Source organism: Vibrio sp. V31_P5A7T61 (genome assembly GCF_009904895.1).
Classification (GTDB): Bacteria; Pseudomonadota; Gammaproteobacteria; order Enterobacterales; family Vibrionaceae; genus Vibrio; species Vibrio metschnikovii.
On record NZ_WXWI01000025.1, the window covers coordinates 115,344 to 173,014 of the forward strand.

The window sequence follows — 57,671 nt, forward strand, 5'->3', positions numbered from 1 at the left end:
GTTAATCGTGGTTCAGATGGATGGTTACAAGCCGAATCGGGCGCATTGTCAACGGGTGAAGCCATTGGTACTGGCCAATCTATCTTACTGATGGTCGTACAGAGCTGGGAAGAAGAGTCTCGTCGTCTACGCAGTAAAGATATTATCCCATGCCGTTTATTGTTCTTAGATGAGGCAGCACGTTTAGATGCTAAATCAATAGCAACGCTATTTGAACTGTGTGAACGTTTGGATATGCAATTATTGATTGCGGCGCCAGAAAATATCAGCCCAGAAAGAGGGACCACCTATAAACTGGTGCGTAAGGTATTTAAAGATCATGAACACGTGCATGTGGTCGGACTGCGTGGTTTTACTAGTGAAAAACCCAAAAATGAGTCTTTGCCACTGGCCGATGCTGTCAGCTAAGCTGAGTCACTCGTAAATAAAAAGCGCCTTGATGATAAGGCGCTTTTTTATGATCATTGTTGTCTTCGCTGAACGGGTATTGATGTAGGAGAACATTAAAGTTTGAAACCTTTCTACTTCCGAAGCTCGCTTCCATCGTGGTTACAGCGACCAAATGTAACAATAAAGATTGAAACTTAGACTCAATCAACGTGGCTACCCTAAGAAAAAGTGTGATTACAAAGTTTGAAACTCACTTTTGGACAAAAGTGTTTCAGCCAGAATGGGCTGAAACCTTAAAGCTTTAAACATTTGAATGCGAATATGCCAACTCTGAAAATTGAATAATGTGGACAAAGAACATTCCTTTAGTCCACAGTTTTGGTATAGTAGAGAACTTATGTTAATTATTGAAATTCATAGCCAAATACTCAGCTAAATTTCTTCACTTAACCATGTCGCATACTGCTTGGTATAGTAGCTGACAATTAAATCTGCTCCAGCTCGTTTTAGCCCAATAAAAGTTTCGTTCACCACTGACTTTTCATCGAGAGCACCAGCCAGAGCCGCAAATTTAATACTCGCATACTCTCCACCTACTTGATAAGCAGCTAACGGTAAATGAGTCTCTTGTCTTAAGCGGGAAAGCACATCTAGATAAGGTGTACCTGGTTTGACCATAAGAATATCAGCACCTTCAGCTTCATCAAGAGAAGCTTCGAGTAAAGCTTGTCGACCGTTGGCATAGTCAAGTTGATAGCCTTTCCTATCACCATTGAGTCCACAATCTACTGCCGTCCTAAATGGCCCGTAAAAGGAAGAAGCAAACTTTACTGAATGTGCCAAAATTGCCACGTCATGATAACCGGCGGCATCAAGGCCCAGACGAATCTCTTTTACTTGACCATCCATCATTGATGAAGGAGCTAACATATCAGCACCCGCTTGAGCTGCTGTTAAAGATTGCTTAACCAAGTTTTCAACCGTAAGGTCGTTACACACGTTATTATTTTTTATTACTCCACAATGCCCATGAACAGTATATTCACAGAAACAGATATCTGGAATGACCATCATATCTGGTACAGCAGACTTTATTATTTTAATCATACGTGCAAGTAAACCATGATCATTCCATGTGTCGCTTCCTTGCGCATCTTTAGTATGAGATATTCCAAAAGGCATCACATAGCGTATACCTAAAGCATGAAGTTCTCGAACCTCATCCGCTAAATGACACTCTGGGATTCTGCTTATGCCAGGTAGAGTAGAAATTGGCACTGGTTGCTCTATATGTTCCTCGACAAATATAGGATGAATTAAATCACCTAGTTGTACATGATTTTCTCTTAATAAATCTCGCATAGCTTCGGAACTTCGGAGGCGTCTTAGACGTCGTGATGGGGCAGTGTTCAAAATACCATATCCTAATTTAAGTGACTCAATGTAAAGGTTTGTTAGTCAGCACTTATGATTTCTCTTTAGTAACAAATCACTTTTTGATTTAAAAAAACATTTTTTTACTCTGCTCTTCAATACAAAACTAGTCAATAGTTATGTCAGAAATGAGGTGGCAGCCCACAACGCAATACTTTTCTGTATTCAGGCTTCGTATAACTTTTAGTATGGAAATATATGTCTTCAAAATTTAAAAGAGTATTTGCACTAAACGATTTCGGGGCAAATCTGCGTTACGGTCATTGCCCTTCAGTATGGTTCTGGATAAAACCTTGTCAGAGTACAAGGTAAACTACGACAAAAAATCATCGAAAAGTTTCGAACTTTATTGTCGAGCTGCAAACTTAGTTGTCCACCGTTAATTGAATGGCGGTAATCACCATCTAATGAGTATTACCCGTTTTTTAGCCCAAATTGTTTCGCGGCATAAGCCACTCGCTCGGCTGGTGTTGGATAAATCAGTGGTGATCCGATGCTTTCAATATGCTGTAACCTTGGTAGTAAGCCAGCACCATTAGCGGTTTGAATCGCTAATCCTGGACGAGCATTGAGCTCAAGCACCATCGGACCTTCTTCTTTATCAAGGACCATATCAGTTCCAATATAACCTAAACCGGTCATTTCCCATGCACTGGCCGCTAAGGTTAATAAGCGTTCCCAATGCGGTACCGTAAGCTCAGATAATGATCTTCCGGTATCGGGATGATGGGTCACTGGGCGATTGAACTGTACAGCACGTACCGCTTTACCCGATCCGAGGTCAACGCCCACTCCCACCGCTCCTTGGTGTAAGTTAGCTTTGCCATCTGAAGCAGAGGTAGAAAGCCGCATCATTGCCATTACTGGGTAGCCTTTAAAGACGATGATCCGTACATCGGGAACGCCTTCATAGCTGAAACCATCAAAGCAGTCATCAAATTTGATTAGGTTTTCGATCACGGCAACGTCATTTTTACCACCCAGCGAGAAGAGACCAGCTAAAGCGTTACTGACGTGCCGTTCCACATCTTCTTTATTAATGGTCGAGCCAGAGGGCTTGGTGTAAATGCCATCTTTGTGTGAGGTGATGACTAAGATACCTTTGCCGCCACTGCCTCGTGCCGGTTTGATAACAAAGCCCGGCCACTCTTTGACCATCTCGTGAATGCGCCTAACATCGCCTTGGTTGCTGATCACGCCAATCAGCTTTGGTACCGTACAACCTGCGCGTTGAGCAATCAGTTTTGTTTGCAGTTTATCGTCAACCAGAGGGTATTTGGAGCGATCATTATAGCGACCAATATAGCTATGATTACGCTTATTCATGCCCATGATCCCCTTGCGGCGTAGCTTGAAAGGGGAGGTGTATTCAGAAAGAGAAAAAAACATATTAATCTCCGTCTACCAAGGGTTTAAAGCGACGCAGTTCGGTTAAGCGATAACCGGTATACGTTCCCAATAATAAAATGCCTGCTAAGACAATTAACTGTAATCCAATAAAGTTGAAAGTTAAGTGCTGTACATAAGGGTTAGTCATGGCTAAATAAATCAGCACGGCAGTCAATAACGAGCCACCACCTTGCAGAATCACTTCTTTAGCGCCTTCCTCTTCCCAAAGGATAGACATCCGTTCAATGGTCCAAGATAAGATGATCATTGGGAAGAACGTAATCGTTAAGCCTTCGGTCAGGCCGATTTTGAATGCGACGACAGTAAACATTGAAATGATTAAAATCACCGAGATAATCACCGCCGATATTCGGGCGACCAGCAATAAGTTTAACTTAGAGAGATAGCTACGAATGATTAAGCCTGTGCCGACAATCAATAAAAACCCGATGATCCCCGTGGTTAATTGGGTCTGGACAAACGCGACGGCAATCAAAACGGGCATAAAAGTTCCCGAGGTTTTTAAACCAATGATCACACGTAAAAAAACCACAATCAGTGCGCCGATAGGGATCAGCATAATATTTTTAAACATCGCTTGTTCTTCAAGCGGTAAGCTATGAATGGATAGGTTTAATAATCCATCGGCGCTGACTTTACTGTTGGTGGCTTGTTGAGGAGAGACATCTTGCGCAATCATCGTGAAATGCACTTGGCTGTTTTGTCCACCCATCACATCAAGTAAAGAAACATTCGATTCATCCCACACCAACAAATTCGGTTGAGTCGGTTGAGTGCCAGTTTCTGGATTAAACAGCACCCATTTACTGCCGTCCCAGACTTGATTCATATGTTGGATCGATTGACGCCGACGTCCGTCTTCTAGGCGAATGACGCCAACCACTTTATTAGGAATTTGTGCATACGAAAGGAGTTTTTGCGCCGCGTCGACTTTACTCATTTTATTGAGCAGTAAGGCGGCGTTTTGATTTTCTGCTTCGTTGAGCGCTTTAATCAGTTCGCGAGTAAAGGTAACGTCATCCGCTGAACGACGGTTAGCCTGCTCGATAAGTGCGATGGCTGAGGTTTCATCTGGACCGTCAAATGTGGGTTTAACCATCGGTGCGCTTGGCGGGAGAGGAATCGCGTTCGCTTGTGGGTCCACTAAGAACTGAGTTTTGTAATAAATGGTCTGTGGACCTTTGGCCTGACGAATGGTCCACTCTGCACGTCGACCACTTTCTGTAGTGACATAAGAGATACCGTAACCCGGAGAAGAGGCATTCTCTCCAATCAACGTAAAGCCATCTTGGGTATGAGGAGCGGCGAGAGAGACTTTGACTTCCCGACCTTGCGCGTTAAATTCAATTCGCGCTTCAATGTCCCAGACTTGGCGAGTTTCACCGGGTGTCCATGGTACACCATAGCTTTGATGACGCATGACACTTAAAGTAATCCCCACCACAATTAACAACAATATGGATAGATAAAACGGAATTCGTGACGTCATAATGGGCCTTATTTTTCTTTAGTTTCTGTCTGAATGTATTGACGGCTTACATCCACCACGGCGATATCGCGAATAAATTCCCGACCTAATAAAATAGGATGGGTCATTTGTGAACGATCAGCGAGGGTAAATTGAGATTTTTGATGAATAGGCCCCAATTTCACCCATAATTCGACCACAGCACGACGCTCTGTTTGCTCGTTGGTCGCTTGACGAATACGAACATAACGGAGAATAGGCGCTTCTATCCAATTGCTATCGTCTTTGACGCTATTATCACCGGTGAGGTGAAAACGTACCCAATTCTTGCCATTGCGTTCAAACTCTTCAACGTCGACGGCATTCAGTGAAGAAGTCGCTGCGCCAGTATCAATTCGAGCATCAAACGATTGTTTAATACTGTCGATGGTCACGCGTTCGATTTCACCTAATACCAGATCCTGACGAGGGATAGTTTGAGTGGCATTCACCGTGGCGAGGGAATCAGCGGATGGTGATGGTTCACTGATGATGATCGGTCGGTTGGCGAGGTCTTTTAGCTCGTACATTTCATTCTGTAAGCTAGAAACTTTACCGTCAAGGCTATCGATATAATCCATCTGATTGCTGATATGGAGTTCTAAATTAACGATTTTATTAGCAATGTTTGACTCAGATTGGTGAAGTGCGGCCAGCGTAGCCTGATGATATTCATCCCCCTTTAATAGTGTGCAGCCTGAGAGTAGGCTCAGTGCAACGATGGGAGCTATTCGCTTAAACATTGGCAACCTTATTGTTATGTGATGGTTTCATTCGTTATACCCTCGATGACTTAAAGGACGATCGGTGACTTTAAGTCATCGATCAGCGCCCGAGGGCGCTAATCTCATCCGTTAGGGTAGACGTATCCGTAGCCTGACGAGTTAAGGCTGTGTCAATTATGGTTTCTGAGCAATTAAAATTGCTCGACGTGGTGCTGGATAACCTTCCACGGTTTTACTTGGATCGTTATTATCAAGGTAATCGGGGAGCGAATTATGAGTCATCCACTCGGTACTGCGTTGCTCATCTTGTGAGGTAATGTTCTCATCGACAATCCGTACATCCACAAATCCGACTTTTTCTAGCCAGCCTTTTAATGCCAGCGCTGATGGGAAAAAGTACACATTTCGCATCTGGGCATAGCGGTCAAAAGGCACAAGAACCGCATTTTCATCCCCTTCAATTACCAGAGTCTCTAAGACCAATTCACCCCCACTAACCAGTTGATTTTTTAATTGGATGAGGTGATCTAATGGTGAGCGACGATGATACAATACTCCCATACTAAATACAGTATCAAATGCTTGTAATTCAGGGAGTTGTTCAATACCAAGCGGGACTAAATGGATACGTTGATCGTTATCCATCAATTTTCGAACGGCTTCAAATTGGATTAAAAACAGTTCAGATGGATCGATACCCATCACCTGATACGCTCCTTCGCCGAGCATACGCCACATATGGTAACCATTACCACAGCCGACATCCAATATTGAACGCCCCTGAAGGGGTGAAATGTGAGGTAGAAGACGATCCCATTTCCAGTCGCTGCGCCACTCGGTATCGATATGAATGCCATGCAGTTGATAAGGACCTTTGCGCCATGGATGGAGCGTTTTTAATAGACTGGTTAGTTTTTTTTGCTCACCTTCAGGCAAGGGGTGTGTATTGCTCACCGACACCGACTCTTTTAAGTCAATATGATCAGGGCTGGCATCCGAGATTTTTTTTAAGGCGCGTAGCCAGCGTTCCATATCCCCATGAGGTTTCGCCTGCCATTCAGCAAGCTGCTTGGGTAACACTTCTAACCAAGGCTGTAAGCGGGTGTCTTGCGCAATGCGCTGATAAAGTGGACCAAAATTAAACATAATCGTCTATTCCTAACTAGTACAAACCCACGATGGTAGAGAACCCATATCTACCTTGCAGGAAAAAAGCGTGGTTATTATTTGAGGTAATCATGCCAAGTCAGCACACGACGAGATTATTTGATGGCGAACATCGACCCAAAATTAAAGCATTGGAACCACATTTCGTAGCTCGAAAAGCCTAAGGCTTTGAAGCGTGCTTTGTGGGCTTCTATTGAGTCTGGGCGCATCACATTTTCAATTGCACTGCGCTTTTGGCTAATCTCTAATTCGCTGTAGCCATTAGCACGTTTAAAGTCATGATGTAAATCGATCAGCAGCTCGTGAGCCGTTTGATTAGGGAAAATAAACTTTTCAGAAATAATCAATATGCCGCCACTACGTAATCCAGCATAAATATTTTCCAGTAGGCGATAACGATCGTCAGGGGACAAAAATTGCAGTGTGAAGTTAAGCACCACCACAGAGGCATTTTCGATCTGAATATCACGAATGTCCGCTTCGATAATCTCGACTGGCGTATCAGAACGGTAAGCATTCACGTGCAATTTACACCGTTCTACCATCGCCGATGAGTTATCGACGCCGATAATTTTGCACCCTTCTTGTTGAATATGACGACGCATGGATAAAGTGGCAGCGCCTAATGAACAGCCAAGATCATACAAATTAGAGTGTGGCTTAGCAAAACGTTCGGCGAGCATGCCAATCGCGGAAATAATATTACTGTAGCCCGGAACGGAACGCTGAATCATATCGGGGAACACTTCAACCACTCGCTCATCGAAGGTAAAATCACCGATTTTATCGATAGGAGCGGAGAATATGGTGTCTTTGTTGGCCATGAGTAACCCTTATACACACTTGATTTTACCTGTCCTTTTATCATCACGACGCGAATAGAAATGAGCGCTCGCTAACATCGAGGAATAAAAGGACGGGTTAGATAAAAAAGTGCCGTATTTTATGAAAAATTTACTGGTCTGTCATTATATACCCAGAGCTAGTGACAAAACATCGTCAAAATATCGACATTTGTTGACTGTTTTGGGCCGGAAATGGAGCTAAATCGGGTAACCTTGTTTGTTTGGCGATTTCATCGGCAATAAGCGCAAGTTGGACGCTGGTTTGTAATTGCCGATACAAATCAACCGCGAGTTCTGGGGCATAAAAGTTATCCGGCGTATGAATCATCAGATAGGGTTGTTTTCCGGCGGCGATCCATTGGGGTAACTTTTGTAGCCAAGGCTTAAAAAAAGCATCATTCGCGGTTAAATCAGGATGGCCGATAAAGCGAATCATGGGGTTATCGGCAGTGGCCAATGCGTGGACGGGCACTTTCGGCTTTTTCTTTTGTGCATCAATAATAGTTTCGTTGCTTGGCTCGGCGGCAAAAACAGGGCGGCTATCCATGATAATTCGATTGATCCCCTCTTCAATCAGCCATTGGTTAAAACGACGCTCTTCTTCACCTTTAGCAAAATAGTCACGATGGCGCACTTCTACCGCTAATGGGAAATCTTTGGGGAAATAGCGGCAAAATTTTTGTAAATGACTCAACTGAGCGGTACTAAACGAAGCCGGCAGTTGTATGGTCCATAAACCAATTCGTTGATGCAGTGGAGCCATTAATTGTAAAAACTGTTTGAGTTCACCTTGGCATCCAACCAACTGATGTTGGTGGGTAATACTTTTCGGTAGCTTAAATGTGAAACGGAAATGGTCATGGGTTGCGGCTCGCCAATTATTCACCGTTTGTGGCGAGGGCGACGCATAAAACGTCGTATTGCCTTCGACGGTGTGAAAAACGGTTGCGTAGTGCGCTAAACGATCGGTCGCTGAACTACCCGAAGGATAAAAGCGCCCTTGCCAGCCGGTATGTGACCATAGGGTCAGTCCTAGACGTAGTGGTAAGTTTGTCATCGTCACGGTTTATTTGCTTCTTACTTCAAGTGGTTTGGTCATTGCTGCGATGATGAATTTTTTCTTGTTGGTAAGCATGAGTTCTTTGAAGAATACGTTATTTTAACGTTATAATCAGCGCCAATTTTATTACTGTTGATGCTTTGTACATATTTTGCTGAATTATTGTACGGAAAAAGCAGGGCAGAAGAAAACACAGCAAAATTGTATTCTGGAAGGTCGATTTTCAACTTTTTTCAGCGTATAAATGGAATCATGCGCCGTAGCTAACATTATCTGCGGCTAGGAATAAGATGAATTAAATAGAGGTTGGGAATTTCATTATGCGTAGCCATTATTGTGGTCACCTGAACAAGTCCCTTGTTGGACAAACAGTAGAACTTTGCGGTTGGGTTAACCGCCGTCGTGATTTAGGCGGTCTGATTTTTATTGATATGCGAGATCGTGAAGGTATCGTTCAGGTTGTTGTCGACCCCGATATGGTGGATGTGTTTAACATTGCCAACCAAGTGCGTAATGAGTTCTGCATTAAATTAACCGGTGAAGTCCGCGCTCGTCCAGACAGTCAAATCAATCAAGATATGGCAACGGGCGCAGTAGAAGTACTGGCTAAAGATTTGCAGATCATCAACCGTTCAGAAGCCTTACCTTTAGATTCCAACCAAAAGAACTCGGAAGAGCAGCGCCTAAAATACCGTTATTTAGATTTGCGCCGCCCAGAGATGAGCGATCGGATTAAGCTGCGAGCCAAAGCGTCAAGTTTTGTTCGCCGTTTCCTTGATGGACACGGCTTTTTGGACATTGAGACGCCAGTATTGACCAAAGCAACGCCAGAAGGTGCACGTGATTATCTCGTTCCAAGTCGGGTGCACAAAGGCAGTTTCTATGCTTTACCTCAGTCTCCTCAGTTATTCAAACAGTTACTGATGATGTCTGGCTTTGACCGCTATTATCAAATCGTTAAGTGTTTCCGTGATGAAGACTTACGTGCCGATCGCCAACCAGAATTTACTCAAATCGATATCGAAACCTCATTTATGACGGCGGATCAAGTTCGTACGGTTACTGAGCAAATGATTCGTGAGATGTGGTTGGAGCTATTGGATGTTGATTTGGGTGAGTTCCCCGTCATGCCGTATAGCGAAGCGATTCGTCGTTTTGGTAGTGATAAGCCTGATTTGCGTAACCCAATGGAACTGGTTGATGTAGCGGATTTACTGAAAGACGTCGATTTTAAAGTTTTCTCTGGTCCTGCCAATGATGAAAAAGGTCGTGTTGCTGCGCTTCGCGTCCCTGGTGGTGCAGCGCTATCGCGTAAGCAAATTGACGAATACACCGCGTTTGTCGCTATTTATGGCGCGAAAGGTTTAGCGTGGTTGAAAGTCAATGATCGCGCTGCTGGTTTGGAGGGGATCCAATCGCCAGTCGCTAAATTCCTAAATGCCGAGATTGTGCAAACAATTATTGAGCGTACTCAAGCAGAGAATGGCGACATCATTCTTTTTGGCGCTGATAATGCCAATGTTGTCGCGGAAGCGATGGGTGCTTTACGTCTTAAAGTAGGCAAAGATTTGGCCATCACCAACGGGGCCACTTGGGCACCATTGTGGGTTGTTGATTTCCCTATGTTTGAAACCGACAGCGAAGGCAATGTTGCGGCAATGCATCACCCATTCACTGCACCATTGAATATGACGGCAGAAGAATTAAAAGCCAGCCCAAGTAATGCGTTGTCTAATGCTTACGATATGGTGTTAAACGGCTATGAAGTCGGTGGTGGCTCTGTTCGTATTCATGATGCGACCATGCAATCAGCGGTATTTGATTTGCTGGGTATTGATGAGCATGAGCAACGTTTGAAGTTTGGCTTCTTGTTGGATGCACTAAAATACGGCACACCACCACACGCTGGCCTTGCGTTTGGTTTAGACCGTCTAGTGATGTTGTTGTGTGGAACGGAAAACATCCGCGATGTGATTGCTTTCCCGAAAACGACCGCAGCGGCTTGTTTATTGACGGATGCTCCAAGTGTCGCTAACCCAGCCGCTCTTGAAGAATTAGCGATTACCGTGACGGCAGCTAAAGAAAAAGCACAGTAAACGATGGTTGTTTGATGATAAGAAGAGGGTGGCTTTGAGCCGCCCTTTTTTATCGTAGAAATGATCCGTTAAGCTCACGAACAAGCCTTATCGTCGCTAATAAGCATCCACATTTGATGAGGGTTTGCTACAATGGCGCGCTTTTTAGTTTTAATAGGAAACCTCCCCGTTGGCTCAGATGTATTTTTATTACTCCGCAATGAACGCGGGTAAATCAACCACCTTGCTGCAATCGTCGTTTAACTACCAAGAGCGGGGCATGACTCCGGTGATTTTTACTGCCGCGATTGATAACCGCTTTGGTGTTGGTAAGGTCAGCTCGCGTATTGGCCTTGAAGCGGATGCTCATCTGTTTGATGACACCACCGATTTATTGCACGCGATCACTCAATTAAATACCGAACAGAAACGCCATTGTGTACTGGTTGATGAATGCCAGTTTTTAACTCGTGAGCAAGTGTATCAGTTAACGGAAGTGGTCGATAAGTTAGATATTCCGGTACTTTGTTATGGTTTGCGTACCGACTTTTTGGGTGAGCTGTTCGAAGGAAGTAAATACCTGTTATCGTGGGCGGATAAATTGATTGAACTGAAAACCATTTGTCACTGTGGCCGCAAAGCGAATATGGTGATCCGTACCGATGAGCACGGTCAGGCTATTTGTGAGGGTGACCAAGTCGATATTGGTGGTAATGATCGCTACGTATCGGTATGCCGACAGCACTATAAACAAGCGCTTGGGCGTTGAGTTCTGTTCGCGATATTCCTTGCCGTCAATCATCTCAGTAGACGAGGGGCTGCCCCTAATATACCCTTCCTACTTGAAGCTGCAGCGGTGTTGGCTACGTTCGTTCACCCCAATCACATAGTTTGCCTATGCTCATGGGGATTTACTCACTTGCCGCCTACCTGCAACTTCAACTCGTTTGGGTATAATGAATGTTTAAAACAACCGCTTAAGGGCTTGATAAGCTTGCTGTACTTCATCTGGGATCGATTGGGGAACCTGAAAACCCTGCGCAGGGTAATCCAACAAACGTTGAAAATCGTCCAGTAAGGTGTGGAGTACTACATCGAGCGTCAGGGATTCGGTCAAGTAATCAAAAAAATCTCCGCCAGAAGAGGTCACTTGCAAAGACGTTAACGTTGCTGGCCACTGTTTAGTAAAGGTCGCGAAAGCGCGTCGCTCCATATATGGCTTATGCACAATCAGTAAACGTTGAGCATGAATACCTTTCTCACTAAGCAATTGATGACTCAAACACACATTCTCACCACTATGGGTGGCTCGGGTTTCTAATAAGATCGCAGAACTGGGTAAGCCGCACTCTTTAGCGACCATCGCGAATGTTTCAGCTTCACTGTACTCAAATAAATCTTCCGTAAAGCGCCCTTTATCCCCAGAAAAAAGCACCCACGGTGCTAGTCCTCTTTGGTATAAATCCGCGGCCACTTCGGCAACGCGTATATCATTACTACCAGGGACAACGATCACATCAGCAGGTTTTAACTCGTGTCCCATTTGCATAAACTGCCACAGAGTTTCTAAATGTTGATAAAGACGTTTACTCATAACCGTGCAGCGCCTCTAATGTATTAGCGTAGTGAAAATGAAATCCCATCGTGATCAGCTTATCACTGACAATTCGTTTATCGGGTAAATGAACAATCGGTGGTAACGGATGAGGTGATTGAACCGCAGACAAAGCCGCTCGGTAAAACTCCGCTTTACTGACCGTTGTCGGCGTAGTGACATTGATAATGTGGTTGTTAATCTCACTCAGCGAAAAAGTAATCGCTTGTAAAACATCATATTGATGGACCATATTGGCGGGCGCTTGATCGCTGACTTGAGAAAGACGAAGCGCAAAGCGAGCAGGGTGGCGATTGGGACCGATTAACCCACTGCAACGCAAAATAGCATACTCGATACCGCTATCTATAACGGCTTGTTCGGCGCAGAGCATGATTTTGGCTTTCTCTGAAAACATAGGGTTTTGTTCACACTGAACCAAAGAGGCATCTTCTTCACGCATCGTTTTTGCTTGGTCAGGATAAACACTGGTTGAGCTGATCATGATAATTTTGCGAATGCCCGCTTGTTGTGCTGCGTTAACTAACGTTTGCCAGCTTGCTTGGTAGTCGGTGCCGTGGCCTTTGCGAAAACCGGGAGGAAAGCAGCCAATCAACGCATCGCAGCGAAAGTTTAAGAGCGCTTCGACAAGCTGGGGGGCATCTGGTAACTGACAAACAAACCCATCCACACCTTGTGCGTGCAATTGCTCAACGCCTGATAGGCTGGTGCGGCTGGCACAAACGTAATAATTTTGTTGTTTGAGATGTTGAATCAGTGGTTGGCCCAGCCAACCTGCACCGATAATGGCGATACGTTGCATACAATTACCTGTTGGATAGTGGTTGTTAGGAGCTTGTCACTGAGAGAGCAATAACGTTAACTCCAAAACCACCGTGAATGATGAGCCGAAAGTTAACGTTATTATCGCATGGTTTGATGGAAGAAGATTAAGCGTGAGTTAACACGTGCAAAAGACGTTGGGTAAGTTCGGCCATTTCAATCCCTTCGTGAGTCAAATAACCACCATCGGGTAAGCTGCATAAGCCTTTTTCATGAAGTCGCTGTGCAGCGGCTTGGAGTGCTTCTGGAGCATCGCTGTGTACTTTTATACCCGTTGCTGCGCTGCTGACATCAAATTGAATAAGCAGGTTTAATTCATCAAGGTGCTGTGGAGAAAATTTCATCGTAAACCCTTACTATGGTTGATTTAAATTCACCTTAATCGTCGAAAGAAAAAGACGCAATCATAAACATAGAGAACTGTTATCTTAATCCATTATGGGCTTTTTTTATGCAGTTAAAGGAAGGAGAAAGAAGCTGCGTGAGGTAGGCTTTAAAACATTTTTGGTAAACATCAATAATACCCCTTGAACAAAAAAGGAAATGGAGCGATTATCCGCCACTCTTTTACCTGTATCAAAATGTAACATTAATTATGGATCTGAACCAGTTCGACTCTCTGCTTCCTCCACAAATGGCGGAACGTGCTGCCGTCACCGGAGAAAGTAAAGCCACTAAACCTATGTATAAATCGTTTTTACTGGCGATTTCTGCAGGCATTCATATTGGTATCGCTTTTGTGTTTTACACCGTGGTTACCACGGGCGCACAAGATATTCCCTACGGTATTGCTAAGCTGATTGGCGGGATAGCCTTTAGTCTTGGATTAATTTTGGTGGTGATTACGGGGGGAGAGCTCTTTACCAGCTCTGTATTGACCTTGGTCGCTAAAGCGAGTGGGAAAATTTCTTGGCCACAGTTAGTCAAAAACTGGATCGTGGTCTATTTTGGTAACTTATGTGGTTCTGTTTTATTGGTTGGGATCATGTTATCAACCAAGCAGTTTATGGATGATGGTGGACAACTCGGTTTAAATGCAATGGCGATTGCCGAGCATAAGCTGCATCATGGTTTTCTGCAGGCTTTTTCTCTTGGTTTGATGTGCAATATTTTGGTCTGTTTAGCCGTATGGATGACTTTCAGTGCTCGCTCTTTAACAGACAAAGTCATGGTACTCATTTTACCCGTAGCGATGTTTGTTTCTTCTGGGTTTGAACACTGTATTGCTAACATGTATCAAGTTCCGTTAGCCATTGGCATCAAATACGTTGCCCCTGAGGCTTTTTGGCAGATGACTGGGGCGAATATCGCCCAGTATACCGACTTAACCATGATGAACTTCATTGTCGATAACTTAATTCCTGTTACCTTGGGCAATATTGTCGGTGGTGGTGTGTTTGTGGGGATTTGGTATTGGTTAATTTATCTCAAAGAGTAGGTTTTTATCGTTTGGCTGGTTATCCACATTTTCTGTGGATAAGTGCTTTCAAACTCAGTGCGTAACATTAACTGAATGATTTTTCGTATAAATGATGCACGATATTCGTGCAGTGATAGCACGGCTAAGGTGCAGCGGCAGCGATGAGTATGAATGTGATGTTGTCGTGGCGGCGCAAACGGAGCTGGCGTAATGATTAAATTACGGTATGATCTTGGGCTTAAAAAAAGCGGAGAATATTATGTCTAATTCACTTAGCGCGGAGCAAATCGCGGCCGTCAATCAGTATGATTCTGAACAGCGTTTAACGTATTGTATTAAGCACATTGTTGCTAATCAGCAAGTCTGGATTTTAAAAGACCAAGATGGCTGTGTGATGCTCAATACTGAAGACGAAGAGTGTGTGCCCGTTTGGCCGCATCGTGAGCTAGCCGAGGCGTGGGCCACTGGCGAGTGGGCAGAGTGTGAAGCTCAGTCTATTCCTCTTAATCAATGGCGCAGTCGCTGGACTCCTGGATTGGCAGATGATGATCTTTCGGTTGTAGTTTGTCCGAATGAGAATGAAGAAGGGGTGGTCTTATTTCCCGATGAATTTGATAGGGAATTGAATAAGCAAAAGTCCGCCCAATAAAGTGAGTTAGAGAACAAAGGCCCAATGATTTGGGCCTTTTGCTTATTCGAGTAGGCATTCAATCGTTGATCTTAACCGCTCAATGATACTTTATGTTACTGGCTAAGCTGTTACTTAAAGTTTGGTGCTTTTTGAAAATGGCTTTCAATCATCCGTTGAGTGATGGGGTGCTGGGGATCTGCTAAGACTTGTAAAGTGTCACCCGACTCAACAACTTCACCTTCATGCATGACCATGATTTTATCTGTGATATGTTTAACAATGCCAATATGTTGCGAAACATAAATAAAAGACACGCCCATTTCTTCTTGTAACTCTAAGAAAAGGTTGATGATTTGTGATCGCATGGCCATGTCTAAACCGTTTAATGCTTCATCGGCAATGATCACCGAAGGTTGCAAAATCAGCGCCCGAGCCAAGCAAACCCGCTGTTTTTGCCCAGTGGCTAACATTTGTGGATAAAAGTAAGCATGTTCTGGAAGCAGTCCTACACGCAGCAAGGTGTCTCTTACGCGATTCATCCGTGCTTCTGGTGTCATGCTGGTATTACGTTTCAGCGGGCCTTCTAAAATTCTACCTATTTGTAGGCGCGGATTGAGCGAGGTATTTGGATCTTGAAAAATCATCCGAATTAATTTGCAACGTGTACTGTAATCTTGATGTGCTAGACGCTCGCCATTGACCAAAATGTCGCCGCCGGATGGCTCCACTACGCCCGCTAACATACGTGCAAGAGTCGATTTACCTGAGCCATTTTGACCGATGAAACCAATAGTCTGTCCAGCCTCTAAGCTAAAACTCACTGGCTTGACCGCATGGTGAATGGTTTTACGAAACAGACCAGAGCGATTCACAAAATCTTTGGATAACTGATGAACTTCTAGCAGTGAAGCACTCATGATTATGGCTCCATATTCAGTGGAAAATGACAAGCAAACTTATGGCTTTTAATGAATCGAGTGGCAGGCACTTCGACACATTGACGCTGAGCATAAGGACAACGAGGTCCTAAGCGACAGCCGATCGGGAGATGTTGCAATGGGGGAATGGAGCCTGGCAATGATTGCAGCTTCTGTTTGTGAGGTATCCAATCACTGAAATCGGGCATCGCTTTGAGAAGCGCAACGGTATAAGGGTGCTTAGGCTCAGTCATGATCTTAGGTGTATCAGCGGATTCCACGGATTGACCACAATACATAACAGTGATGCGCGTTGCCCATTGGGTAATGGTGGTTAAGTCATGGCCGACTAACAAAATAGAGGTATTATTGACTTGGTTCATCCGACTGAGTAAACGTAAAATTTGTGATTGAGTAATGGGGTCCAAGTCATTTGTTGGTTCATCGGCAATCAACAATTTCGGTTTTGCTGCAATCGCCATGGCGATCATCACTTTTTGGCATTCACCATCGGTTAGCTCATAAGGGTAGCTTGCCATGATTTTACGATGGTCTTTAATACCGACTTTATGCAGTAAAGCAATGGCTTGTTTTTTCCGCCAAGTAAAACGCTCCCACCAACGCCCTTCAAAGGTACGCGAGGGGATCGATTCAATCAACTGTTCACCGACTTTATCAGAGGGGTCAAGGCAGGTTGAGGGTTCTTGAAAAATCATGGCAATATCACGAGCAATGACTCGTCTGCGTTCACGGGGGGTCAGTTGGAGCAGATCAATATTGCCAAGACGCATCCTATCGGCAGTAATTCGCCAGTTATCTTTGCTCACCCCCACAATCGCTTTAGCGACTAAGCTTTTACCTGATCCAGACTCGCCAACTAAACCTCGAATCTCGCCTTCATTCATGGTTAAGCTCATACGGTCGACCGCTTTAACTAACCCTTGCGGCGTATCAATTTCAATCGTGAGATGGCGAATATCTAACAGCGGCATTATTCCACTCCTGCATTTAAGGCTTGACGGACGCCTTCACCGACTAAGTTAATCATCACCACAGTAAACATAATCGCGATGCCGGGTAGCGTCACCGTCCAAGGTGCTAAGTAAATCAGCTCCACAGAATCACCGAGCATGGCTCCCCATTCGGTACTGGGTGACTGAGCGCCTAAACCTAAAAAACCGAGGGCTGAAATATCTAAAATCGCCACCGACAGCCCTAGTGTGATCTCGGCGGCAATGACCGGTAGTACGTTAGGTAATATGGAATACCACAAGAGATAAATATCACTCGCTCCATCAAGGCGAGCGGCCAAAATATAATCTTTCTCTACCTCGTTATGTACTGCGATATAGACTGAGCGAACAAAACGCGGGATCAGGGCTAAGCCGATAGCCAATAAGACATTAAATTCGCCTGGCCCTAAGAAAGCGACGAAGATTATTGCCAGTAGCAAGGACGGGATGGACATGACCGTATCTAATAAATGATTGAGGGTGCTTGAGAGCAGCCCTTTAGTCATGCCCGCTAAAATACCAATTAAACATCCGATGAGCGCTGCGATAAAGGTGATCAATAATGCAGAACCCAAGGTTGAGCGAGATCCATCAATCAGACGAGATAAAATATCACGCCCGAAATCATCAGTGCCTAAAAAGAATTTGACGGTCCCGCTAGGATCCCAAGATGGCGGCATTAATAATTCTCCTGACTGACTATGAGGATCGTGTGGTGTTATCCAATAAGAAGTCAGCGTGAGAAAAAGAACGATTAATAAACACCATAACCCAAACATAGCGAGATTATTGGCTTTAAAACTCCGCCAAAAACGCTCAAATTGGGTCGGGATGTGCTCTTCTTGGTAAATACTATTTGTTAGCATACCACTCTTTCCTTATCAGAGGGTTGACGAGAGTTCCGACGAGGTCTGATAAAATATTGGCGGTTAATACCAATACACCAATCACAATTACCCCGGCTTGCATAGATACGTAATCCTTGTTGGAGAGCGCTTCCAGCAGCCAGCGGCCGATGCCAGGCCAGTTAAAAATCGATTCGGTAATGATCGCCAGCGTCAGCATACTGGAGAGTTCAAAACCAAATTTAGGGATAATTGGTGGAATCGCGTTAGGCAGAACATGTTGGGTAATGATCCGATAATACGATAGCCCCTTAATACGAGCGGCACGAATATAGTTCTGAGCCATCACATCAGAGACAGATGCACGCATTAATCCGATCACTTGCGTGGTTGGCGCTAGAGCCAGCACTAAGCAAGGTAAAATCATATGCTCAATCACACTTTGTAGTGCATAGTGGCGATCCGGCCCTTGCGCAAGAAAGGCATCTATTAATGCAAAGCCAGTTATGGGTTGGATTTGATAAAGTAAATCATAACGTCCGGCAACAGGCAGTGCTTCATAATTGAGTGAGAATAACATGATCATCATCAGCGCGACCCAAAAAATCGGAGCCGAATAACCAGAGATTGAGGTAAAAGAAATTGCCGTATCCACCCATTTTCCTTGCTTCATACCAGCAATGGTTCCAACGGGAATTCCAATCACAAGCGCTAGGGTAAAAGCAATTAAACACAGTTCTAAGGTGGCTGGAAATACGAGCAATAGTTCGTCTATGATCGGCGTGCCATTTTTATTGACGCCAAAATTTAAACGAGCCAGTTCTTGCACATAAGACCACCAGCCTAGCCAGTAATTATCTTGTATCGCATGAGAGCTCGGATCTAATCTGAGTAAGCTATAACCGACTAAGGTTAAAATAAATAAAGTTACCACAAAGAGGTTAAAGCGACGAAACGTATAGTTAAACATTATTCACTTATCCTCTCGATGGTATTGAAAGGTTGCACATTAAATGGACTCAGTTGAAAACCCGATAGTGATGTCGTGTACGCTTTAAATTGTTTGCCATGCGCTAAAGGAATAATTGGAAACTCTTGATTCAGTATATTTTGTGCTTGGGTGTAGAGGTTAAGCCTATAGCGTGGTCGTTCGACTTCTCTTGCTAGATCAAGTAGGAAATCAAAGTCATCATTGCACCACATGGCGACATTAAGACCTGCCCGATTCGCACTACAAGAAAGTAAAGGACGTAAGAAATTGTCCGGATCGCTTGTGTGTCCAATCCAACCTGTCAGCAGTAAATCGACTTCTGTACGTTGTGGCAGTTCACCTCGTTGTAGGCGATCTTCAGCCACCAAGTGCAGTGTAATACCAACCTCGGCCAACTGAGTCTGGATTAATTCTGCGGTTTTTCTTGGACTAGGATTATAAGCCCGAGGTTCATTTGGAACCGACATGGTGAGCTCTAATCCTGAGGTAACGCCAGCTTCACGTAATAGAGCGAGCGCATAGTTACGATCATAGCGAATTTGTACCGTATCTTTTTGATAAGCCCATGAGCTTGGCGGTAGTAGGTTATAGGCGATGCTGCCGGTACCGTAGTACACCGAATCTAAGATATTTTGTCGATTGATCGCAAAATTAAGCGCTTTACGTACCCGAACATCATTCAGCGCTGGATGTGAGGTATTCACTGCAATAAAAGCAATATTCATCGCCGGCTTCGATTTGAGAGTGAGGTGTGGCTGATTTTCGATGATTGGCAGTTGACTGGCGATCGGTGACGTTAACACATCACATTCGTGACGCAGTAACTTAGCCAGCGTTCCGGTACCGCGTTGGGAGATATCAAACACCACTTGCTGCATTTTCGCCGGTCCATTCCAATAGTGTGGATGGCGACGTAAACGAATCAGATCAAGAGGTTGATACTCATCCAAATAGAACGGCCCAGTACCGACAGGATGGGTATCAATATTCGCTAATTGATTACTGGCTTGCAGTTGTTGTGCATATTCCGCCGAGAGGATGACCGCGTGCGCTGTAGAGATATTGGCTAAAAAAGTATTATCTGGTCGAGTCAGAGTAAACTTTACCGTATTAGCATCTAACGCCTCGACCTCTTTGAGAGTATTCGTGATGTTTAAGCTCGTAAACCAAGGATAACTTGCATTATTGATGCTATGAAATGGATGCGTAGGATCGATGATACGTTTGAAACTAAAGACCACGTCTTCTGCATTCAGTGCGCGGGTTGGAGTAAACCAGCGCGTGGTTTGAAACTCAACGCCGGAACGCAGGGTAAAAATATACTCGGTGCCTTGATTAGTCGCATACCACTCACTGGCTAAGCCAGGTTGAACAAAATGAGAATCAGGATCGATGGTGAGCAAGCTATTATACAATTGTGGACTTAAAGCTTCGGAAGTGATGCCACTATCAACCAACTGAGGGTTAAATGTACTAGGACTACCTTGTCCACAATAGACAAATCCAGATTGGCGGATTTGATGATGTTCGATACTTTCACCACATCCAATTAGCAACATTAGGCCAGATAAGCCTATGGTGTATCGTAATAAACTATTCATAATAGAAGTGCGCATGTGAGCAACGAGGCTAAGCAATATCCCTTTATTCTACTTGAAGTTGTCGTACTATCATACCCAAGTAAAGCGAAGAGCCTCTTTTCTGTGAAAATTGCTGGGTTAGCGAAGAACGCTATAGTATTCGATATTAATCTTGAGCAATCGACATCGATGTTAAGCGCTAATAACATCATCGTGAAGGTTCATCACTCCTGTAGATTTGATTGCTTTTCGGTATCGGTCATCACAGTATAGCGGAATAATTTTATCCTTGAGCTAAACCAAACATCCAACGAGTAGGTAACAATGACGAGTAATTTAACCTGTCCATGGGCACTAAAGCATCCTCTTGAGCGTGAATATCACGATACGGAATGGGGCAGGCCAGCCTATCTGGATCGGGTTTTGTTTGAATTTATCACTTTAGAAGGCGCTCAGGCTGGGCTTAGTTGGTTAACGGTATTAAAAAAACGTCAGGCTTATCGACAAGCGTTTGCCAATTACGACTTGAGCGTGTTAGCTCAATACGATGATGCTGATGTTGAAGCGATCATGAGCCAGTTTGATGTGATTAAACATCGTGGAAAAATAGCGTCGGTGTTTACTAATGCTCGTGCTGCGATAGCGATACAGAAAGAATGTGGGTCATTGAGCGATAAGTTATGGTCTTTTGTTGGCGGAGAGCCGAAGATCAACCACTGGCAAAGCGCAGATCAAGTTCCGGCTTACAGTGAGGAGTCGAGTGCAATGAGCCACTATTTAAAGCAACACGGGTTTAAATTTGTCGGACCGACGACGTGCTATGCTTTTATGCAAGCGGTAGGTATAGTTAATGATCACCTTTTGAATTGCCCATGCCGATAACTAAAATGTTCAGTTATCGGCAAAACAAGCGTTCAGCAACGAGAGTCCAATACGGTTTGATAGCGTGCAAACCCTTGTTCAAGATCAGCAATTAAATCTTCTACCGCTTCTAAGCCAATATGTAAACGAATTAAAGTCCCGTCAAAATTGGGTCGAGAGACACTTCGTAACTGAGTAAAGCTTTTCGGTTCATTCGCTAAAATTAAGCTTTCAAAGCCCCCCCAAGAATAACCCATACTAAAATGTTGCATGCCATCGAGCAGAGCGGTGGTTGCACGAGGATAGCTGGTTTTAAGAACAAACGAGAAAAGTCCGTTGCCACCAGTGAAATCACGTTGGAAAAATTCGTGTCCCGGACAGCTGGCGAATGCCGGATGACGAACCTCATCCACTAAAGGATGAGTGGCTAACCAATTGGCCACCGCAAGGGCATTTTGTTGATGTTGCTGTAAACGGACCGCTAAGGTTCTTAATCCACGAAGACCTAAATAAGCATCATCAGGTGAAATGCATTGGCCCATTAAATAGCTATTTTCACATAATTGGTCCCAATATTCCGCTTTAGCAACGGCAGTACCAAGCATCACATCGGAGTGGCCTACAATGTATTTGGTCGCCGCTTGAATCGATATGTCAACACCATGTTGTAACGCCGCAAACTGAATACCCGCAGCCCACGTGTTGTCCATCATCACAATGATATTATGTTGATGAGCAATGCGAGCCAAGGTGGGAATATCTTGAACTTCCATGGTGATAGAGCCCGGTGACTCGGTAAATAAAATCTTGGTATTAGGTTGGATAAGAGCGCTGATCCCTTCACCAATCATCGGGTCATAATACGTCGTTTCAACCTCAAATTTTTTGAGTATGGTGTCACAAAAATCACGCGTTGGTTCATAACAGGTATCGACCATTAATAAGTGATCGCCGGATTGAACAAAGGCCAGAATTGCGTTACTGATCGCCGCAGCCCCGCAAGGGTAGAGGGCGCAACCTGCACCGTCTTCTAATTCACTCATCGCTTCTTGAAAGGCGAAATGAGTGGTGGTTCCTCGGCGACCATAAAAAAGTGTCTTATTGGCTCGATTCACCGTCGCGTGATGCTTATCGGCAACCGTATCAAAAACAATGGTTGATGCGCGTTGAACCGGAGGGTTGACACTACCTTGTGTCCATTTTTTATCTCGACCAGCAGTGATCAATTGAGTCTTTTTATTGTGTGACATGTCAGAGTCCTTGTCTAAAGTTTCCTAGTCGATTACAGAAGAGGATTGAACAGATAAAATACCCGCTCTAAAAAGCGATGACCTAAGGATCGCTTCTCCCACTCACTGGCTTGGACGGCTTGAGATTGGTCGATGTAACTTTGTTGTTGCCAATACAATTGCTGAGTGAACTCTTGATCATCAACGGCTAGCGTGACTTCAAAATTAAGCCATAAGCTGCGCATATCAAGATTAACGGTGCCGACTAAACAGAATTTTTGGTCAATAACAACCGATTTAGTATGCAGTAATCCACCATGAAATTCATAAATAGTGACGCCCGCTGCAAGCAATTCTTCGTAAAATGAACGAGAGGCCCATTGCACCATTATTGAGTCATTTTTTTGCGGAATAATCAATTCAACCGTGATCCCACGTTGTGCCGTCATTTTTAACGTGGCCAATAAATCAGCACTTGGCACAAAGTAAGGCGTGGTAATCCGTACGGATTGATTGGCTTGATGCATAGCAAGAATCAGTACTTGTAAGATCAAGTGCTCTGGCATTCCCGGTCCGGATGGCACGACTTGTATCGGGTGTTGGGGTTGGCTTGTATCGAGTTGGCATTCTGGAATATTAGGCAACATCCGCGACCCAGTTTCTACCTCCCAATCCCAACAATGGATAGCCGAGAGGACATTAACGGTAGGCCCAGTGATACGTACCATAATATCAATCCATTGCCCTACGCCGGAGTCTTGCTTGAAAAACGCAGGGTCGACCATGTTCATTGAGCCAGTGTAAGCAATGCTATCATCGATAACGATAATTTTACGGTGCTGACGAAGATCTAAACGGCGAAATAGCATCCGCCAAGGACTGACTTGCAACGCTTCAACGACATGAATGCCAGAACTGCGCATTAATTTGTACCAATGACTACGGAAAAATTTCGGGCTTCCTGCGGAGTCGAGCAATAGTTTAACATCGACGCCGCGTTTAGCCGCCTGAATTAAAGCCGAGCCAACGGCATCAGCCAGACCGCCGGGATACCAGATATAAAACTCCATGCGAATATTATGTTGCGCTTTTTCGATATCAGCGATGATCGAATGGAGGATTTCATTAGGCGAGTTTTGCAGTGAGAGTGTATTACCGCTTAACGCCGGAATTCCCATGCGACGGTTGCACAGCTCATCAATTTTATAAATATGAGCGCCCATGGTTTCAGGCATATGCGCTTGGCAATCATTGAGCGAACGAAACCATTCACCAAACGGTTTAAACATCTCTTTTGCTCGTTCTGCTCTGGTTCGACCAAGGTTCAGCTCCCCGAACATGAAGTAACAGATCACGCCGACAATAGGAATGATGTAAATGATCATTAACCAAGCGAGAGAGACGCTCATGGCCTTACGTTTAAGAACAACGCGCAGAGTGACCCCGGCGACCAGTAGCCAATAAATCACGATGCTTGCTAACGTTAAAAAGTGATAAATCTTATCCATATACTCACGGTATTGATTGTTGTCTATGTGGATAGTAAAGGGAAAGCGTCAGAGAAGGAAGGATTGAAAGGTGATATGAAACAGAACTGTACAAAAAAGTGATCGTTAAAAGAAGAATGCGGTGGAGGAACCTAAGATGATCAATGCGTCGAACAAAAAAGCACCAAACAGATAAAAGAGGCTTCATCTTGGTGTTTATTTAGAGCGTTCGGACTTCCAATTTTATAATTAAACTGTTTTACTTGCTATATCCACGTTGATAGTCGTGCTTTGTTTTGGTGTATATTTTTTTGTACACACTAAGGGCGGTTAGTGCGTTTACAATAACATGATGGTATCTATTTATGGCGAGTAGTTCTCGAGGCCAATTCACCTCCCGATTTGGTTTTATTATGGCAGCAGCAGGTTCTGCAGTCGGTTTGGGTAATGTTTGGGGGTTTCCGACTCAAGCTGCGAGTAACGGCGGTGCGGTTTTTTTAATCGTCTATTTACTGATGGTGTTTTTATTGGCGTTTCCTATGCTGGTGGCCGAATTGACCGTAGGGCGTTATGGGCAATCTAACCCGATACGCTCGTTTCGTTCGGTATGGCCAAAAGGCAAGTTCGGTGCCATCTTACTTGGCGTTATCGGCATGGTCGTCGTCTCTTTAATTCTCAGTTTTTACGCGATTGTTGCTGGTTGGTTATTAGGGTCATTATTTGGCAGCAGTTTAGAATTGGTAGGCATAGAGAGTGCTAGCCAATGGTTAACCACTTTTAGTACCGAACGTAACTTAATTCTGATGATGGCTTTTATGGCTCTGACCATGTTTGTGGTCAGTAATGGCGTCGCAAATGGGATTGAAAAGTGGTCGACTCGTCTGATGCCTCTGCTATTTATCCTATTTGGTTTATTGACGGTGTATATTTTCACTCAGCCAGGCGCATGGGATGGGTTAACCATGTACTTAGTACCCGATTTCAGTCATCTGACACCGCAACTGATTGTCAGTGCGATGGGACAAGCGTTCTTTTCTCTCTCATTGGGTGTGTGTGTGATGACCACTTATGGCTCTTATCTGAAGAAAGAGACCAACATCCCTAAAACGGCCGCTCAGGTAGCACTGATTGATACTGGTGTTGCTTTTATTGCTGGTTTGATGATCTTACCTGCGATGTTTGTGGCTAAACATAATGGCGTAGAAATTTTTTCTGCCTCGGGTGAGTTACTCAATTCAGATACCTTGGTGTTTACGGTTTTACCTGCCATGTTTGATACCATGGGCACCGTCGGGACATTAATCGGTTTAGTGTTCTTCTTATTGATGGTCATTGCTGCCCTGACTTCATCAATATCCATGCTTGAAGTACCCGTGGCGTGTGCCACTGAAGAGTTGCAGCAGAGCCGCCGCTCGGCGGTGTTGTGGATTGGCGGTTTAGTTACGTTGTTTTCAGCGGTGATTGTCTTTAATTTCTCGGCGTTATTTGGTCTGGTGATTCAGTTTACTACCGTTTATTCACAACCAATTATTGCTCTCTTGATCACTTTAATGGTCGGGTGGATTTGGCATCGTAATCACATTCTCAATGAGTTAAAGCAAGGTTATCCAGAAATAGAACAAAGCTGGTTTTGGAAAATTTGGCCTACGTATGTGCGTATCGTCTGTCCTGTGTTGATGTTATTGGTCTTTTTTGCCTAATTAACCTGCTTAATTTTCGCCCCAAACACCGTCTGCCATGACGGTGTTTGCGTTTACGGGGCATTGAATAAGTGATTATGAACTTTCAGCATTTGCTGACGTCTAGCTACCACTCCACTTTGTTCGCGATAGAAGCCTTCGGTTTCGCTTATTAACTAAACCTAGGTGAAACTTAGTCGTTGCTTTATGATCCTCGGTCTCAATTTATTATTCATCTACAGTTTGAAGTCGCCGTAGGTGAATATCGTTTTTATTCGGAAAATACCATGTTTGATATAGTTGTGACGCATACGGATTTTTTAGTCGTTAATAAACACCCTAATGTTTCTGTTCATAAAGATGATGGGGAGACGATGTTGCTGCATGAAGTCGGGCAGCAAAGTGGCGATACACAACTGTATTTGGTGCATCGCTTAGATAAAATGACCTCTGGTTTGCTACTGCTCGCCCGCAATGCAGCGGCAGCCAGTGAATTGTCGCAGGCTTTTGCTAAGCGAAAGATTGAGAAATATTATCTCGCGATAGGTGCCAAAAAACCGAAGAAGAAACAAGGGTTGATCAGTGGTGATATGCAACGTTCACGTCGAGCCAGTTGGAAACTCGTACCAACTTATGATAACCCAGCCATCACACAATTTTTCTCTTTACCGGCTGAGCCAGGCGAGCGGCTGTTTTTATGTAAACCGCACACTGGCAAAACCCACCAAATTCGAGTAGCACTCAAATCGATAGGCTCGCCTATCGTCGGTGACCCTATTTATTTGCCGACTAGCCAAGCGGATCGTGGGTATCTGCATGCTTTTGCTTTGCGTTTTTCTTTTCAGGGCACACACTTTGAGTTTGTTTGTGATCCAAGAAATGCCCCTCTGCTAGGCGAAAAATGGTCTTCGCCTATGGTTAGTCAAGGTATTGATAACTGGATTAAACCTTGGAATATCCTCTGGCCTGAGATCAAAGCTCGCTAAGCGAAGTGTTGTGATTAGCCGCTATATTAACCGTTGAATAGTGTCGTTCTATTTCGACCAAAACGGATTGCCCATTAGTGACGCCGTCACTAATGGGTTGTGTCGGAACGTCTTAATGTGAGTTATTGGTTTTCTCTAATGTTGATAGTGTATGAAAACCAGAATAGAGCCGTGTTCCAGTCGTTATCCAACAAGCCGCTGCAAACAGATAGGCAATCAGTGAAAAATAGTCAGGAAAGAGACAAAATAGAACCAAACAAACGATGGTTTCTGTCCCTTCGGTTAATCCACTCATATAATACAAAGACTTATGCTGATAAACAGGGTTGATGATCCCGTGCTTGCTGGCCATGACGGCAAAAGCGAGAAAACTGCACCCAGTACCAATGAACGAAAAAATCAAAAAAGCGCCCGCAATGCTGTTGGCTTCTGGATTCGCGAGAATAAAACCAAAAGGGATTAACGAATAAAACAGAAAATCTAAGCTAATATCGAGAAATCCCCCTGCATCAGTGAGTCCTTGAATTCGCGCTAATGCGCCATCCAGCCCATCACAAAGCCGGTTAGCGAGGATCAACCATAAAGCCAAAGTATACTGCTCTAATAATAACGCTGGAAAAGCCAAACACCCCAAAGCAAAACCGAAGAGTGTCACCTGATTTGCGGTCACGTTGAGTTCATCCAATTGTTCTGCCGCATAGGATAAGGGGCGGCGAATAACCGGGATAATGTAGCGATCAAGCATTGAGTTGCTCCTCAGGCCATTGGATTACACGATCACAGTGAAGCACATCTTCTTCATCATGAGTGACCATTAAGGTTGGAATTTGCGAGGCTTTTAACTGTTCAAATACCCACTGGCGAAATTGTATCCGTAGTGTTTTATCTAATTTACTGAATGGTTCATCAAGTAGCGCTAGGCGAGGTTGAGCGAGCAGCATACGCAGCAAACTGACTCTGGCTCTTTGTCCACCCGACAGTTGGTCTGGGAAAGACTCCGCTAACGCGAGTAATGATACGTTCTCTAAAGCTTGTTGCGCTTGTCGTTTGCGATGTTGGCCTTTGACTGCATTGGGTAAGGCAAAGGCTAAATTTTCCCACACATTAAGATGCGGAAACAGCAAATCATCTTGGAACAATAAACCAATTTGGCGTTGATGTGGGCGCAGCGTCGTTAGATCTTGTTGATTGAACGTCATCTCTCCACGATAACGAAAATCGGTAGGTAAATGTCCGGCAATAACATTGAGTAAGGTCGACTTACCACAGCCGCTTGGCCCCATTAGGCTGACGATTTCACCTCGATGAATGGTTAAATCAAAATGACTTAGCAGTGGCTGGCCATCTGGCTTATATAGGGTAAGGTCTTTGAGATAAAAACTCATTAATTAACGGCTTCTTGTTAAAGGTTGGGGCTGAAAGGCGCGACTAAGAATAATCGCAAGCAAGAAAAAAATGAACGGTAACACGGCTTGCCAAAGGGCATAAATAGCCATTACCCGGCGATCAAAACCACTGGATAGTGTCACCGCTTCGGTAGTAATGGTGGCGAATCGACCGCCCCCAAGCATCAGAGTGGGTAAATACTGCGCTAAACTCACACTGCTCCCTATTGCCCAAGCGTAGAGCATAGCCGGTCTCAATAGCGGGGCTTTAACTCTGCAAAAGATAGACCAATCACTTTTACCTAAACTGGCGGCGATTTTATGGTAGTCAGTAGGGTAGCTTTTCCATGCCCCATCAAGCGCAAGATACACCAGCGGAAAAGCAAAGAAGAGATGCCCCCAAATGACCCATAAGACATAGTTTGAGCCTTCGATCAGCAAGGTGAGAATTTGTACGCCAAACAATAAAGAGAGCGCAGGGACTAGCATTGGCATGACGATCAAATAGGTCGGTACTGAGCGAGGCGAAGCTTGACGATATTCATGAGTGAGGACAGCAAAAAGCAATGCTAGGCTACCACTGACCAGCGCTAAACCAACACTTTGATAGAGGGCAGGTAGCATTGTCGGCCATTCAGCTAGCCAAAATCGCCAACTGTATTCGCTGGGCCACAACTCAGGAAAACGCCAACGCTGAGCAATGCTCCATAGCATCATAAGAGGGAAAATACTCAAAGAAATAAAGCACACTAAACAGAGTAAGCTTTTTCCTGGTAAGAATAAGGCGTAACGGCCCGACCACATCCATTGACGGCATAAACCCAAGAGAATGCGCTCGATGAGCAACACCGATAGCAGCATGATACTTGCTAATCCTAAGAGCAGTAATGCGCCAGCGGCGGCGCGGGGAATTTGCTGCAGATCGGCATCACTGAACCATTGCCAGACTAAGACGGCGAAGGTCGGAGGGGTATTCGGACCTAAAATTAGACTGAGATCGACCACCGAAATACCGTAGCTAGTGACAGCAAATAAGGCAAACCGCATTTTAGATAGCCATTGTGGCAAAACTAACTTAAACCAAGCTTGACGAGGTGAGTAGCCGAGGGAGGCTGCAACGGTGAGTAAGGACGGAATGCGTAACTGTTGTACCACCGAGAGGCTCATCAAGAGCAGAAAAGGAACTTCTTTTAATGCTAAGGCGATAGTGAGTCCCAATGCGTAGGGATCTTGAACTAGCCAAGTAGCGCCTTGAGTAGAAGGTTGATAACCCGACATGGCATGGACCAAACGCGAAACCATTCCTGTCGGTGCAAATAGGAAGGCAAAGCCAATCGCAAAAGCCACGTGAGGAAGAGCAAGCAGCGCGGATAACGCATGTTCAACCCTTCGCCAATATGGAGAGTGCCAAAGCGAGGCTAAAATAGCAAAACTGATCGCTAAGGCAAGGTAGGTACTCAATAGGGTTGAGCTAAGCGAGAGCAGCAATGAACGTTCAATACCGGTCCATTGCCAAACTTGCTGAAAAGCCTCAACGCCAACACTATTCAATCCTACGGCAGGGATATAACCCAACGCAGAGCTGACGATACCGAGCACTCCAGGAATGATCGGCGCAACGCAAATCAGCAGTACGCCCCAATAAGCCAATCGTAATCGCATAGTAATCGTTATTGACGATGACCGTAACGACGCTGCCACTCTTCCCCTAACGCGGTTTGCCAACTGGGATGAGGTTCGTCTATTGAAGGATACAATTTCGAACGGCTGGCAGAGCCGCTAAGGTGCTGCCTTTGGATCACGGCAGGGTCACCCCAAATGGCTAAATCCCCTTTACGAGATTGGGCTTCTGGGCTGAGTAAAAAGTTGATTGTCACTAAAGCCCCCGCTTTGGCATTGGCATTCCAAGGGATGGCTAAAAAATGAATATTGGTTAAAGCGCCGTTTTGCATCGCGTAACTTTGTGTACTTTTCGACAGCTTACCCGCAGCCTGAGCGGCAAAAACAGCATTAGGATTAAAAGTAATCGCAAGATCAATTTGTCCATCATCCAGTAATTGGAGCATTTCTGATGAGCCAGATGGAAATTGTCGCCCTGATCGCCAAGCGACGGTGTGCAGTTGATCCAAATAATCCCATAACGGTTTAGTGATGATAGGGAAAGACGCGTGATCAACCGGTAAACCTAATGCAGCATTGTTCGCGGTTAATTCAATCAATAATGCTTTAAGAAAACTGGCACCATGAAATTCAGGTGGGCGAGGGTAAGTAATCCGGTTAGGGTATACCTTGGCATAACTGAGCAACTCTGCGAAAGATTGTGGGGGATTATTGAGCTTTTGGTGGTCGTGAATAAACACTAACTGACCGACTCCCCAAGGGGCTTCTAACCCTTCCGTTGGTTCAGCAAAATCACGATCGACCGGAAGTGATGAGTCGACGATTGCCCAGTTGGGTAGCATGTCAACGATTGGGCCGTATAATAATCCATTATCTTTCATCGACTTGAAATTAGCACCATTGATCCACACCATGTCAACACTACCAGCATCGTGACGGCCTGCGGCTTTCTCTGCGACTAGTCGGCTGGCCGTTTCGGCAATATCAGATACCTTCACATGCACTAAATTGATGTCGTGCTGTTGTTTGAGTTGTACAGCCGCCCAACGTAAGTAGTTGTTAACTTCTTGACTGCCACCCCAAGCATGGAAATAGACCGTCTCTCCCCGAGCTTGTTGAGTGATGTCTTGCCAAGATTGAGCGTGAAGCGCAAACGACAGTAAACTTGCGCAAAGTAGAGCTAGCCAATTTTTCATTATTATCCTTAATCTCTTTTTCTACTGAGGTTGACAGTGCTATCGGCAATGCGGAGTCATTTTGCTGCAATAACTCGCTGCCCTCGCTCTTTATCGAACCGCCATATCGATCCATTATGAAGGAAAATCATTAAATAAGTTAATCTTCTGTGTAACAAAATTGGCTTAATAAAAAAGACAGCAAAAAGCTGTCTTTTTTATTACTCACTGTGAACATGAAAAACCGATGGCTTTTACTTAACCCAATCACTCAACGTGAAAGTAAGTGTATGTGCTTGGTTTTTTAAGGTTAGTGTTTCTTCGGTTAATGTTACGTCATTCCAGTCGCTCAATGATTGAGAGACGAGTTGCTCGGTATCCATAACATCACCGATACACATTTTCATCGTCATGCCCATTCTTTCAATACGCAGTTTGTTATCTTTTAGCTCGGCTTGACCGAAAAAGTTGTTACAGCCGGCATTACCACTGGCCATCATTTTTTCGCCAAACTCGAGTCTTGGTGCGTCATAATGCTCATCCATGACCAACGGCTGCCCATCGATATGAGTCAGTTGCCAATGATGATGTTGCAGTACGTCGGCAGTAATCTCGGTTTTATCTTGGTAACCAGCACAAGCAGAGAGTAAGACAGGTAAGGATATTGCGGCAAGTAGGGCTTTTGAACTAAGCTTCATGTGAGAACTCCTAATCAACAATCGGACATCAAATAGCATCAGGACAACCTAATCACGTTAAGTTGATGAGATGATTGGCATAGAGTATAACGAGCCATGATTAAGTTGTGTTAGCGGACTGTCATGCCTAAAGCGTAGGCGATCATGAGCTAATCGCTAACCGAATTGTTTATGGGGTCAGATAGGGCATAAAACAATGGAGTGGTTATGGAGCAATTGGAGTTTTTCCAGATCCCAAGCCCTTGTGTGGGTGTCTGTAGCGTGGATGAAAAAGGCTATTGTCAGGGCTGTATGCGTAAAAGAGAGGAACGCTTTACGTGGTTAGATATGACGCCAGCTCAGCAACTGCATGTCATTCATCTTTGTCGGCAACGTTATCGGCGCAAACAACGATCGCAGCAAAGTCAAGCCAATAAGAGGATGGAAATGGCTAACGAGGATCGACAAAACGAACTGTTCTAGTCGCTCGGCTTCGTACTTTTAAGCGAATGATATTCGATGAACGGCGGTAAAAAAGTGTCACATGAAATCCATTTCTAATCACACCATAGTTGGCAATACCCTAAGGACGACTAGCTGCACATCCAATCGAGTTCGACGTTTGGCCTTCGCATCGGTAGGGTATCAGCAATAAAGTGGTTCGCGAGAGTTGGACTATTTATTATCCCAGTTATCGCTAACCCATCCACCGGCATGCTCATCAAAATGCAAACCTGAGAAAATCCGTTTCGGTTCTTGTTTCGGTTGACTGGTTTTGTTGTGAATTAATGTATTGATGTATTGCGCCATAGGATCGGCATTGGTGGGAGAGGTGTTGCGTTTTGCAACTTCTTTAATCATTTGCAGACGCGAAGTTGCGCTAGAGCGTTTCATGGAATAGCCTCCTAATGTGATGAAGATTACATTACAAGGTACGACTTGGTTAAATATTAGTCAACAAGTTCTGCGAGTATTTTAACTAAAGTATGACGATGATTGATCTTACCCCTTGATAAATAAGTCGCTTCTCCATCACTATAACGCGCTCCTCTCCACCGATGAGATTCCAGTGGAGAGGAGGAGATGTTACCGAGACTTAATGGAGTAAGCGATAAAGCAAAGCAGAGACTGCCATCATGCCAATGGCAAATACAAAGTAAGTGCTTAGGTGTTTTTTATAACCATTGAGAGCGTTAACACGATAGACGGCAATCATGGGCATGATAAATAAAATTAACGCGATAACGGGCCCAGATAACGCTTCCATCATACCTAAAATACTTGGATTGAGTATTGCCGCTGCCCAGATAGTCACAAATAGAAATCCAATTCCTAATTTATTCGCCTGAGCGTAATTGAGAGAGCTGTGCTTAGTCAGCAATCCATTTAAGCTCTCACGAGCCCCTAAAAAGTGTCCTAAGAACGAGGAAGTAATCGCAATAAAAGCCACCAGTGGCCCGAGCGTTGCAATAAACGGATTATCAGTCGCGTTTGCCAAGTAAGACAAAATAGATAAGTTTTGCGTCTTAGCGTCAAGGAGTTGCTCTGGGGATAGCGTTAGCACACATGAAAAAACAAACAGCAATACAAAAGCAATCAGCACTATGCTGGTGCGTTTTAGTATATGTTCACTTTTCTTTAAGGCTTGTTGCTGGTAATAGCGTCGCTGCTTATGAGCAAAACTAGAAATAGCCGCAGCATAACTGAATGAAAAAACAATCACCGGCACTGATAGCCAAGCGGTATGAATAAACTCCCCAGCACTCGGCAAAGCAAGAGAAGGCAGATGCCAGCGTGGAATTAAATAGAGTGATAGAGCGGCTAAAATGGCCGCGAGAGGATAAACCATGACGGCGAATGCGCGTAACATGATTTTTTCACCGCCGAGCATAATCGCAATCAACCCACTGACCAGAACACCGGACAGTAACCAACGAGGCAGAGCGCTGAGCTGTGCTTGGTTAACCCAGAAACTATCAACGGTATTGGTCAGTCCTACGCCATAAATCAATAAGATAGGGAAAATAGACAGAAAGTATAACCATGCAATGGCTCTGCCAGCCGTGACTCCAAAGTGTTCTTCAACCACATCCGTAAAGTCACTGTTAGGATGAGCAGAAGATAAGACGAATCTTGCTAGGCCGCGATGAGAGTAGTACGTCATTGGGTAGGCGAGAAGCGCCATAATCAATAACGGCCAAAACCCACCAAGCCCTAGATTAATAGGTAAAAAAAGAATGCCGGCACCGACGGCGGTACCAAATAAGCTGAGTGACCAATAAGTGTCATGTCGGTTCCAAGCGGTCTTTTCTGGAGTGATGCTAAAATGCAATGCTTCTTGGGAGTCTTTCACTGAAATTAGAGCCATATAGAAATGATAATGTGGTAAAACTTACCACATTTAGTGGATGAAGGCTTTTTGTGGTAGTGGTCACATTCACTGATTAACCCTCAGTTGTCGGTCCAATGGAACTATGTAAAAGTGAAAATATTGGTTTTTTATTCCGATTTTAATATTTTTATTGGTTTTTAATTTCTATTTTAAGTTAATTTTTAGAGTTGTATGAATTTGAGAACGGCTGTTCTTGATGATTCAGATATCGAATCAATTTCTATTTATGTGTCGCTTGCAGATGGGTTGTTAACACGTTATAGCAAAGCTAAATCATTGATATTTAGTCGATGAAGAGTGGTTTTATTTTTACATTTGGCGCACAATCTGTTCACTCTTTCCTGCCTTTGTGTGACCTTACCATGATGGTTAAATTTCGCGCTGAATCGATTTTTGTATTAACAACATTGCTCGCTGCTGCGGGTTGGGTGTTTTCAAAACAAGCCATTGAAGAATTACCACCGTTTGGCTTTATTGGCTTGCGATTTATTACCGCCTCTCTGATTTTACTGCCGTTTTGTTTCCCAGCTTTAAAAAAAGCCTCTCGACAAGATTGTCTGCGCGCAATGGGGGTCGGCGTCTTTTTAGGGGGGGCGCTTTTTTGCTGGATACATGCGATTTCATTAAGTCCCACCTTGGGCGAAGGTGCATTCATCATGAGTTTGTCGATGCTATTTGTGCCTTTACTTGCTTGGCCGCTCCACGGTAATCGACCGAATCGAGCTTTTTGGCTGGCTTTTCCAATTGCAGTATTAGGATTGTTTTTGCTCTCTTGGAATGGCGCTTGGCAAATTGCGGTCAATCAGTTGTGGTTTTTAGCGGCGGCGATGGGGCTGGCATTACATTTTAACTTCAATAGTCAATACTCCGCAAAATTGCCCGCAATGTTATTAACCACATTACAGCTTTTTACTGTCGGTTGTTTGGGGGTAGTGCTCTGTTGGTTATTTGAACGCTGGCCAGAATCGGTAAGTATTATGACTTGGAAGTGGTTTGCATTGAGCGTGTTATTGGCCACGAGCTTGCGATATCTGATGCAAACTATTGGTCAAAAGCATGCTAATCCGACCAATGCGGCTTTATTAATGTTATTGGAACCGGTGTGGACATTGATTCTTAGTATGCTGGTTTATGCGGAAACCATGCCTTTGAATAAAATCCTTGGTTGTGCTTTGTTACTTTCGGCGTTAGCACTGTATCGCTTAGGGATCCTGCGTTGGCGATAATAAACGCGACAATTAAGTCATCATTGATAGAAAAAAGAGACAAAAAAGCCGACCAATATACGGGTCGGCTTTTTAGTGTTTAAGCAATCGTTAATGATTAAGACGCTTGGACAGGTTGTGTTTCAGCTTCTGGCTCATGAGTTTGTTTCATGAGTCGACTGGTGATGGTACCCGCTGTCATTGATCCCGACACATTAAGTGCAGTACGTGCCATATCAATCAACGGTTCAATCGAGATAAGCAGTGCTGCGATTGTCACAGGTAACCCCATCGCTGGAAGTACAATCAGCGCGGCAAACGTTGCGCCACCACCAATTCCAGCAATACCAAACGAGCTAATGGTGATCATGGCAATCAATGACAAGATGAAATGGATATCCAGCGGGTTGATCCCCATGGATGGAGCAACCATCACCGCTAGCATTGCAGGATAAATTCCGGCACAGCCATTTTGTCCAATTGTTGCTCCAAACGAGGCTGACAAGTTAGCAATCACTGGTGGTACATTAAGCTTAGTGATCTGAGCTTCGACGTTTAATGGAATGGTGGCCGCCGAGCTACGTGAAGTAAACGCGAAAGTCAGTACTGGCCAAATTTTTTGGAAATAGGTTTTAGGGTTAACGCCAACCAAAGCAACCAATAAACCATGCACAACAAACATCAAAGCAATCGCGAGGTAAGAAGCGACGATAAAGCCGAGCAAGTTTAAAATATCGCTCGCGCTTGATGTTGCAACCATTCTCGCCATCAGTGCGGCAATACCGTAAGGTGTAAGGGCGATGATCATTTTAACCAAGCGCATCACAATGGATTGCAGCGCATCAACAAAGAGGCGAATAGGCGCTTCAAGTTGTTCTTTCTCTTGCATCACTTTACGTGCGGCAATACCGACTAAAATACCAAAGATGACCACGGCAATGATTGAAGACGAACGGGCGCCAGTCAGATCAGCAAAAGGATTTGATGGAATAAAACCGATCAGCATTTGCGGAATGGTTAAGTTAGCAACGGTTGATGCGCGGGATTCAAGTTGTCCCATTCGAGCCACTTCACGTGTGCCTTCGGTTAGCCCTTCAGCGGTTAAGCCAAACGCATGAGTGATCAAAATACCAATCAAAGCGGCAATCGCTGTTGTGAACAGCAAAATTGAGATAGTGAGAAAGGAGATTTTACCCAATGAACCGCTGTTATCCAGTTTCACCACGGCAGAAATCATCGATACTAATACTAATGGCATGATAACCATTTTCAGTAGTTCGACATAGCCGCTACCAACAATCGAAATCCATGAAAGTACATCACGGATAATAGGGCTGCCTTCGTTAAAAATAAGCTGAAGGGCAAGTCCAAATACACTACCAAGCACTAGACCTAATAGAACTAAGCGCGATAACGAATGGCTTTTTTTCTGTTGACCAAACAGGAACAGCAAAATACCGACAAATACCGCGAGCATAGCGATAGCTGCAACTGACATAATAGACATCCTTAACAGGGATAAAACAACACTTAATTTAACCGTGCAGAAAGTTAAGTCCATTAACGTTATCTGGTAGCGTCATCCATTGCATTTAAGCTGCTACAGCTCTGCGCCGATAAATGGTGTAGGTATAGAGGTAATAAGACCGGTTGAGCATAGCGTGATCTAAATCAACCTTAAAAGACCAAAACGGCATAATGTAGAACAAATAGTTATTGAGCGATTTATTTGGCTGTATTGGCATCAGCGTGGTTATTAGGTGATCTATTTATTGGTATTTTTTGACCAGGTCGTGCATCGCTACGGAGTGTAAAACGGTGACTCGTTTGGTTGATTGATCAAATAAAGCGTATAAAAGTGCTTGAGCGACCTTATCGGCGTTAATCGGGATCAGGTTTTTCAGACGACCAAATAGAAAAAATTGTCCTAATCTCATCACTCGTTGTAGCCAAATTTCATCATTTCGCGGCTGTTCACGTTGGCCGACTAATGGACCTGGACGAACAAACACCAGATGATCAAACCCAAGCCGACGAATGGTTTCTTCCATGCGTCCTTTGCAGCGTAAGTAATGGGAGCGGGCACTGGGATTGGCTCCGTAGCTAGAGACAATCGCAAGCCGAGTCACGCCCAAGATTTTCATACTGTGCGCCACCTGACAAACCAATTCAAAATCCACTTTCTCCAAAGCGTGTTTAGAGCCGGCTTGCTTAAGCGTTGTGCCGAGCGCGATAATGCCATACTGAGGGCGAGGCTGCTGCTCAGGCCAGTGGGTAATACTGAGTTCAGAATCAATCAACTCGGTTAATTTAGGATGAGGCAGCGATAAACTCCGTCGATTCAGTGCATAGATATGTTGGATGGCAGGTTCAGCTAATAAGCGTCGTAATACGCAAGTGCCGACTAAGCCAGTGGCGCCTGCAATCATGATCACCGGGTCTTGAGTTATGTTATTCATACTGATTCCTAAAATTCGTCGCTATCCAAAGTGTGTATCCCCTTCGTGCTTGAAACTGCAACGCCAAGTCGTTTGGGTGTATGCTGATCATATCAAGTGGTTGACTATCAGCACGAATAACCCAACTCTAGTGCATTAGCAATATTTAGTGTTAGAATTCGGGGAGTTAAATCCGTTTGTGATGTTTACTTGCAGGTTATTCAGCGTTCGGGTTTTGATAAGTGAGATCCTCTCTACATAAATTGGCTAAACAATTCTTTACCATACCCGCTGTGCAATAAAGGAGTAGCGCATGACGACATCCCTCTTTCGCCGATCTTTTCTTTTCGATAGTTTGGATATTGACCAGCCGATGGTCAGCGAAGAAATCACCACTCAAGCAGGCGTCCGACTTAAACTGTGGCAACGTGGTGTTCTTGAAGTATTACCAGCACACTATTCTGCGGATAGTAAAAATATCGTCATATCCTGTGGTGTGCATGGTGATGAAACGGCGCCAATGGAGCTGGTCGATAAAATTATTGATGATATCGTCAGCGGATTTCAACGTGTGCAGCAGCGCTGTTTATTTATTGTCGCTCATCCACAAGCCACTTTGCGCTATACCCGTTTTATAGAAGAAAATCTCAACCGATTATTTGATGATAAGCCTCATGCTGCGAGTTTAGAAGCGGATATCGCTACCAACTTAAAAGCGCAGGTCAGCCAGTTTTTTAATAAAACGGCACCAGAGACTCGCTGGCATCTCGATTTACACTGTGCGATTCGTTTGTCAAAGCACTATTCATTTGCTGTCAGCCCGAAAACTCGTCATCCAGTCCGTAGTCGTGCTTTGATGGCATTTATTGAGAGCGCACACATTGAAGCCGTCATGCTTTCTAATGCTCCTGCAAGTACCTTTAGCTGGTTCAGTGCCGAGCATTTTGCTGCGCAAGCGATGACCGTTGAACTCGGTCAAGTGGCAAAACTGGGTGAAAATGATTTGGCACGCCTTGCCGCATTTGATCTCGCATTACGCGATTTAATCTCGGCAGAGCAGTCGGAACATTTAGCTAAGAAAACCATCATGTATCGAGTGAGCCGAACGATTGTTCGCTTACACGAAGATTTTGATTTTCGCTTTGGTGACGATGTAGAAAACTTCACCTCTTTTATGCATGGGGAAGTATTTGGCCATGATGGCGATAAACCCTTAATGGCGAAGAATGAAGGGGAGGCGATCGTGTTTCCCAACCGCAAGGTGGCGATTGGTCAACGTGCGGCCTTAATGGTCTGCAAGGTAGATACTCGATATGAAGATGATCAATTGGTTTATGATTAAGTAAAGCACTTGAGCTTCAATGGGGTTAACGATAAGGTTAGCCCCATTATTTTTTATGCTATTAGGCCGATGAACTTCAACCAATTAATTGCCAACAAACAGCGCCGCTGGCGATGGGTGATTGGTAGTTTTACTTGCCTGTTATTCATATTAAGTGCGACTTATTTAATGGTCGGTGAGCGTTTTATCGGGCTGGGTTCAGATTGGACGATTCTTGAACAACAATTGGTCTTAGAGTTACGCCTACCTCGATTACTGGCGGCTATCGTTATCGGTAGCGCACTGGCCTTGTCGGGAGCTACGTTACAGGTACTATTGGGTAACGTATTAGCCGAACCGGGAATCTTGGGGATTTCTGGTGGTGCCAGTGTGGCGATGGTGATTGTCTTATTCTTTTTTCCTACCTTTGCTACGCCATCGCTGTTTATGTTAGCTGCCGTGATGGGCGCGTTAGTTTTTACCTTTCTTTTGGTATCGATTGCCAAGCTGACGAGTTTAACCACTACGCGTCTTTTACTGGTTGGGGTTGCTTTAGGCATCCTGTCCGGCTCGATAGTGACATGGGCTTTTTATTTTAGTGATAACTTGAGTCTAAGGCAGCTGATGTATTGGCTGATGGGTAGTTTAAGTGGTGTCAGTTGGTATCAACATGCTCTGTCTCTTTTGGCGTTACCCGTTATTATCTGGTTACTGTTTCAAGGACGATCTCTTGATCAATTGATGCTAGGTGAAACTCATGCCAAACAACTCGGATTAGACGTAATAGCAATACGTTGGAAATTGATTGTTGCTATCTCATTATTAGTTGGTGTGAGTGTTGCTTTAGCTGGCATCATTGGCTTCATTGGTTTGGTTATTCCACATTTGCTGCGTCTTGTATTGGGGAGTGAGCATCGTATGTTGTTGCCTGCTTGCGCTGTGTGTGGTGCTCTGCTGCTGGTGGCGGCTGATATGTTGGCAAGGCTTGCTCTTACTTCCGCCGAATTGCCTGTTGGTGTGGTGACGACAACCATTGGAGCCCCAATCTTTATTTGGATGCTGGTGAGAAGTCATGATAAACGTTAGTCATTTACACGTTGGGCAACGTTTACTGCCGCTCTCTTTTCAATCGGTAGCCGGAGAAGTGCTGCATGTGATTGGTCCTAATGGGAGTGGTAAAAGTACTTTATTAGCAGCGATAGCGGGGATGATCACTAGCCAAGGTTCGGTGCAGTTAGACGATGTTGATTTATTGTCACTCTCATTATCCGCACAAGCTCAGGTTCGTGCCTACTTATCGCAAAGTGATAAACCTGCTTTTTATCTTGATGTGTTTCAATATTTAGAGTTATCCCTTCCCCAAGGGGTCAGTTATCAGGAACCTCGAGTCAGCGAAGTACTGCAAGAATTGGTCACACTGCTGGGTTTACAAAATAAGCTCTATCGTTCTATCCACCATTTATCGGGTGGAGAGTGGCAGAGGGTACGTTTAGCGGGTAGCTGCCTACAAATTTGGCCGACATTAAATCCATTTGGCCGATTACTGATCCTCGATGAACCTGCGGCTCCGTTAGATATTGCGCAAGAGCGACTGTTGTACGATCTCATTCAGCGTATTGCCAGTGATGGCATCACGGTCATTATGGCTAACCATGATTTAAATCGTTCGTTGCGTTATGCCGATAGGGTATTGCTATTGGATAATGGGGTCATGCATTCATTGGGTGAACCTCGACAAGTGTTAACAGCCGAGCATATCCAACACGTTTTTCATACCGCCGTTCAACAAGTGGAGATTGCAGGACAGCCTTATTTAGTCTTTGATTGATGGTGGTGCATCAAGCACCATCGTGGTTCAATAATGATTAGCCTTTGGCAATAGCGCTTTATGAAAATCCTTTATAAACAATAAGATGGTTAATTGTAAAAACTTGGCATGCCAATCGCATTAAACGTATTGATACATTCTCGTTCTTGTTAGACTTTGATAGTCTTTAGCCACCTTGCCCTTAAGGTGGCTTTTTTTTATTCTTTTCCCTGCCTATTCTTGCTTATTCTCATCGATGGGGAGTCATTGATGAGAATAAATGATGTTGCAGTTCACATTTTGATACAAATTGTGAACTAAGTGTGAACAATCAAAATTGATCGCTTTTTGAATCACGTTCATAATCTGTTTCCCATTCAAGTATGGTTTGATTATGACAACATCAGAAAGAAAGCTTCGTGAGCGACAAGAAAGAGAACAACTGTTCTTAATGACCGCTTGCGACATGATTGAGCAAGATGGATTCTTGAATTTACACATGGCGAAATTGGCTAAGCAGTGTCAATACGCGACGGGAACGCTCTATCAACATTTTGCAAGCCGAGAGGATTTATTGGCCGCTATTGTCGGCTTAAAGGCAGCGGATAGAACCGAACGTTTTGAATGTATTGCTCAATTAGAGGTCAGCGGGCGCGATAAAATGTTGGCTTTAGCGATTGCCGATCGTTTATTTCAGCAGCGTTATCCGCAACATGCCAAATTAGAACAATACGTTTTTACGGAAGCAGTATGGGAAAATGTCTCTGTCGCTCATAAGCAGAAAATTTTCCAATCCTGTAAACCAATTGGCGAGATCGTCAGTAGAATAACCCAAGATGCGCTTGATTGCGGTGAGCTGCCTGATTATGGCTATCACGCAATGGATCTCTCTTTAGCGCCTTGGGCGCAGTGTCAAGGCCACCATGCTTTGGTTAATGCCGATGGCTTACTAGAGGCATTAGCGGTATCACCTAATTCGATGCAACTTTATCGTAACATCACGATGCTACTTAATGGGATGGAGTGGCAGCCCTTATTATCACTGGAGGATAACGTTATTTTACAAAAAGTAACGGCATTGAAAATCGAACTAGAAAAGTATCCTGCTTTTCACTAACCCTTTTTATTTTTTAGGATCAACCAGCAAGGAGTTTTCATGTTAAAGCGCATGATCCTGATGTTAATCGTCAGTACGCTGATTTTTGGTGGCATTTTTGCCTACAAAGCGGTCGGCAACCATTTTATGAATCAATTTTTCGATAACATGCCGATTCCACCGGTAACCGTGACGGCTAGCGAAGTCACCACCGATGAATGGCAGCCCTTTGTCAGTGCAATTGGTAGTTTTGTCGCCGTTAATAGCACCGATTTAACCACTGAAGCGAGTGGTATCATCAACGGTATCCATTTTGCTAACGGTAGTAATATCAAAAAAGGGACGCTACTTGTCACTTTGGATGATTCGGTCGATAGAGCGGAGCTAAAAAGATTACAAGCCGTTGAAGAGTTAGCCAATATCGAGTTAACGCGTTATCAGCGTCTGTTCCGCGAGAAAAATGTCTCTGAGTCAGAGCTACGTCGCAGTGAGAGTGAAGCTAAGCAAGCGTCTGCCGCAGTAGAAAGCCAACGAGCTCGGATTGCACAAAAGACCATTCTTGCCCCTTTTGATGGTATTGCTGGATTGCGCCAAGTCAGCTTGGGTCAGCTACTGTCTCCGGGTAGTGTCGTTGTCTCGTTACAATCATTTGCCCCAATTTATCTCAACTTCACTTTACCCGAGCAGCAGTTGGCTAATATTCGTCTAGGAGAAAGCGTGCAAGTCAACGTTGATTCCGTTGCTGGCCGAGTTTTCACCGGAAAAATTACTGCTATAGCGCCTTCGGTACGCGAAGCGAGTCGAAGTATTGAAGTGCAAGCCACTCTGGATAACCAAGATCTCGCATTGCGTCCGGGTATGTTTGCTCGCGTGCAATTGGATACGGGGAAACCACGTTCAGTTAGCTTAATTCCGCAAACTGCGATTCAGTTTAACCCTTATGGTAACTCAGTATTTGTGATTGAAGAGCAAGATGACAAGTTAGTGGTACAACAACGGTTTGTGCAAACGGGTGAGCGTCGTGGCGATCTGATTGCGGTGGAACAAGGCTTAGAGGTTGGCGATCGGATTGTAACCTCCGGCTTACTCAAGTTACGTAATGGGTCACAAATCATAATTAGTGACAATCCGCGTGTTCAACCGAGTGCGGAAGTGAACCCATCACCCGCGAATCAGTAGGAGTATTCATGCGTTTTACTGATGTTTTTATTAAAAAACCGATCTTAGCGTCGGTGGTGAGCTTATTCATTATCTTACTTGGCTTACGAGCCATTATGGATATGAATGTTCGCCAATTCCCTGAGATCCAAAATGCGGTGATCAGTGTCAGTACCACTTATGTCGGAGCTGATGCGGATCTTATCCAAGGTTTTATCACCACACCATTAGAGCGGGAAATTGCCGCAGCAGAAGGGATTGATTATTTAGTCTCTACGTCGGTCGCGGGTAATAGTACTATCGAAGCGTATTTACGCCTCGATTACGATCCGAACCAAGCGTTGACGCAAATTGCTGCTCAGGTGAACAAAGTTCGCTCAGAGTTACCGGAAAACGCTCGTGAACCGGTGGTGACCTTAAAAGTCGGCGAAAGTGTCGCGGCGATGTATTTGGCGTTCTACTCAGAAGTATTGGGTGATAACCAAATCACCGATTACTTAGTTCGAGTTGTAGAACCTCAGCTATCGACCATTCCTGGCGTGCAACGAGCGGAAATTCTTGGTGCACGTACGTTTGCTATGCGAGTCTGGCTAGATTCAGTCAAAATGGCCGCGTATGGTTTAACAGGGAGCGATGTCGCGACGGCGTTACGCAGTAACAACGTATTAGCGGCGTTAGGTCGTACTAAAGGGCAGATGGTCGCTATTGACTTAACGGCGGCGACTGATTTACGCGATGTTGAAGAATTTAAACAACTGGTGGTCAGCAGTGACGGTCAAAGCGTTGTTCGTTTAGCCGATGTTGCAGAGGTTGAATTAGGCGCTGAGAACTACGAGAGTTCGGTGAGCTTTAATGGCTTAGCTGCAACCTTTATTGGTATCGAAGTCTCTCCGGATGCGAATGCGTTGGATGTGATCGCAGATGTTCGTCAAGTGTGGGATCAAGATATTATTCCTCAGCTGCCTCAAGGACTTTCTGCGTACATCGCTTATGACTCGACGGAATATATCGAAAATGCCATTGATGAAGTAGTGATGTCGATTATTTTGGCGTTGGCAATCGTTGTTTTCGTTATTTATGCGTTTTTAGGCTCGTTTCGCTCGGTTATCATCCCTGCGGTGGCGATACCTGTATCGTTGATTGGTACTTTTTTCTTGATGTGGTTGTTAGGTTTCTCTATCAACTTACTGACGCTACTGGCGATGGTACTGGCGATTGGGGTTGTGGTCGATGATGCGATCATCATGCTCGAAAACATTCACCGTCATATTGAAGAAGGTAAAAGTCGTATTGATGCGGCGATCCAAGGGGCGCGTGAGCTTGCATGGCCAATCATTACCATGTCAACGACCTTGGTTGCGGTTTTTCTACCGATCGGTTTTGTTGGTGGTTTGACGGGCGTATTATTCGTTGAATTTGCGTTTACTCTTGCAGCATCGGTTATTCTATCGGGTATTGTTGCGTTAACGTTATCGCCAGTAATGTGTGCTTATATTCTTAAGCCACACAGCAGCGATAACAAAAAAGAGAAATCGCTTGAGCAGTGGTTAGATAAGCAGTTTGACCGATTACATCATTCGTACCAACGCACGCTGCACAGCTTACTGGATAGTAAGAGTGTCGTGTTAACCTTTGGTGCGATTGTACTGGTTTCTTGTTACTTCTTATTTATCACTAGTCCTTCAGAGTTAGAGCCACCAGAAGACCAAGGTTTCGTCTTCTCTATTTTGGAAAGCGATAGCTATCATACACTGGATGCGTTAACACAAAATACTCAAGAACTGGATAATTTAGTTGATGATGTCGAGGAAATTGAAAATGTCTTCATCATTAATGGGTTAGGTGGAACCAATAAAGCGATTGCCGGTATTGTGTTAGCGCCTTGGGAGCGCCGTGATAGGCTCACTCATGATGTGCTGGCTAAAGACATTCAGCCTTTTCTTGCTCAACAACCCGCGCTTAATAGTTTTGCTTTAGTGCCACCGTCACTGCCCTCTCCTGGTGGTGGTACACCGGTTGAATTTATCATCGGCTCAACTCAACCTTTTGAAGCACTGCAAGAGGTGGTACAAGAGATCTTAGGCCGAGCAATGGCGAGCGGACGCTTTATCTTTGTTGACAGCGATTTGAAAATTAATCGTCCTCGACAAACCGTCGAAGTGGATCGTGAAAAAGCGGCGCTGATGGGCGTGTCGATGCAGCAAATTGCCGCTGACTTAGGCAGTCTGCTGTCTGGCGCTGATACTGGACGCTTCTCACTGGATAACCGCTCTTATCGCGTGATTCCACAGGTTGAGCGCAGCGAACGTCTTAATCCAGAGCAGTTGACTAACTATTATACCCGCAACCAACAAGGGGAGTTAGTGCCACTGTCTGCCTTAGTGACGCTGAGTGAATCCGTTCAGCCACAAGCTCTACGTGGATTCCAACAGCTTAATGCGGTGAAAATTTCTGGTGTGCCACGTCCGGGTGTTCCACTCGGTGAAGCGTTAGCTGTACTGGATAATATTGCGGCAGAAGTCATGCCTGCTGGGTTTAGCGTCGATTATTCCGGACAATCTCGTCAATATAAGAGTGAGGGGCAGCAACTGGTTGTGACGTTCTTCTTTGCATTGATTGTGATTTTCTTGATCCTTGCCGCTCAGTTTGAGTCATTTAAGAACGCGATCATTATCATGGTTACCGTACCGATGAGTGTGTGTGGCGCATTGATTTTTACCAGCCTCGGTTTCACTAGCATCAACATCTATACCCAAGTGGGTTTGTTGACGCTGGTCGGGTTGATCGCTAAACACGGTATCTTGATTGTGGAATTTGCCAACCAATTACAAATGGATGGTAAGAGTAAGCGCGATGCGATTGAAGAAGCAACCGCGATTCGTCTACGGCCTATTTTGATGACGACCGCGGCAACCGTATTGGCGATGATCCCATTATTAATTGCGACGGGTGCTGGTGCTGGCTCTCGTTATGCGATGGGCTTAGTGATTGCCAGTGGCATGTCGATTGGTACGCTGTTTACCTTGTTTGTTGTTCCAGCAATGTATTTACTGTTGGCGAAAGATTTACACCAAGGTCAAGTTGAGTCAGAGGCCTCAGCATAAGGCGATGGTGATTAATTCAGTCTAATAAAATGGCCGTCTCGTTAAAGAGACGGCCATTTTTATATTGGATAGCCTTAGACAACACAATGATCGAATCAGTTTACGATTGGGTTAGCGCTGCTAAGTTCGCGGGACGATAATAGACCGATTTTAGCACCTTACCTTGACGAATGGTTTTGCCTTCCATCACGACATCCTTAGCACATTTAGCAATGATGTAATCGCCTTTTTGTACTGCCGTCAGCGGGATATTTTGTTTGGCGTAAAACGCTTCAGTATCGATAAACTCTTGCTCGTTACGACAGACTTTGCTCATGTTTGAGGCATGCACTTCATCCCAGCAGGGAAGAAAATCTATCCCACGATTAACGGCAACATTTAACAGCAAATCAACAAGATAACTGATTGTTAGGTTGTCGGTAATCTGAGTGTGCCCCAAATGTACCAGGCGTCCCATTAAGACATAGACGCTATCAACAATCGCATCGGCTTGTTCGGTTTTACAGTCAGCTTCTGCCAGCTCAGTCAGCTCTTCAATAATTAAAGACGTATGCAGGGTATCGGCTTGGCTATCTAAGCTCGATGGATCAGCGACAGGGAGATCAAACGTATGACGAAATTCGCTAATATCACGATAGAGGTGTTGGTAGATATCTTCAGTCAACTTAGATAAATGCATGGTTTAGTCCGTGGTTGAAATAGTTTAAAGAGTGTATAGATAGGCGTTAATGGCAGCCGTTTAATCACCCACTTGGTTAATACCGTGGTGATTGTTGCTTCTCGTAAACGAACGACAATATCGGTCGATAGGAGAGCGAATAGTATTGGTTTAGCGCTTAGCGTTGAGGCATAAAAAGAGACAAGACGCGATCAGCGCCTTGTCTATGATCACTGGGATTATAGGTATAGCTTAGCCAGTTCAGAAGATTCCATCTCTTTACCGTCTAGTGTGGCATTCCAGTTTGGCCCAATTAGCACGCCGTCTTCGGCTAAAGTGATTAACCAATCTTCGACAAAGATATCCAGAGGGATCTCAAGCACTTCAAAATCAGACCACTCTTCAACGTTATGCAGTTGAGCATCTTCTTTTGAAGACCAAAAAGGCATCACTTCACTATCTTCAAACTCAGTCGATTCACAAGAAAGCCAGCCTTCTTCATTGCGTAGTCCCCATACCAATTTGTTTTCTTGGGACTCTTTGATGAAAAGATCCAGGTTCGCTTGAATATCTGCTGTTAATTTGCTCATTTTATTCTCTCACTAAGAATGATGCGACTAGAGTAGCATTTTCAAGGCATAAATCCCATTAAGATTTCGATAATATCCGGTCACTGGCGAAGAGTCATTCGTCGCTTTTCTCGCGCCTATTGATTAAATAAATAAGGGAAAAGCGCCTTGCGTTCAGCGGGAGAGAGCTGACTAACACGTTGAATATTTATCTCAGGAATCGCTTCTGGGTTCGGATAATGTTTCAGTACTCTTTCCATGCTCTGTTCACGGATTAAATGAAAGATAGGATAGGGTGAACGGTTGGTTAAGTTCTCATCATCTTCTGGGCAGGTTCCAGCAAAACAATAATGAGGATGAAAGGTCGCGACTTGGAAAATGCCTTCCCAGTCTTGCTGACGAATCAAGGCTTCAACCCAATCGATAAAAAAGTTGTAGTCCATAAAGTCATCTAACATATTAGGGACCACTACTAAGGTTGTCTCTAGCTCTTGTGCTTCTTTCGTATCCAGTTCGAGTAATTGATCAAGAATATCTTGTAGCAGCGCTTCTTCACGGCTCGCTTGACTAACGAAAATTTTAATCTGGTGATTGCGTTGAGGTTTTGCAGCAAATGGACATAAGTTTAAACCAATCACGACGTCATTGAGCCATTGATTGACATGTTCGGTAATCGTTGAGGGACTAAGTGTTGACATAATGGTTGAGCACATTGATTAATACCCCTTTACCACTTGAAATCGCAGTAGTGTTGGCGAGCTTCGTCTATTCCCATCAGCATCGCTGATTGATGCTGACGGGAATTGATTCACTGATCGCCTACCTATTGTTCCAAGTCGTTTGGGTATAGTGATGAATAAGCGTCTTAGCAGAGTAATACTACTCAGACATAGAGTAATATCAGATTGTATCGGTTACTTAGTGTTGATCGCCACTTTTTCTTGCTTTGGGTATAGCTGCCAGCAAAGTAAGAACAAAATCAAATAACACACCGTGCCACCAAGAGTAACCATTACCCAGCCTCCCTGTTGCCAGCAATAGAGCAGGTAAAATCCGCCCAGACTACCTCCTACGTAGTAATGTACTAGGTACAGTGCGGTCGCGGTTGCTTTGGCTTGAACCGCTTTTTGACTGACCCAAGCATAAGCTAAGGTATGAGTGAAAAAAGCGCCGAAGCTTATCAAAAGTAAACCAAACACCATAAACCATAATGATTCGACGGCGGCCAGCCACATTCCGGCCATACTGACCATGGCACCAAGAATCATCCCGGCGACAGGATGATAATGCGATGTCCAGCGGTTTGTGAGTCGAGAGCTGATGGTGCCCGCGAGATAACAAAGAAAGATTAATGAGGCAATGCCAACGGGTAGCGCATACGGATCTGCGACTAATCGAAAACCCATTACCGAATAGAGATTAACGAACAAAGCAAAGTTGGTGCCACCGATGAGCATGGCTAACCATAAGTTACGTTGTCTTAGATGAGATATGAGTGCTTGATTATGTTGTAAAAAACGCCCACGTTGTGGCGTAAAATGGCGTTGTAAGGGCAAAGAAAAATAAACAATCAATGCACCAAATAAAGTAAAGATAGCCATAGCAACGACGGCCGTTTGCCAGCCAAAAGCATCCGTTAACAACCCGCCAGCAATACGACCACTGATCCCCCCAAGTGAATTGGCGGCGATATATCCACCAATCGCTTTGTTAAACGCTTGTGGCGATAATTCTTCGACCATATAAGCCACCGCAACAGACGCAAAAGCGGCTAGGGCAATCCCCATCAAAGCTCGACTGATGATCAGTACCCATAATTGATCGCTCAATAGAGTGAGTAATCCAAACCATGGCATGGCAAACAGCCCGAGCAGCATCACCCCGCGACGGCCAAAAACTTCAGAACTGATCGCCCAAGGCACTAAGCTTACCGATAATGCTAACGTTGAGGCAGCAAACAGCCAGTTAATTTGTGTTTCTGACACCGCAAAGTGTTGAGCCAGATAAGGCAGCATGGGTTGGAAAAGATACAAGTTACAGAAGATCAAAAAAGATCCAAGTGCAAGAGCAAACGTAACTCGGCGATAGGCTGGGCTGTGTTGTTCAATCATACGTTTTATTGACCAGGTGAAGTCGTTAGGGAAGCTTAATGTGATCAAACTAGCAGCGTTATCCGGATTAATAAAATATATTATAAATATCGAAGCAATAACTTTAATTAATAGTTAATGGATAGTCGTCAATTACGATATTTTCTTGCGGTGGCAGAGCATGAGAACTTCACTCATGCCGCACAGCAACTGCACATCGCTCAGCCAGCATTAAGTATTGCTATTAAAAAATTTGAGCAGCAGCTGGGTGTAAACCTATTTAAGCGTGGTGATCGTAAAGTAAGTTTAACGCATGAAGGTTCGGTATTAATCGACCATGCTCGACGAATTTTGCAGCAAATCGACAATGCTCAATTAGCCATGGATGAACTCAAAGGACTGGTAAAAGGGGAAGTGCGCTTAGGTGCACCAAGTATGATGGGTAGTTATTTTTTTCCACCGATCGTAATGGCGTTTAAAACCCAGTTTCCGAATTTAAAAATGACGGTTATTGATGCGGGAACCCAATCGATACGCAAAATGTTATTAGCAGGAGAGCTCGATGTCGGCGTGATTTTAAATCAAGATGTGCCTGCTGATTTAGAAACTGACCCGTTACTCTCTTCCCCGATGGTGGCCGTTGTAGGCCAGCATCATCCACTGACCGCTCAAACGCAGATCGATTTTAAGCAATTTTTTGAGCATCAACTGGTGATGTTTAAAACGGGTTATTTTCACCGTGAGTTCATTGATAAGGTGTGTAAAACACATCAACATGAGGCAAAAATTGCTTTTGAGACTAACCTGTTACCGATGATCCTCAGCATTGTTAAACAAGAACACGCGATTACTGCTTTATTGAAGCTGGTCGCAGATAATGAACCGGAAGTGAGAGCAATACCGTTTACACCTCCCTTCTCCATTGATCTCGCGTTAGCGTGGCGTAAAGAGGGCTATTTATCTAATGCCGATAGAACGTTTATCGAATTTGTAAAGCAATACGTTTAATCCGCCGCGCTTAGCTTTTTTGGGTATAGAGTCGTTCAAAATTACTGATGTTCCAGCCAATCAAGAGCTGATCGCCAATTTTGAGGACAGGGAGACTTCTTGCTCCTAGCGCATCTAACTCTTTGCGACCGCGCGCCATTTTGGCATTACACAAACGGTACTGAATACCTTTCGCATCCAAATAACGCTGGGCATCTTTACAGTGAGGGCACTTGTCTTTGACATAAAGGACAACACGTTTCATTCTTAGGCTCACTTTGACCAAAAGAGCGAATTCTAACGCTGGCTGAGCCGATACACAAGCCGCCTTGTAGTGGCAATAGGCATTACTTCTTGGGCCATTTAAGTTACACTGCCACGTCAAAAATTGATGCGACAGAGTGAATTTATGCATCCTGTATTGAAGTATATTCAAGGTTATCCCACCTCGCTAATAGAACAAATTCAACAATTAATCACTCAAGATAAGTTGATCCCTTGGTTTGAGCAGCGTTACCCAGAGCGGCATGCTATCCAGAGTGAAAAAGCGCTGTTTAACTACACGATGGCGATTAAAAATCAGTATATGAAGAAGACGTCACCGCTGAGTAAAGTGGTGTACGATGGCAAAATTCATCTTATTAATAATGCGCTCGGTCTACATAGTTATGTTTCTCGGGTGCACGGTAACAAGATAAAAGCCAAAAATGAGATTCGTATTGCTAGTGCATTCAAACAAGCACCAGAGCCTTTATTACGTATGCTCGTTGTGCATGAGTTGGCCCATTTACGTGAAAAAGACCACAATAAAGCTTTTTACCAACTGTGTTGTCATATGGAGCCTAATTATCATCAGTTAGAGTTTGATGCTCGGCTATACATGATGGTACTAGAATTGAGAGCTCAACAAGGTTAAGTCGTTCTGAAAGCGAAAATTTTAGATAAATTACGTGTATAATGACATGAGAGTCAAGAATATGGCTTATCTGCCGATAAATCAATAAGAGGTATAAATAGCGCCTAAATCTAAGGAGGCCACAAATGGACATCGACTTCTATCTGCCATGTCAACCTGAGTGGCTTTGCGTGCCCTTTATGACCGTCTTTGGGTTACTACTCTTAGCTGGGCTGATTAAGTTTATTCGTATTGCTTATCGTGAATATAAGAAAATTGAACGTGCCAAAGCCGTTAAAAAGCAGCGCCGTGTCAATTATCGCGAGCGTAAAGGCGGCAAAGATGGCCGCCCTACCAACATCAAAAAATAGTTAGACCAGCTCTGCTAATAATGCCTGATATTTGTTTTCTAAAGCAGGATTGCCGCTGCGTTTTTCTAGTTCAATCAATAGCTCTAAGGATGTCTTTTGATATCCATATTGTTGATGGAACTTCATTAAACGCAGCCGTGCTGGAATAAATTGGTCATTATCAATCTCCAACTTAGCCAGTTGTAGGATTGAGCGAGCACGATTAGGGTCATGATCTAACGAACGTTCGAAATAATAGTGCGCTTTTTGTTTATCGCCCGATTTTAAAGCGCAAAATCCTGCATTCTCATAGCTGGCGGGGATCAGATAATAGTAAGGCTGCTCAACGGCACGCATAAAATATTGATCGGCTCGGCTATATTCCCCTTGTTTACACAAAAAGGCACCGTAGTTATTAAGCACATTACCATTTCTGGGGTGCTCCCTTAATGCGGTTTGATAAAGCTGCTGCGCCGTTTCATTCTCTCCCACTATTTCAAAGTAGTGCGCCATGGAGAGCTGAGCGCGGTAATAGTGCGGTGCATGTTGGAGTGCTTTTTGTAGGCTTTGCCGAGCTTTTACTCGGTTACCTTGTTCGAGATAACCTAACCCTAACGCAATTCTTGATTCTGCCATTTCAATTGGAGTACTTCGTAATTCTGCTTGTCCCTGTTCCGTCATAGTAACGCAGCCACTTAGCCACAAGGCACTGATCCCTAATCCTAATACGGCTCCCAATTTCATGCCATTTCTCCATTCAGCGACGTTGTGATATTTGTTTTACTCGAATGTTCAGTAGTGTCATCGCACTGATTCTCTGCCATCACATTATCGATAGAACTCATCAGAGTGATTAAAGGATCTTGGCGAAGCCCAAATACAGCCGTAAATTCAAGTTGTTGTGGAGTCTATAATAGAATGATTGGGGGTTTGAAAAATGGCTAACCGACAAGGATGCGAGTCAGTTAGCAAACTCAGTTAGCCTAAGGTAAGAGGGGAAGTAGTGTTAATCGTCTTTAGTGAATTTATCTTCACTAAAGTGCTCAAGATCATAGGGCGTTTGTTGATAAACACAGTAATTAAGCCAATTGGCAAATAATAAGTGTCCATGGCTTCGCCAGCTCGCCCGTGGTGGCTGATCTGGATTATTGTCAGGATAATAATTGAGTGGAATTGGCGGTTGCAAACCCTCGGCAAGATCTCGCACATATTCTTGATGTAGGGTATCAGCATCATACTCAGGGTGGCCAGTCACAAATACATTTCGTTTATCTTTCGTTGCCGCTAAATAAACGCCTGCAATGCTTGATGTTGCAAGCAGATCGAGATCGGTATGTTGCTCTAGATAATCAGCGGCGAAATCAGCATAACGAGAGTGTGGAGCGAGGAAGGTATCATCGAATCCTCTTAGTAAAGGATGAAAAGGCTGATGAATCTCATGCTGATAAACCCCAGAGAGTTTTTCTTCTCGAGTGCGTTTGGGGAGGTTATACAACAGCTTTAACCCAGCTTGCGCAGCCCAACAAATGTATAACGTTGAAGTGACATGATGTTTGGCCCAATTCATGACGCGCTGTAGATGATCCCAGTAAGCGACATTTTCAAATTGAACCAATCCAAGCGGCGCGCCAGTAATGATAAGGCCATCGAAATTGCGTTGACTGACTTTATCAAATTGACGATAGAAAGCATTAAGATGGGCTTCCGGTGTATTTCTACTCGGACGATCATCGATGCGTAATAACTCAATATCAACTTGCAAAGGGGAATTAGACAGCAGTCGTAAGAACTGTGTCTCGGTTTCAATTTTTTTGGGCATTAAGTTTAAAATTAATACCTTAAGAGGTCGAATGCCTTGTGTCGATGCACGAGATTCAGACATAACAAAGATGTTTTCTTGGCGTAGCACATCGGTTGCAGGTAGTTGATCGGGGATCTTAATTGGCACGGCTTGCTCCCTAAGCTAATGGACGTCTATACTTCTAGACTTATAACCTATGCAACTTTAAAAGTCGATAGCTAAGTGATATCTATCATGGTTATTTATTTAACTTCGATAAGGAATAAGATAGAGGAAGGATCTCGTATTAATAGCGATAACAGATGCATGTATACCCAAACAACTTGGAGTTGCAGGTCGGCGGCAAGTGAGTGAGTCCCCCCAATCATAGATAGAATCTATGATTGGGGGGAACAAAACGTAGCCAACACTCCTGCAGCTTCAAGTAGGAAGGGTATAGCAGGGGAGCGATGGCGATAATACAAGGGCTAGTCGGCTGCTCAAGCCACCGAAGTCATTCTTTGCTTCTTATGATTTCATGCCAACTCAGGATAAGAAAGTTTGTAGAACTTTCATTATCCTGAGTAGAGATTAGTTAGTCATGATGAGCGAGTTTTCCTTTGCCGGTTCGACGGTATTGCCACCACGCTAGCCAACCCCAACCTAAGGTTTGTAACCAAAGCAGTGTCCATTGTGGTGCAATTTGCCACCATTCCGCGCCCATTTGATTAAGAGCAAGAAAACCTTGTATTCCTGGGGTGCTTGGAAATAGGCTGGCCAGCCAAGTGATAGGGGGCGGAATCGCTTCTAGTGGCCAAATAAAGCCAGAAGAGAAAACTAAAGGCATCGAGCTGATTAAGACGACAACGGTGACGAGCTCTCGCCTTGGGGCGAGCGCACCAAGCCAGATACCGAGAAAACAAGCACTCAATAAAAAGGGTAATAAAAGTGTCAGCAATTGCCCCATATTGGCGAGAGTACTGATACCTAAACGACTAAAACTGGCTCCAAAGTAATACATACTGAGGAGGTAATAACAGGCGACAAACAGCAGTGTTCTTATTGCAATCAGTCGAAGTGGAGAGACGCGCTGCCAGTAGCCTTTACCCTGTTTTTGAGTACCGACCATTAATCCCACCGCCATAATCAATGTTTGATGCAAAATCAACACAAATACACCGGGCACAACGTAATCGATATAACCCATTTTAGGGTTAAAAGTCGGCTTCATATTCGATTGTAGTGCAGACCAGTGTTCCATCGCGAGCCCCAAAGGCTCTCCATCGACGACCAAGCGCGCGACTTTCGCTTTCGCTGATAAGGTGCCACCAGCTTGAACCAATCCCTCTACCACCGTGCCATAGACCAGAAAGTACGCCGCGTCTCCGGCATAGGCTAGCGTTGGGCTTTTACCGAGCAGTAAATCTTTATAGAAATGTTCAGGGATCACCAAAATACCACTCACTTCGCCAGCTAAAAAGGCTGCTTTGGCATCCACGATCGAGTGATTTCGCTGGATGATTTTTATCTGTGGGGTAGCATCAACCATTCGCTCAAGTTGATAGCTAGTCTGGCTTTTATCTAAATTCACTACAGTAATGGGTAATTCACGAGGGGTTTGTTGGCTATACGGTAATGGATAGAGAAAAGAATAAAAAACCACACCACCGATCATGGTTAACATCACGACAGGATTAGTTATCAGCGCTTTTAACTCGGCTTTGAACAGATTAAACAGAGTCATGATTACTCCTTAGCGCGGTTTCTTTGCTTTGATGTTTATTAATAAGCACGAGCGTGATCACTAAAGGGAGTAGGTAACCGAGCATTGGCCATAAATGCTGAAGTGACTGCTGAGCGTTCAGTCCATAATTGACTTGGCTGATCTGCACTTCAATATAATGACTGATGGGTAACAAACTTCGCCAAGCGAGCGCGACGCTACTCATATCTGAGGCAGGGAAAGTGACGCCCATAAACGCAAAGCTCGGTGCGGTAAATGCACCCGCAAAACTCATAGCTCGAGCAGGGTCAAGGGTTAAAAAGTAAAAAAAACAGCCCATAATCATACAAGCTAAAATAGTCACCATCTGAGCAACAATGATGATTGAGAATCTACCGTGCATCGGCCATTGCATGGCTTGATAGAACCAAATTAAAAATCCAATTCCCTGAAGTAGGAAAATGACAAAATAGGGAGCCAGTGTTTTACTCAGGTTTCGGAAAGGGTGAGCCGCTAACCAACGTTGTAGACCATATTCACGATAATTTGCCGTTAAAATTAAAATTGTCGCGACCACGATAAAAATTTGCCACAGTGCAGGAACCGCCGCAGAGACTAAAAATTGAGCATAGTGATTATTTTTATTAAACAGTGGAGTCACTTGAGTTCGAACAGGCACCGCTTGTCCCAAAGCGCTCAACAGGGTTTGATCGCCTTTTGCTAAGGTTCTAGCTCCATCCAGTTGAGCGTTAAATGTTCCTTGGGCTTGAAGAACCGCTGAATTGATTAATCGTCCAATCAAAATATATTGGCTATTGTAAAAAGTACTGACTTGAGGCTGCTCCCCACGATAAATACTTTTATCAAACTGAGTAGGAATAACGACGTAAGCATAAATATCACTTGAGATTAATGCTTGTTTCGCTTCCGAGGCACTTTGATAGTGGCGTGTTACCGATAAGGTTGATGTAGCATCCAGTTGACGAACCATTTGCCGCGATAATTGGCTGTGTGATAGGTCGACCACACCTATCGGTAAATTATGGAGGATACCTTGGGAAAATATCCACCATAATAGCGCCGCCAGAGTAATGGGCACCCAAGTCAGACATGAGAGTAGCCAGTGATCGTGACGTAACAACTGCCACTGTGAAGGGAGACGGTTTGACATGGTCTTATAACTCAACAGCAACACTCATGCCCATTCTTAACCCATCAACGGGTTGTGTGGGACGAGCTTCAACTTCAAAGGTCCTTAAATCAAAACCTTGTGAAGTATCGGTTGATCGCCAAGTAGCAAAGTCTCCCATTACTGCGATGTGGGTCACGGTAAATTCAACATACTTATCCAACGCAGGTAAGAATGCTTTGAAGGTTGATCCTTGTTCAAAGTGGCGCAGTAGATCTTCTCGGACATTAAATACAGCCCAAGAGTCGGCGCGATCAACAACCGTAACAACCGGAAAGCCTTGTGGTGCGAGTTCACCGGCTTGCATTAACACCTGAGACACTTCACCATCAAACCAGCTTTCAATGCGAGTATCAGCGGCATAAGCTTCTACTTCAGCCACCGCACCTGCGGCCATGCGTTCATTTTCAGAAGCGGCGAGTATGGTCTCTTTACGAGCCCCTTCTTTAGCCATTTCATACATTTGTAGAGCGGCATTTTCACTGTATCTGGCTGCACGCCATTGAGTATTGGCTTCATCTCGTCTTTGCTCAGCAACAACGCCTTGCTCGAAGAGATTATTCACTCGTAAATAGGTTTTTTCAGCCAGATCAGCCGCCGCTTTTGCGGTTAGCCATTGGTCTCTTGCTGCTTGTATTTGTTGGCTACGTGAACCCGTTTCCGCTTCTTGAGCTAATGCGCCAGCCGCTCTTTGCCCCGCCATCGCTTGTTCTAACTTAGCTTCGATTTCCGGACTATGAATGGTGAAAATTAGCTGACCTTTGCTGACGAGATCCCCTTTGCGAACAAAGACTTGATCAATACGTCCCGGCACTTTGGATGAGATACTGTATTGTTGAGACTCAATTTGTCCTTGGAGACGAATGGGTTGAGGCTGATAAGCTTGATAAAAGCTATAACCTATCCAAGCGACGGCGGCGACGACAGAAATTACAATAACAGAAGATTTAACCGCTTTCATGAAGGTTCCCTTTGTGAATCGACAAGGTGATTGGGCAGCATCGTTAAAGGAACTGCCATCTGCTTATAATGAGAGAAAGTTTGCATCTCACTCGATAAGGCTAAAAGCTTACTCAGAGAAATGAGATAGTTAAAACCAGCCACGGCTTGTTGAGTTTTAATGCTGGCTAAATAAAGTTCGGCATCGACAACGTCAAGCGAAGTGGCCAGACCTTGATTAAAGGCTTTTTGACGTAATGATAAGTTTTCTTGTGCCAAGCGTAAGCTTGAATTAAGCCCTTGTGCTTCTTCTAGAGCTTGTTCGGCTTCTTTATAGGTTTTTTCAACCAATACCGTTAAATCTTGTTCTGCTTGGGCGCGCAAAGAACGGACTTGTGAGACTAAGCTATTGGCGGCTTTCACT

The 57,671-nt window shown here is 44.4% G+C and carries 56 protein-coding genes (2 of these 56 cut by a window edge); 19 read left to right on the forward strand and 37 right to left on the reverse strand.

Annotated elements, in window-relative coordinates; genetic code table 11:
• Nucleotides 1-408, forward strand: partial view of a chromosome partition protein MukB gene (gene mukB, locus CAG58_RS05425; RefSeq protein WP_161426347.1) — the 3' end only. 4,050 nt of this gene lie to the left of the window's left edge; the window shows 408 of its 4,458 coding nt (coding positions 4,051-4,458); its start codon lies off the left edge, out of view; it ends in the stop codon at nt 406-408.
• Between the two features lie 414 nt (nt 409-822).
• Here mukB and hemB read toward each other — a convergent pair whose 3' ends face one another.
• The 7 genes from hemB to CAG58_RS05460 all read right to left on the reverse strand — a co-directional run bounded on the left by hemB (nt 823) and on the right by CAG58_RS05460 (nt 8,535).
• Nucleotides 823-1,803 carry a porphobilinogen synthase gene (gene hemB, locus CAG58_RS05430; RefSeq protein WP_202598209.1) on the reverse strand — a complete coding sequence of 327 codons (981 nt, stop codon included), beginning with the start codon at nt 1,801-1,803 and terminating at the stop codon, nt 823-825.
• Nucleotides 1,804-2,238: 435 nt separating this feature from the next.
• Nucleotides 2,239-3,213: an alpha-L-glutamate ligase-like protein gene (locus CAG58_RS05435; protein ID WP_040904245.1), complete on the reverse strand. Its 975-nt coding sequence runs from the start codon at nt 3,211-3,213 to the stop codon at nt 2,239-2,241.
• Between the two features lies 1 nt (nt 3,214).
• The gene (locus CAG58_RS05440; RefSeq protein ID WP_154167941.1) at nt 3,215-4,723 is read right to left on the reverse strand and encodes an inactive transglutaminase family protein; all 1,509 of its coding nucleotides are present in this window, start codon (nt 4,721-4,723) and stop codon (nt 3,215-3,217) included.
• 8 nt (nt 4,724-4,731) lie between these two features.
• Nucleotides 4,732-5,484, reverse strand: coding sequence for an ATP-dependent zinc protease family protein (locus CAG58_RS05445; protein WP_161425136.1), 753 nt, complete (start codon nt 5,482-5,484; stop codon nt 4,732-4,734).
• Nucleotides 5,485-5,640: 156 nt separating this feature from the next.
• Nucleotides 5,641-6,612 carry a tRNA 5-methoxyuridine(34)/uridine 5-oxyacetic acid(34) synthase CmoB gene (cmoB, locus tag CAG58_RS05450; RefSeq protein ID WP_004395101.1) on the reverse strand — a complete coding sequence of 324 codons (972 nt, stop codon included), beginning with the start codon at nt 6,610-6,612 and terminating at the stop codon, nt 5,641-5,643.
• A 116-nt stretch (nt 6,613-6,728) separates the two neighbouring features.
• Nucleotides 6,729-7,457: a carboxy-S-adenosyl-L-methionine synthase CmoA gene (gene cmoA / locus CAG58_RS05455; protein ID WP_004395102.1), complete on the reverse strand. Its 729-nt coding sequence runs from the start codon at nt 7,455-7,457 to the stop codon at nt 6,729-6,731.
• Between the two features lie 175 nt (nt 7,458-7,632).
• A complete protein-coding gene (locus CAG58_RS05460; protein ID WP_161425137.1) occupies nt 7,633-8,535 on the reverse strand; it encodes a DUF72 domain-containing protein in 903 nt (300 codons plus the stop codon).
• Nucleotides 8,536-8,858: 323 nt separating this feature from the next.
• Between CAG58_RS05460 and aspS the strand changes: the two genes are divergently transcribed.
• Together aspS and CAG58_RS05470 are read left to right on the forward strand one after the other, a co-directional pair.
• Nucleotides 8,859-10,634 (forward strand): aspartate--tRNA ligase, encoded by a 1,776-nt coding sequence (gene aspS, locus CAG58_RS05465; protein WP_161425135.1) that lies wholly within the window; start codon nt 8,859-8,861, stop codon nt 10,632-10,634.
• Between the two features lie 169 nt (nt 10,635-10,803).
• On the forward strand, nt 10,804-11,382 hold the full coding sequence (locus tag CAG58_RS05470) for a thymidine kinase (protein ID WP_161425134.1): 579 nt from the start codon (nt 10,804-10,806) through the stop codon (nt 11,380-11,382).
• A gap of 195 nt (nt 11,383-11,577) precedes the next feature.
• Here the strand turns inward: CAG58_RS05470 and CAG58_RS05475 are convergent, their stop codons facing one another.
• From CAG58_RS05475 to CAG58_RS05485, 3 genes are all read right to left on the reverse strand, one after another.
• Nucleotides 11,578-12,207, reverse strand: coding sequence for a YdcF family protein (locus tag CAG58_RS05475; RefSeq protein WP_161425133.1), 630 nt, complete (start codon nt 12,205-12,207; stop codon nt 11,578-11,580).
• Nucleotides 12,200-13,030, reverse strand: coding sequence for an NAD(P)H-binding protein (locus CAG58_RS05480; protein ID WP_161425132.1), 831 nt, complete (start codon nt 13,028-13,030; stop codon nt 12,200-12,202). Before CAG58_RS05480 ends, CAG58_RS05475 begins: the two co-directional genes overlap by 8 nt.
• A 127-nt stretch (nt 13,031-13,157) precedes the next feature.
• The gene (locus tag CAG58_RS05485) at nt 13,158-13,394 is read right to left on the reverse strand and encodes a TIGR02647 family protein (RefSeq protein WP_004395108.1); all 237 of its coding nucleotides are present in this window, start codon (nt 13,392-13,394) and stop codon (nt 13,158-13,160) included.
• Nucleotides 13,395-13,645: 251 nt separating this feature from the next.
• On the opposite strand from CAG58_RS05485, the gene focA reads away from it, so the two are divergent.
• Nucleotides 13,646-14,488, forward strand: coding sequence for a formate transporter FocA (gene focA / locus CAG58_RS05490; RefSeq protein WP_161425131.1), 843 nt, complete (start codon nt 13,646-13,648; stop codon nt 14,486-14,488).
• A 241-nt stretch (nt 14,489-14,729) separates the two neighbouring features.
• Complete coding sequence (locus tag CAG58_RS05495) at nt 14,730-15,119, forward strand: DUF2750 domain-containing protein (protein WP_040904785.1); 390 nt, start codon at nt 14,730-14,732, stop codon at nt 15,117-15,119.
• A gap of 110 nt (nt 15,120-15,229) precedes the next feature.
• On the opposite strand, the gene CAG58_RS05500 is transcribed toward CAG58_RS05495, so the two are convergent.
• From CAG58_RS05500 to sapA, 5 genes are read right to left on the reverse strand one after another with little or no spacing between them, the layout of a single operon-like run.
• Nucleotides 15,230-16,018: a peptide ABC transporter ATP-binding protein gene (locus tag CAG58_RS05500; RefSeq protein WP_161425130.1), complete on the reverse strand. Its 789-nt coding sequence runs from the start codon at nt 16,016-16,018 to the stop codon at nt 15,230-15,232.
• Nucleotides 16,019-16,020: 2 nt separating this feature from the next.
• On the reverse strand, nt 16,021-17,010 hold the full coding sequence (locus tag CAG58_RS05505; protein ID WP_004395112.1) for a peptide ABC transporter ATP-binding protein: 990 nt from the start codon (nt 17,008-17,010) through the stop codon (nt 16,021-16,023).
• Nucleotides 17,010-17,897, reverse strand: coding sequence for a putrescine export ABC transporter permease SapC (gene sapC / locus CAG58_RS05510; protein ID WP_154167955.1), 888 nt, complete (start codon nt 17,895-17,897; stop codon nt 17,010-17,012). The genes CAG58_RS05505 and sapC overlap by 1 nt, the downstream gene beginning before the upstream one ends.
• The gene (locus tag CAG58_RS05515; RefSeq protein ID WP_154167957.1) at nt 17,884-18,846 is read right to left on the reverse strand and encodes an ABC transporter permease; all 963 of its coding nucleotides are present in this window, start codon (nt 18,844-18,846) and stop codon (nt 17,884-17,886) included. The genes sapC and CAG58_RS05515 overlap by 14 nt, the downstream gene beginning before the upstream one ends.
• Nucleotides 18,846-20,468: an ABC transporter substrate-binding protein SapA gene (gene sapA, locus CAG58_RS05520; RefSeq protein ID WP_158143800.1), complete on the reverse strand. Its 1,623-nt coding sequence runs from the start codon at nt 20,466-20,468 to the stop codon at nt 18,846-18,848. The genes CAG58_RS05515 and sapA overlap by 1 nt, the downstream gene beginning before the upstream one ends.
• A gap of 303 nt (nt 20,469-20,771) precedes the next feature.
• Here sapA and CAG58_RS05525 point away from each other — a divergent pair, with 303 nt between their 5' ends.
• Nucleotides 20,772-21,329: a DNA-3-methyladenine glycosylase I gene (locus CAG58_RS05525; protein ID WP_161426607.1), complete on the forward strand. Its 558-nt coding sequence runs from the start codon at nt 20,772-20,774 to the stop codon at nt 21,327-21,329.
• A gap of 32 nt (nt 21,330-21,361) precedes the next feature.
• On the opposite strand, the gene CAG58_RS05530 is transcribed toward CAG58_RS05525, so the two are convergent.
• Together CAG58_RS05530 and cls are read right to left on the reverse strand one after the other, a co-directional pair.
• Entirely contained in the window at nt 21,362-22,558 is a 1,197-nt protein-coding gene (locus tag CAG58_RS05530) for a cystathionine beta-lyase (RefSeq protein ID WP_161426608.1), read from the reverse strand.
• 32 nt (nt 22,559-22,590) lie between these two features.
• The gene (gene cls / locus CAG58_RS05535) at nt 22,591-24,045 is read right to left on the reverse strand and encodes a cardiolipin synthase (RefSeq protein WP_161426609.1); all 1,455 of its coding nucleotides are present in this window, start codon (nt 24,043-24,045) and stop codon (nt 22,591-22,593) included.
• Nucleotides 24,046-24,389: 344 nt separating this feature from the next.
• Between cls and CAG58_RS05540 the strand changes: the two genes are divergently transcribed.
• On the forward strand, nt 24,390-25,724 hold the full coding sequence (locus tag CAG58_RS05540) for a sodium-dependent transporter (protein ID WP_004395118.1): 1,335 nt from the start codon (nt 24,390-24,392) through the stop codon (nt 25,722-25,724).
• 266 nt (nt 25,725-25,990) lie between these two features.
• Nucleotides 25,991-26,689, forward strand: coding sequence for a TIGR01621 family pseudouridine synthase (locus CAG58_RS05545; protein WP_161425556.1), 699 nt, complete (start codon nt 25,991-25,993; stop codon nt 26,687-26,689).
• Nucleotides 26,690-26,801: 112 nt separating this feature from the next.
• Here the strand turns inward: CAG58_RS05545 and CAG58_RS05550 are convergent, their stop codons facing one another.
• From CAG58_RS05550 to CAG58_RS05570, 5 genes are all read right to left on the reverse strand, one after another.
• Nucleotides 26,802-27,434 (reverse strand): CDP-alcohol phosphatidyltransferase family protein, encoded by a 633-nt coding sequence (locus CAG58_RS05550; RefSeq protein WP_004395120.1) that lies wholly within the window; start codon nt 27,432-27,434, stop codon nt 26,802-26,804.
• Nucleotides 27,427-28,074 carry an ATP-binding cassette domain-containing protein gene (locus CAG58_RS05555; protein WP_161425555.1) on the reverse strand — a complete coding sequence of 216 codons (648 nt, stop codon included), beginning with the start codon at nt 28,072-28,074 and terminating at the stop codon, nt 27,427-27,429. The genes CAG58_RS05550 and CAG58_RS05555 overlap by 8 nt, the downstream gene beginning before the upstream one ends.
• A 3-nt stretch (nt 28,075-28,077) precedes the next feature.
• Complete coding sequence (locus tag CAG58_RS05560) at nt 28,078-29,736, reverse strand: ABC transporter permease (RefSeq protein WP_161425554.1); 1,659 nt, start codon at nt 29,734-29,736, stop codon at nt 28,078-28,080.
• Between the two features lie 8 nt (nt 29,737-29,744).
• The gene (locus CAG58_RS05565) at nt 29,745-30,890 is read right to left on the reverse strand and encodes an ABC transporter substrate-binding protein (RefSeq protein ID WP_004395123.1); all 1,146 of its coding nucleotides are present in this window, start codon (nt 30,888-30,890) and stop codon (nt 29,745-29,747) included.
• A 233-nt stretch (nt 30,891-31,123) separates the two neighbouring features.
• The gene (locus CAG58_RS05570) at nt 31,124-31,567 is read right to left on the reverse strand and encodes an META domain-containing protein (RefSeq protein WP_004395124.1); all 444 of its coding nucleotides are present in this window, start codon (nt 31,565-31,567) and stop codon (nt 31,124-31,126) included.
• A 207-nt stretch (nt 31,568-31,774) separates the two neighbouring features.
• Between CAG58_RS05570 and CAG58_RS05575 the strand changes: the two genes are divergently transcribed.
• Nucleotides 31,775-32,029, forward strand: coding sequence for a DUF1289 domain-containing protein (locus tag CAG58_RS05575; protein ID WP_040904252.1), 255 nt, complete (start codon nt 31,775-31,777; stop codon nt 32,027-32,029).
• A gap of 192 nt (nt 32,030-32,221) precedes the next feature.
• Here the strand turns inward: CAG58_RS05575 and CAG58_RS05580 are convergent, their stop codons facing one another.
• A complete protein-coding gene (locus tag CAG58_RS05580) occupies nt 32,222-32,440 on the reverse strand; it encodes a hypothetical protein (RefSeq protein WP_004395125.1) in 219 nt (72 codons plus the stop codon).
• A 202-nt stretch (nt 32,441-32,642) separates the two neighbouring features.
• The gene (locus CAG58_RS05585) at nt 32,643-33,899 is read right to left on the reverse strand and encodes an aromatic amino acid transport family protein (RefSeq protein ID WP_199249704.1); all 1,257 of its coding nucleotides are present in this window, start codon (nt 33,897-33,899) and stop codon (nt 32,643-32,645) included.
• A 401-nt stretch (nt 33,900-34,300) separates the two neighbouring features.
• Between CAG58_RS05585 and CAG58_RS05590 the strand changes: the two genes are divergently transcribed.
• Nucleotides 34,301-35,164: a DMT family transporter gene (locus CAG58_RS05590; RefSeq protein WP_161425553.1), complete on the forward strand. Its 864-nt coding sequence runs from the start codon at nt 34,301-34,303 to the stop codon at nt 35,162-35,164.
• 97 nt (nt 35,165-35,261) lie between these two features.
• Here CAG58_RS05590 and CAG58_RS05595 read toward each other — a convergent pair whose 3' ends face one another.
• Together CAG58_RS05595 and CAG58_RS05600 are read right to left on the reverse strand one after the other, a co-directional pair.
• Nucleotides 35,262-36,641, reverse strand: coding sequence for an L-cystine transporter (locus CAG58_RS05595; protein ID WP_161425552.1), 1,380 nt, complete (start codon nt 36,639-36,641; stop codon nt 35,262-35,264).
• A gap of 271 nt (nt 36,642-36,912) precedes the next feature.
• On the reverse strand, nt 36,913-37,602 hold the full coding sequence (locus tag CAG58_RS05600) for an NAD(P)H-binding protein (RefSeq protein WP_161425551.1): 690 nt from the start codon (nt 37,600-37,602) through the stop codon (nt 36,913-36,915).
• Nucleotides 37,603-37,894: 292 nt separating this feature from the next.
• On the opposite strand from CAG58_RS05600, the gene CAG58_RS05605 reads away from it, so the two are divergent.
• From CAG58_RS05605 to CAG58_RS05630, 6 genes are all read left to right on the forward strand, one after another.
• Nucleotides 37,895-38,923: a succinylglutamate desuccinylase gene (locus tag CAG58_RS05605; RefSeq protein ID WP_161425550.1), complete on the forward strand. Its 1,029-nt coding sequence runs from the start codon at nt 37,895-37,897 to the stop codon at nt 38,921-38,923.
• Between the two features lie 69 nt (nt 38,924-38,992).
• A complete protein-coding gene (btuC, locus tag CAG58_RS05610; protein ID WP_158139047.1) occupies nt 38,993-39,988 on the forward strand; it encodes a vitamin B12 ABC transporter permease BtuC in 996 nt (331 codons plus the stop codon).
• Nucleotides 39,975-40,730 (forward strand): vitamin B12 ABC transporter ATP-binding protein BtuD, encoded by a 756-nt coding sequence (btuD, locus tag CAG58_RS05615; protein WP_161425549.1) that lies wholly within the window; start codon nt 39,975-39,977, stop codon nt 40,728-40,730. The genes btuC and btuD overlap by 14 nt, the downstream gene beginning before the upstream one ends.
• 373 nt (nt 40,731-41,103) lie before the next feature.
• Nucleotides 41,104-41,826 (forward strand): TetR/AcrR family transcriptional regulator, encoded by a 723-nt coding sequence (locus CAG58_RS05620; protein WP_158143812.1) that lies wholly within the window; start codon nt 41,104-41,106, stop codon nt 41,824-41,826.
• A 39-nt stretch (nt 41,827-41,865) separates the two neighbouring features.
• Nucleotides 41,866-42,984: an efflux RND transporter periplasmic adaptor subunit gene (locus CAG58_RS05625; RefSeq protein ID WP_154167986.1), complete on the forward strand. Its 1,119-nt coding sequence runs from the start codon at nt 41,866-41,868 to the stop codon at nt 42,982-42,984.
• 8 nt (nt 42,985-42,992) lie between these two features.
• Nucleotides 42,993-46,067, forward strand: a complete 3,075-nt coding sequence (locus CAG58_RS05630; protein ID WP_161425548.1) for an efflux RND transporter permease subunit — start codon at nt 42,993-42,995, stop codon at nt 46,065-46,067.
• Nucleotides 46,068-46,167: 100 nt separating this feature from the next.
• Here CAG58_RS05630 and CAG58_RS05635 read toward each other — a convergent pair whose 3' ends face one another.
• The 4 genes from CAG58_RS05635 to CAG58_RS05650 form a co-directional block, all read right to left on the reverse strand.
• The gene (locus tag CAG58_RS05635) at nt 46,168-46,746 is read right to left on the reverse strand and encodes a nucleoside triphosphate pyrophosphohydrolase family protein (protein ID WP_161425547.1); all 579 of its coding nucleotides are present in this window, start codon (nt 46,744-46,746) and stop codon (nt 46,168-46,170) included.
• A gap of 218 nt (nt 46,747-46,964) precedes the next feature.
• On the reverse strand, nt 46,965-47,315 hold the full coding sequence (locus tag CAG58_RS05640) for a DUF2750 domain-containing protein (RefSeq protein ID WP_004395137.1): 351 nt from the start codon (nt 47,313-47,315) through the stop codon (nt 46,965-46,967).
• Between the two features lie 116 nt (nt 47,316-47,431).
• On the reverse strand, nt 47,432-47,992 hold the full coding sequence (locus tag CAG58_RS05645) for a DUF1415 domain-containing protein (RefSeq protein ID WP_161425546.1): 561 nt from the start codon (nt 47,990-47,992) through the stop codon (nt 47,432-47,434).
• Nucleotides 47,993-48,208: 216 nt separating this feature from the next.
• A complete protein-coding gene (locus tag CAG58_RS05650; RefSeq protein WP_161425545.1) occupies nt 48,209-49,405 on the reverse strand; it encodes an MFS transporter in 1,197 nt (398 codons plus the stop codon).
• A gap of 117 nt (nt 49,406-49,522) precedes the next feature.
• On the opposite strand from CAG58_RS05650, the gene CAG58_RS05655 reads away from it, so the two are divergent.
• A complete protein-coding gene (locus tag CAG58_RS05655; protein WP_161425544.1) occupies nt 49,523-50,392 on the forward strand; it encodes a LysR family transcriptional regulator in 870 nt (289 codons plus the stop codon).
• A 10-nt stretch (nt 50,393-50,402) separates the two neighbouring features.
• Here CAG58_RS05655 and CAG58_RS05660 read toward each other — a convergent pair whose 3' ends face one another.
• Entirely contained in the window at nt 50,403-50,636 is a 234-nt protein-coding gene (locus CAG58_RS05660; RefSeq protein ID WP_161425543.1) for a glutaredoxin family protein, read from the reverse strand.
• Nucleotides 50,637-50,780: 144 nt separating this feature from the next.
• Here CAG58_RS05660 and CAG58_RS05665 point away from each other — a divergent pair, with 144 nt between their 5' ends.
• Both CAG58_RS05665 and CAG58_RS05670 read left to right on the forward strand, forming a co-directional pair.
• Entirely contained in the window at nt 50,781-51,287 is a 507-nt protein-coding gene (locus CAG58_RS05665; protein ID WP_154167994.1) for a M48 metallopeptidase family protein, read from the forward strand.
• Nucleotides 51,288-51,412: 125 nt separating this feature from the next.
• A complete protein-coding gene (locus tag CAG58_RS05670) occupies nt 51,413-51,637 on the forward strand; it encodes a hypothetical protein (RefSeq protein WP_158143816.1) in 225 nt (74 codons plus the stop codon).
• Here CAG58_RS05670 and pilW read toward each other — a convergent pair whose 3' ends face one another.
• The 6 genes from pilW to CAG58_RS05700 form a co-directional block, all read right to left on the reverse strand.
• Complete coding sequence (gene pilW / locus CAG58_RS05675) at nt 51,638-52,360, reverse strand: type IV pilus biogenesis/stability protein PilW (protein WP_154167995.1); 723 nt, start codon at nt 52,358-52,360, stop codon at nt 51,638-51,640.
• A 262-nt stretch (nt 52,361-52,622) separates the two neighbouring features.
• On the reverse strand, nt 52,623-53,564 hold the full coding sequence (gene metA, locus CAG58_RS05680; protein WP_161425542.1) for a homoserine O-acetyltransferase MetA: 942 nt from the start codon (nt 53,562-53,564) through the stop codon (nt 52,623-52,625).
• A gap of 427 nt (nt 53,565-53,991) precedes the next feature.
• Nucleotides 53,992-55,140, reverse strand: coding sequence for an ABC transporter permease (locus CAG58_RS05685; RefSeq protein ID WP_154167999.1), 1,149 nt, complete (start codon nt 55,138-55,140; stop codon nt 53,992-53,994).
• On the reverse strand, nt 55,127-56,290 hold the full coding sequence (locus tag CAG58_RS05690) for an ABC transporter permease (protein ID WP_158143819.1): 1,164 nt from the start codon (nt 56,288-56,290) through the stop codon (nt 55,127-55,129). Before CAG58_RS05690 ends, CAG58_RS05685 begins: the two co-directional genes overlap by 14 nt.
• Before the next feature lie 4 nt (nt 56,291-56,294).
• The gene (locus CAG58_RS05695; protein WP_154168000.1) at nt 56,295-57,269 is read right to left on the reverse strand and encodes an HlyD family secretion protein; all 975 of its coding nucleotides are present in this window, start codon (nt 57,267-57,269) and stop codon (nt 56,295-56,297) included.
• On the reverse strand, nt 57,266-57,671 hold the 3' end of the coding sequence (locus tag CAG58_RS05700) for a TolC family protein (protein ID WP_161425540.1). Its footprint extends 1,037 nt past the window's final position; the window shows 406 of its 1,443 coding nt (coding positions 1,038-1,443); the start codon falls outside the window, past its right edge — the gene reads right to left on this strand; it ends in the stop codon at nt 57,266-57,268. The genes CAG58_RS05695 and CAG58_RS05700 overlap by 4 nt, the downstream gene beginning before the upstream one ends.

Coding starts and splice junctions, on each gene's coding strand:
- CAG58_RS05435 (WP_040904245.1), bottom strand. CDS start 3,213: ATGTTTTTTTCTCTTTCTGAATACACCTCCCCTTTCAAGCTACGCCGC.
- CAG58_RS05440 (WP_154167941.1), bottom strand. CDS start 4,723: ATGACGTCACGAATTCCGTTTTATCTATCCATATTGTTGTTAATTGTG.
- CAG58_RS05445 (WP_161425136.1), bottom strand. CDS start 5,484: ATGTTTAAGCGAATAGCTCCCATCGTTGCACTGAGCCTACTCTCAGGC.
- cmoB (WP_004395101.1), bottom strand. CDS start 6,612: ATGTTTAATTTTGGTCCACTTTATCAGCGCATTGCGCAAGACACCCGC.
- cmoA (WP_004395102.1), bottom strand. CDS start 7,457: ATGGCCAACAAAGACACCATATTCTCCGCTCCTATCGATAAAATCGGT.
- CAG58_RS05460 (WP_161425137.1), bottom strand. CDS start 8,535: ATGACAAACTTACCACTACGTCTAGGACTGACCCTATGGTCACATACC.
- aspS (WP_161425135.1), top strand. CDS start 8,859: ATGCGTAGCCATTATTGTGGTCACCTGAACAAGTCCCTTGTTGGACAA.
- CAG58_RS05475 (WP_161425133.1), bottom strand. CDS start 12,207: ATGAGTAAACGTCTTTATCAACATTTAGAAACTCTGTGGCAGTTTATG.
- CAG58_RS05480 (WP_161425132.1), bottom strand. CDS start 13,030: ATGCAACGTATCGCCATTATCGGTGCAGGTTGGCTGGGCCAACCACTG.
- CAG58_RS05485 (WP_004395108.1), bottom strand. CDS start 13,394: ATGAAATTTTCTCCACAGCACCTTGATGAATTAAACCTGCTTATTCAA.
- focA (WP_161425131.1), top strand. CDS start 13,646: ATGGATCTGAACCAGTTCGACTCTCTGCTTCCTCCACAAATGGCGGAA.
- CAG58_RS05495 (WP_040904785.1), top strand. CDS start 14,730: ATGTCTAATTCACTTAGCGCGGAGCAAATCGCGGCCGTCAATCAGTAT.
- CAG58_RS05500 (WP_161425130.1), bottom strand. CDS start 16,018: ATGAGTGCTTCACTGCTAGAAGTTCATCAGTTATCCAAAGATTTTGTG.
- CAG58_RS05505 (WP_004395112.1), bottom strand. CDS start 17,010: ATGCCGCTGTTAGATATTCGCCATCTCACGATTGAAATTGATACGCCG.
- sapC (WP_154167955.1), bottom strand. CDS start 17,897: ATGCTAACAAATAGTATTTACCAAGAAGAGCACATCCCGACCCAATTT.
- CAG58_RS05515 (WP_154167957.1), bottom strand. CDS start 18,846: ATGTTTAACTATACGTTTCGTCGCTTTAACCTCTTTGTGGTAACTTTA.
- sapA (WP_158143800.1), bottom strand. CDS start 20,468: ATGAATAGTTTATTACGATACACCATAGGCTTATCTGGCCTAATGTTG.
- CAG58_RS05525 (WP_161426607.1), top strand. CDS start 20,772: ATGACGAGTAATTTAACCTGTCCATGGGCACTAAAGCATCCTCTTGAG.
- CAG58_RS05530 (WP_161426608.1), bottom strand. CDS start 22,558: ATGTCACACAATAAAAAGACTCAATTGATCACTGCTGGTCGAGATAAA.
- cls (WP_161426609.1), bottom strand. CDS start 24,045: ATGGATAAGATTTATCACTTTTTAACGTTAGCAAGCATCGTGATTTAT.
- CAG58_RS05540 (WP_004395118.1), top strand. CDS start 24,390: ATGGCGAGTAGTTCTCGAGGCCAATTCACCTCCCGATTTGGTTTTATT.
- CAG58_RS05545 (WP_161425556.1), top strand. CDS start 25,991: ATGTTTGATATAGTTGTGACGCATACGGATTTTTTAGTCGTTAATAAA.
- CAG58_RS05550 (WP_004395120.1), bottom strand. CDS start 27,434: ATGCTTGATCGCTACATTATCCCGGTTATTCGCCGCCCCTTATCCTAT.
- CAG58_RS05555 (WP_161425555.1), bottom strand. CDS start 28,074: ATGAGTTTTTATCTCAAAGACCTTACCCTATATAAGCCAGATGGCCAG.
- CAG58_RS05560 (WP_161425554.1), bottom strand. CDS start 29,736: ATGCGATTACGATTGGCTTATTGGGGCGTACTGCTGATTTGCGTTGCG.
- CAG58_RS05565 (WP_004395123.1), bottom strand. CDS start 30,890: ATGAAAAATTGGCTAGCTCTACTTTGCGCAAGTTTACTGTCGTTTGCG.
- CAG58_RS05570 (WP_004395124.1), bottom strand. CDS start 31,567: ATGAAGCTTAGTTCAAAAGCCCTACTTGCCGCAATATCCTTACCTGTC.
- CAG58_RS05575 (WP_040904252.1), top strand. CDS start 31,775: ATGGAGCAATTGGAGTTTTTCCAGATCCCAAGCCCTTGTGTGGGTGTC.
- CAG58_RS05580 (WP_004395125.1), bottom strand. CDS start 32,440: ATGAAACGCTCTAGCGCAACTTCGCGTCTGCAAATGATTAAAGAAGTT.
- CAG58_RS05590 (WP_161425553.1), top strand. CDS start 34,301: ATGATGGTTAAATTTCGCGCTGAATCGATTTTTGTATTAACAACATTG.
- CAG58_RS05595 (WP_161425552.1), bottom strand. CDS start 36,641: ATGTCAGTTGCAGCTATCGCTATGCTCGCGGTATTTGTCGGTATTTTG.
- CAG58_RS05600 (WP_161425551.1), bottom strand. CDS start 37,602: ATGAATAACATAACTCAAGACCCGGTGATCATGATTGCAGGCGCCACT.
- CAG58_RS05605 (WP_161425550.1), top strand. CDS start 37,895: ATGACGACATCCCTCTTTCGCCGATCTTTTCTTTTCGATAGTTTGGAT.
- btuC (WP_158139047.1), top strand. CDS start 38,993: ATGAACTTCAACCAATTAATTGCCAACAAACAGCGCCGCTGGCGATGG.
- btuD (WP_161425549.1), top strand. CDS start 39,975: ATGATAAACGTTAGTCATTTACACGTTGGGCAACGTTTACTGCCGCTC.
- CAG58_RS05620 (WP_158143812.1), top strand. CDS start 41,104: ATGACAACATCAGAAAGAAAGCTTCGTGAGCGACAAGAAAGAGAACAA.
- CAG58_RS05625 (WP_154167986.1), top strand. CDS start 41,866: ATGTTAAAGCGCATGATCCTGATGTTAATCGTCAGTACGCTGATTTTT.
- CAG58_RS05630 (WP_161425548.1), top strand. CDS start 42,993: ATGCGTTTTACTGATGTTTTTATTAAAAAACCGATCTTAGCGTCGGTG.
- CAG58_RS05635 (WP_161425547.1), bottom strand. CDS start 46,746: ATGCATTTATCTAAGTTGACTGAAGATATCTACCAACACCTCTATCGT.
- CAG58_RS05640 (WP_004395137.1), bottom strand. CDS start 47,315: ATGAGCAAATTAACAGCAGATATTCAAGCGAACCTGGATCTTTTCATC.
- CAG58_RS05645 (WP_161425546.1), bottom strand. CDS start 47,992: ATGTCAACACTTAGTCCCTCAACGATTACCGAACATGTCAATCAATGG.
- CAG58_RS05650 (WP_161425545.1), bottom strand. CDS start 49,405: ATGATTGAACAACACAGCCCAGCCTATCGCCGAGTTACGTTTGCTCTT.
- CAG58_RS05655 (WP_161425544.1), top strand. CDS start 49,523: ATGGATAGTCGTCAATTACGATATTTTCTTGCGGTGGCAGAGCATGAG.
- CAG58_RS05660 (WP_161425543.1), bottom strand. CDS start 50,636: ATGAAACGTGTTGTCCTTTATGTCAAAGACAAGTGCCCTCACTGTAAA.
- CAG58_RS05665 (WP_154167994.1), top strand. CDS start 50,781: ATGCATCCTGTATTGAAGTATATTCAAGGTTATCCCACCTCGCTAATA.
- CAG58_RS05670 (WP_158143816.1), top strand. CDS start 51,413: ATGGACATCGACTTCTATCTGCCATGTCAACCTGAGTGGCTTTGCGTG.
- pilW (WP_154167995.1), bottom strand. CDS start 52,360: ATGAAATTGGGAGCCGTATTAGGATTAGGGATCAGTGCCTTGTGGCTA.
- CAG58_RS05685 (WP_154167999.1), bottom strand. CDS start 55,140: ATGACTCTGTTTAATCTGTTCAAAGCCGAGTTAAAAGCGCTGATAACT.
- CAG58_RS05690 (WP_158143819.1), bottom strand. CDS start 56,290: ATGTCAAACCGTCTCCCTTCACAGTGGCAGTTGTTACGTCACGATCAC.
- CAG58_RS05695 (WP_154168000.1), bottom strand. CDS start 57,269: ATGAAAGCGGTTAAATCTTCTGTTATTGTAATTTCTGTCGTCGCCGCC.